Consider the following 54,999-nt stretch of genomic DNA (forward strand, 5'->3'; position numbering starts at 1 on the left):
CCCCCACCCCGGCCCTCCCCGCCGCAAGCGGGGGGAGGGAGAAGAAGGCCGCGTCGGATGTCCTAAGGGAACTGCGCTCATCATCCCGCTTCCGCGCGAACGCGCTCGACCGCCGCCAGCACGCGCTCGGGCGTCGCCGGCGCATCGAGCCGCGGGCAGACCCGATGGCCTCCCACGCTCGCCACCGCATCCGACAGTGCGTGCAGCACGCTGATCGCCAGCATCAGAGGCGGCTCCCCGACCGCCTTGGAGCGGTGGATCGTCGCCTCGCGATTGGGGGCGTTTTCCAGCAGTGCGACGTTGAAGAGGCGCGGCCGGTCGGAGGCGACCGGGATCTTGTAGGTCGAGGGCGCATGCGTCTTCAGCACGCCCTTGGCATCCCAGACCAGTTCCTCGGTCGTCAGCCAGCCCATGCCCTGGATGAAGCCGCCCTCGATCTGGCCCTTGTCGATGGCGGGGTTCAGCGACGTCCCGCAATCATGCAGGATGTCGACGCGCTCGACCTTGTATTCGCCGGTCAGCGTATCGACCGCGACCTCGGCGGCGGCCGCGCCATAGGCGAAATAGTAGAAGGGCTGGCCGCGCCCGGCCTTGCGGTCCCAATGGATCTTCGGCGTCGCGTAGAAGCCCGTCGCCGAGAGCTGGACGCGCGCCATATAGGCCGCCTTGACCAGATCGGTGAAGGGGATCTCGCGGGCGCCGACCTGCACGAAACCCGGCCGGAAGACGATCGCCTCCGGGCTTTCCTGCCAGTGCCGGGCGGCGAATTCGGTCAGCCGCGCCTTGATCGTCTCGCAGGCGTCGAGCGCCGCCATGCCGTTGAGATCGGAGCCCGAGGAGGCCGCGGTGGCCGAGGTGTTGGGCACCTTGCCGGTCGTCGTCGCGGTGATCTTGACCCGGTCGAGGCCGATCCCGAAGGCCTGCGCCACCACCTGCGCCACCTTGATATAGAGCCCCTGGCCCATCTCAGTGCCGCCATGGTTCAGCATCACCGAACCGTCGGTGTAGACATGCACCAGGGCTCCGGCCTGATTGTACCAGGTCGCCGTGAAGGAGATCCCGAACTTGACCGGCGTCAGCGCAATGCCGCGCTTCACGACCGGGCTTTTGGCATTGGCCTCCCGGATCGCCGCTTGCCTCGCTCTGTAGTCGCAGGAGCGCTCCAGCCGTGCGATCACCTCGCCCGCGATGTTGTCCGTCACGGTCTGGTGGTAGGGCGTCAGATCGCGGCCGGGCCCCTCGCCGGGCGTGCCGCCATAGAGGTTGCGGCGGCGCACCTCCAGCGGGTCGAGCCCGGTCGCGAAGGCGACCTCCTCGATGAAGCGCTCGGCCCCGACCATGCCCTGCGGCCCGCCGAAGCCGCGGAAGGCCGTGTTCGAGACGGTGTGGGTCAGCAGAGGCTCGGAACGACCGCGCACCGCCGGGTAGAAATAGCAATTGTCCATGTGGAATAGCGCGCGGTCCGTCACCGGCCCCGAGAGATCCGCGTTCCAGCCGCAGCGTGCCGCATAGACCGCATCGACCGCATGGATGCGTCCCTCGTCGTCGAAGCCGATCTCGTAATCGACGACGAAATCATGCCGCTTGCCGGTGACGATCATGTCGTCGTCGCGGTCGGGCCGCAGCTTCACAGGCCGCTTCAGCTTGCGCGCAGCGAGCGCGGCGACGCAGGCGAAGAGGTTGGACTGGGTCTCCTTGCCGCCGAAGCCGCCGCCCATGCGCCTGACCTCGACGGTGACGGCATGGGAGGCGACGCCCAGCACCTGCGCCACCATATGCTGCACCTCAGTCGGGTGCTGCGTCGAGGAGAAGACCTGCATGTCCTCCTCCTCGCCGGGAATGGCGAGCGCGATCTGGCTTTCGAGGTAGAAATGATCCTGCCCGCCGATCGTCATCGAGCCCTTGAGCCGGCGCGGACTTTGCGCCAGCGCGGCCGCGACATCGCCGCGCTCGAGCTTGAGCGGGTCGGTCACCAGAGCGCCGCCGGCCGCGCGGGCTGCCGCGACATCGAGCACGGGCGGGGACTCCTCACAGACCGCCTGCGCGAGGGCCGCCGCCTCCCGCGCCGCTTGGCGCGTCTGCGCCACCACGGCAAAGAGCGGCTGGCCGTGATGTAGGATCGTCTGCGTCGCGAAGACCGGCTCGTCATGGCGATGCGTCGAGGAGATGTCGTTGACGCCGGGAATGTCGGCCGCCGTCAGCACCGCGACGACCCCGGGCGCCGCCAGCACGGGCGCGAGATCGAGCGACACCAGCCGGCCATGGGCGATGCGGCTCAGGCCGAGATAGGCGTGCAGCAGCCCCTCGGGCGCGGCGATGTCGTCGATATAGACGGCTTCGCCCGCGACATGGCGGGCGGCGGAATCGTGGAGGCGAGGTGCTCCGACCATGGCGGAGGCGTCCTTGTCGAGCCGGCGGCGCGCATCAGCCATGGGCGGCCACCGCGAACTGGCCCGCGACGCGGGTCTCGACATCGGGCCGTGTCGTTTCGATCAGGAAGCGCCGCAGCAGGTTGCCCGCCACCGTCAGCCGGTAGCCGGCCGAGGCCCGCATGTCACTGAGCGGTGTGAAGTCGCTCGAAAGCGCAGCGATCGCGGCGTCCACCGCCGCTTCGTCCCAGTGCCGGCCGATCAACGCGGCTTCCGCGGCGGCGGCGCGTCTGGGTGTGCCCGCCATGCCGCCATAGGCCAGCCGGGCCTCCGCGATGCGGCCGCCGGCGTCGAGCCGCAGCCAAAAGGCGCCGCAGACCGCAGAGATGTCCTCGTCGAAGCGCTTCGAGATCTTCGAGACGTGAATGAGCGCATCCGGCCCCGGCCTGGGCACGATCACCGCCTCGACGAACTCGCCCTCGCGCCTGTCCTGCTTGCGGTAGTCGAGGAAGAAGTCTTCGAGCGGGATCTCGCGGCGTGCCAGTCCGTCCGGCGCCGCCTTCGCCAGAACCAGCCTCGCTCCCAGCGCGATCAGCGCCGGCGGCAGGTCGCCGATCGGCGAGCCATTGGCGACATTGCCGCCGATCGTGCCGGCGTTGCGGACTTGCTCGCCGCCGAAGCGGCGCATCAGCTCGTCGAGTTGCGGCGAGAGCGACGCCAGCACGGGGCGAACCTCCGCATGGGTCGCCATCGCGCCGAAGACGAGGTGATCGCCGCGATCTGCGATCTCCCGCAGCGCCGTGACGCGCCCGAGCGAGATGACGGGATCGAGCCGCCGCATGCCCTTCGTCACCCAGAGCCCGACATCGGTCGCACCCGCGACCAGCGTCGCCTGCGGATGGGCGGCCACCAGATCCGCCAGCCCCGCGACGGTCACTGGGGCGAAGAAGCGCCCGCCGGGGCCGGAGAGGGCGAGCGGGGCGTCGTCGGCGAGGTCGTGCAGCCTCGCGGTGACCGCCTCGCGGTCCGGCCTCTCATGGCCACCAGCCGACATCCGCTGCGCCGCCGCGATGATCGGCTCGTAGCCGGTGCAGCGGCAGAGATTGCCCGCCAGCGCATCCTCGATGCGCGAGACGGATGGCGCATCCTCGTTCAGCCAGAGCGCGAAGAGCGACATCACGATGCCCGGCGTGCAGAAGCCGCATTGCGAGCCGTGGCCATCGACCATCGCCTGCTGCACCGGATGCAGGCTGCCGTCCGCGCCTTTCAGATGCTCGACCGTCAGCAGCTGGCAGCCGTCCAGCGTCGGCAGGAAGCGGATGCAGGCATTGATCGCCTCGTAGCGCAACCATCCGCCATCGAGCCGGCCGACGACGACGGTGCAGGCGCCGCAATCGCCCTCGGCGCAGCCCTCCTTGCTGCCGGTCAGGCGCCGTTCCAGCCGCAGCCAGTCGAGCACGGTCAGCGTCGGATCGCAGTTTGCGATCTCGATCAGCGCGTCGCCGAGCAGGAAGCGGAGCGTGTCACGCATCGTGGACATGCTCTGCCATACCGACCAACTCCGTCGTCATCCTGGACCAGCCGCGCATCGGCGCCGGTCCGGGATCCATCATCGGGTGGCGACGGCGCCCGATGATGGATCCCGGCGCTGCGCTTCGCTCCGGCCAGGATGACGGCGGAGGAAACTCCCTATGATCGAGCGAACCAGACGACCGGAGACAAATCATGCCCTCAGATTAGGCATGATCCCCGCTTGGCCGGAAGCTTTGATTTGGTGCAGATGTGATGTGAATCCGAGCCGGAGTGCGCATTAGTGAGCCAGACCAGCCCCCTTCGTGCCCTGCGCGGCCGCCTCTTGTGGTTCGTGGCCGATCCGCGCGACGTCGGGGAGGCGGCGCATCGTTATGTCGCGGACGGGGTGCTGGTGATCGAGGGCGGGGTGATCCGTGCAGTCGGCCCGGCGGAGGCCATCCTGCCGACCCTGCCGGCCGGGGCGGAGATCATCGACCACCACCCGCATCTGATCATGCCTGGCTTCATCGACGCCCATCTGCACATGCCGCAGACGCAGGTGATCGCCTCTTATGGCGCCCAGCTGATGGACTGGCTCAACCGCTACACCTTCGTCGAGGAGCAGCGTCTGGCGCAGCAGGGCCATCCCGAAAAGCTCGCAACCTTCCTGCTCGACGAATTGCTCGCGAACGGCACCACGACGGCGGTGATCTACTGCTCGGTGCATCCGCAATCGGCGCAGGCGCTGTTTGCCGAATCCGAGCGCCGCAACACCCGCATGATCGCCGGCAAGGTGATGATGGACCGCAACGCGCCCGAAGCGCTCACCGACACAGCGCAGAGCAGTTATGCGGATTCCAAGGCGCTGATCGAGCGCTGGCACGGCAGGGGCCGCCAACTCTACGCCATCACCCCGCGCTTCGTGGTGACCTCGACGCCGGAGCAGATGGAGGCGGCCGGGCGGCTGGCCGCCGAGCATCCCGACTGCCACGTCCAGACGCATATCAACGAGAACCGGGCCGAGATCGCGCTCGCCAACGAACTCTATCCCGAGCCGGGAGACTATGCCGGCATCTACCAGCATTACGGACTGCTCGGACCCAGAAGCCTGCTCGGCCACTGCATCCACATGACCGACCGGGAATGGCGGCGTTTCGCCGAAACCGGCAGCGTCGCCGTGTTCTGCCCGACCTCGAATCTCTTCCTCGGCTCCGGACTGTTCGACTGGGCCCGCGCCCGGGCGGAGGGCGTGCCGGTCGCGGTGGCGACCGATATCGGCGGCGGCACCTCCTATTCGATGCTCCGGACGATGTCGGAGGCCTACAAGGTACTGCAATTGCAGGGGCAGTCGCTCTCGGCCTTCGCCGCGCTCCACGCCATCACGCTGGGCAATGCCAAGGCTTTGAAGCTCGACCACCTGATCGGTTCGCTGGAGCCCGGCCACGAGGCCGATGTTGTCGTGCTCGATGCGGGCGCCCAGCGCGCCATGGCGCATCGGCTGGAGACGGCGCGCGACCTCGCCGAGGAGCTGTTCGTGCTGGTCACGCTCGGCGACGAGCGCAATGTCGTCGCGACCTATGTGATGGGCGAGCGAACCAATCCTCCGTCATTCTCGGGCGGAGCTTAAGCGCAGACCCGAGAATCTCCGGCAAGAGATGCTCGGGTCAAGCCCAAGCATGACGCGCCTCACCCCAGCACGCCGCCCTTGCGGGCGAAATCGATGTAGATCTCGCGCAGGCGCAGCGCGGTGGGTCCCGGGGCGCCGTTATGGATGCTGTGGCCGTCGATCGTCGTCACCGGCATGACGAGGCTGGTCGCCGATGTGATGAAGGCCTCCTCGGCGTCCAGCGCCTCGGCCAGCGTGAATTCGCGCTCCTCGAAGGCGAAGCCCGTCTCTTCGATATAGGCCAGCACCGCCTTGCGGGTGATGCCGGGCAGGACCTTGTGCGAGAGCGGCCGCGAGATCAGCGTCTTGCCCTTGACGATCCAGGCGGTGGAGGAGGCGCCCTCGGTCACCACCCCGTCCTCGATCATCCAGGCCTCTTGCGCGCCGCTTTCGGCTGCGAACTGCTTGGCCAGCACGGGCGCGAGCAGGTTGACGCTCTTGATGTCGCGCCGGGCCCAGCGCAGATCCGGCGTGGAGACCACCTTGATGCCGGTCTTCGCCGCCGGGGCATTCACGAAGTTGCGGGCCTGGGTGAACATCACCAGCGTCGGCGTGACGTCCTTGGGGAAGGGGAAGTCGCGATCGGCCGCGCCGCGCGTGACCTCGAGATAGACGCCGCCTTCGTCGAGGCTGTTGCGCTTGATCAGCTCCTCATGGATCGCGACCAGTTCGGCCTTTGACCAGGGCAGGGCAAGCCGGATCTCGCCGCAGGAGCGTTCGAGGCGGGCCAGATGCGCTTCGCAATCGACCAGTTTGCCGCCGATCACCGCCGAAACCTCGTAGATGCCGTCGCCGAAAATGAAGCCGCGGTCGAAGACCGAGATCTTGGCGTCCTCCTCGGGGAGATAGGCGCCGTTCACATAGACAATGCGGGACATCGGTCGGCTCTCGTCAGCGGGTTTCCAACAGCATCGCTCCTAGCCGAGACGCAGGCCGGGCGCGAGGGGCGAATGCCGGCGTCGATGCGGGGGCAGCCCCGCTTCCGTCAGGGGCGAAAGCTCAGGAAGCGCGACGGGATGACACCCAGCGGGTTGGGCGCGAAGCCGGCGAGCCGGCTCGAAACGAGGTTCCTGTGGGAATAATGCAGCACCGGAATCCAGGGCTGTTCGCGCACGATCAGGCTGTCGGCCTCGCGCAGGATCGCAGCGCGCCGGGCGAGATCGGCCTCGCCGGCCGCGAGCGTCATCAGCGCATCGAATTGCGGATCGGCATAGCGGCCGACATTGAAGCCGGTGTTGTCGCTCCGGAACAGGAAGAGAAAGCTCTGCGGATCGGAATAATCGCCGATCCAGCCATAGCGGGCGACGTCGAAGTCGCCGCCCTCGCGCAGATGGGCGAAATGTGCCGCGCTGTCGGTCTCGATCAGGGAGGTCTCAACGCCGATCGCCGCCCATTGCTCCGCAATGGCCGCGATGGTGCGCCGGTTGTTGTCGTTGCGGTTGTAGCGCAGCTCGAGCCGCAGCGGCAGGCCGGGTCCATAGCCCGCGGCCGCCATCAGACGCTTCGCCTCGTCTTCGCGCTCGAGCGGGGAGGCGGCCTTGAAGTCGAACTCGGCGCGCTCGCCGTAATTGCCGATATGGGGCGGGATCACGCCATAGGCCGGCAGCATGGTTCCCGCCCAGACACGTTCGGCGATGAACTCCCGGTCGATCGCGAGCGACAGCGCCCGGCGCAGCCGCGCATCGGAGAAGGGGGCTTTGGCCGTGTTCAGGACGAGGAAGTAGGTGCCGAGCGCCGGCGAGATGCGCAGTTGCGTGCCGAGCCGTCCGCGCAGGGCCGCGATCTGGTCGGTGGGGATGTCGGTGGTCAGGTGTAGCTCGCCGGCCAGGAAGCGCCGCGCCGCAACCGCCGCATCGGCGATGGGATAGGACATCACGGTCTCGATGCGGACATCGGCGGCGGCGTGGAAAGACGGGTTGCGGTCCAGCCGGATATGCGAGCTGGGCACGAACTCCTTCAGCACATAGGGGCCGTTCGAGACCCAGTCCGCCACCTGCGCGGCGACACGGCCCGGCCGGTCCGCGGTCGCCGGATGGACCGGCAGGGCTGCCTGATGCGCCAGCAGTTCGAGCAGATGCGGCGTTGGTCGTTCCAGCCGGATTTCGAGCAGATCGGGCGCAGCAGCCGACACGCCGAGGTCCTCCACGCGCACGCCCTCGGCGGCCTTGTAGATGCGCTCGGCGTTCAGGATCGGATATAGCAGGGGCGCGTAAGGGGCGCCCGAGCGCGGATCGAGCATGCGCCGCAGCGAGAACACGAAGTCGGATGCCGTCACCGGCTCGCCATTCGACCAGCGCGCCTGCGGCCGGAGCCTGAATCGCCAGACCAGCCCGTCATCGCTCGTCGTCCAGCTTTCGGCGACGCCCGGCGCGATCTCGCCTGTCATCGTATGGATGACGAGGCCTTCATAGAGGTCGCGCAGCAGATGCGCCTCGGCGACGCTCGTCGTCCGTAGCGGATCGAGACTTGCCGGATCGCCGTCATGGCTGCGGTGGAGAACGCCTTGGGCCAGTGCCGTGCCTGTTCCCGCCAAGGCCAAAGTGGCCGCGAACACCAAAGCGAGCTTGCGCATTCCTGGCATGAGACGCTGTCCCTGCTGCGGCTGGCGCGGGAGCACCGGCCGGTCGCATCAGAGTAGAGCGCGATGCGGAGACGCCGCCAAGAGGCCAGCGAAGAGCCGCGATCTCAGGTGCTGGCGCCGCCGCTGTAGTCAGGCGTGGCCGGTGGCGACGTCACGGAGCGGCGCCTCGAGACCGAGCCTGGAGCTCAGGTCGTCCCTCGGAAAATGGCTCTTCTTCTGAAGTTCCGACGCGATCGACACCAGCAGATCCCTGATCTTGATCGAATCCCGGCCGGATTCGCCGATGAACCTGTTCAGGAATCGCATCTTGACCTGCAACTCGGCCGCATTGTCGCGGATGAACGCGATGGAATGAGCCAGCATTCGCGGACCGAAGAAGCGCTGGGGAACCTCGCAGAACTCGACGATGCGGCAGCTGTCGTGACGGGTGTCCCGGCGAATACATTTGTAGAGATTGGCGACGTTGTCGAAATCGCCTTCGATGATCTGGACGAATTTGCGATCGAAGAAAAACATAAAGCCGGTGATGTCGAATTGGTGGTTCTGCCTGGCAGCAACGAGACGGATCGCTTCCATCCCATCTTCGAATTGATGAGCGTCATCAGGCAGCCGACAATGGCTGCTGTAAATCAGCGACATGACCATGGAAAGCTCCTGGAATTCGGCTTCGATCGAGCAGCGTTGCTGCCATCGGCAAAAACGAATCAACCCAGGCCAACTATGATCCCGAAACAGGCGGGATGACTTCTTCAATACGACACGATTAACGCAAAGTAAACCGAGTTGATGGCGCTCGACGTGCTTCTTCTTGCGTCATTTCGACTCGTCCAGCAGCAAGCGATCGTTCTCGAAGGCGATCACGCAATCGGCTGCCAGAGCCGCTTAGTCACGCAGCGCGTTGGCCTTCGCGGTCTCGAGATCGGGCGTGCCGAACCAGTAGCGGAACTCCTTCTTGCTGCGGCTCAGCGCCATCGCCCGCTCGCCGGGCCCTGAGAAATAGCGCTCGAACACATCGAGCCGCGTGGTCAGGCCGAGCTTCGCATGCAAGGTCCGGCCGCGATCGCGGGGGATCGTCGGCAGGCCCCAGGCGCGTAGCGAGGCATCCATCTCGCGCAGCCAGAGATGCCTTCCCTGTCCGTGCAGGAAGGCCATATGGCCACGCGGCTTCAACTCCGGCAGGTCGATGAAGCGCACATCGGCGCCCGCATCGAGCGCAGCCTTGCGCATCCGGGCGACCAGGGACGGCGGGAAGAGTTCGTCGTTGCGGGCATAGATCCAGAGTTGCGGCACCGTGTCCGGCCCCTGCCAGGCGGTCATGGCGGCGACCAGCGCGTCCTGCCCCCGCTCGGTGCAGCCCTCCAGATTGAGCCCGCCCGCGACATTGATGACGCCGCGCAGGCCGGGCGGCTTGCGGCGCAGCAGAGACATCGCGGTGGCGCCGCCGGCCGATTCCCCGAGCAGGATTACCCGCTGCCCGTCCACATCCGGCCGCGCCTGGAGAGCGCGCAGCGCGCCCTCGATATCGTCCGTGTCGTCGCCGAAGGAGCCGGCGATATCGGGGGTGGGGCAGGAGGCCAGCGACGGCAGCGGCCCGTCCGACTGTCCGGCACCGCGTCGCATCACCACCGCGGCGAGCCAGCCCCGGCGGGCGAGATCACGCGCGAGTGTCGCGTAGCGGGCCGCCCTGAGGTCTCCCATGCTGAGCGAACTGCTGTTGCGGCCATGGGTGATGATCGCCAGCGGCAGCTGCCCGGTCACACCTTCGGGCCGCACGATCAGGCTTTCGAGGCGGACCTCGCGCCCCTTCGCCTGGATGCGCAGATAGCCGTTCTCCTGCCGCAGTGCCGCGCCCAGCGGAACGTCCTGTGCAAAGGCGCGGTGACCGGGCCATGCCGCTGCCATGGCTCCCAGCAGACAGAGCGCTCGCAGGATCGCGATCATCAGGCCTGCACCCCCAACCGGCGCTGCGGCACCGTGGAACAGCGCCGCGTCGATCATGGCAGAGCGGGTGTGGGGTCTGCAACGGCGGCAGGTAGCTGTCAGCCGGCCGCCGCCGCCCGCTCCTGCGCCTCGACCACCGCCACCGCCGTCATGTTGACGACGCCGCGCGCGGTCACCGAGCCGGTGAGGATATGCACGGGCTTGGCCGCGCCGATCAGGATGGGACCGACAGGCAGCGCATCCGCCAGCACCTTGGCGAACTGATAGGCGATGTTGGCGGCGTCGAGATTGGGGAAGATCAGCACGTTTGCCACGCCCTTCAGCCGCGAGGAGGGCAAAACGCGTTCGCGCACCATGGCGACCAGCGCGGTGTCGGCCTCCATCTCGCCATCGCATTCCAGCTGCGGCGCGCGCTCCCGGATCAGCCCCAGAGCCTTGCGCATCTTGACGGCCGAGGGTGTGTCCGCCGCGCCGAAATCCGAATGCGACAGCAGCGCGATCTTGGGCTCGATGCCGAAGCGGGCGACGTGGCCTGCCGCCAGCACCGTCATGTCCGCGATCTCCTCGGCGCTGGGATCGTGCTTCACATGGGTGTCGGCGAGGAAGAAGGCGCCCTTGTTGGTGATGATCAGGGTCATCGCCGAGATGTCGCAGACGCCGGGTGCCAGCCCGATGATGTCCTTGATGTGCCGGAGCCGCGACATGAACCGGCCCTCGAGGCCGGTGATCATCGCATCGGCCTCGCCACGGGCCACCGCGAGCGCCGCGATCACCGTGTTGTTGGTGCGCACCAGCGAGCGGGCGGCTTCCGGCGTGATGCCGCGGCGGCCCGCGATGTCGAGATAGGTCTGGACATAGTCGCGATAGCGCGGGTCGTCCTCGGGATTGACCACCTCGCAGTCCACGCCCGGCCGGATCGACAGGCCGAAGCGCTGCACGCGGCTCTCGATCACGCTCGGGCGGCCGATCAGGATCGGCACCGCGAGCCCCTCCTCGAGCGCGATCTGGGCGGCCCGCAGGACGCGTTCATCCTCACCCTCGGCATAGATCACGCGCTTGGGATCCGCCTTCGCCTGGGCGAAGAGCGGCTTCATGATGAAGCCGGAGCGGAAGACGAAGCGCGACAGCTCCTCGCGATAGGCCTCGATATCGGGCAGCGGCTTGCGCGCCACGCCGGTCGCCATCGCCGCCTGGGCGACGGCCGGCGCGATCCGGATGATGAGCCGCGGATCGAAGGGATTGGGGATCAGCGAAGTCGCGCCGAAGGTCGAGGATTCGCCGCCATAGGCCCGCGCCGCGATGTCCGATGTCGCCTCGCGCGCCAGGGCCGCGATGGCGCGCACGGCGGCGAGCTTCATCGCCTCGTTGATCGTCGTCGCCTGGACGTCGAGTGCGCCGCGGAAGATGTAGGGGAAGCAGAGGACGTTGTTGACCTGGTTGGGATAGTCCGAGCGCCCGGTGCAGATCATCGCGTCGGGCCGCACGGCGAGCGCGTCCTCGGGGGTGATCTCGGGGTTGGGGTTGGCGAGCGCCAGGATCAGCGGCTTCTCGCCCATCGCCTTGGCCATTTCGGGCTTCAGCACGCCGGCGGCCGAGAGGCCGAGGAAGACGTCGGCGCCGGGGATCACTTCCGCCAGCGTGCGGGCGTCGGTCTCCTGCGCATAGACCTCCTTCCAGCGGTCCATCAGGGTGTTGCGGCCCTTGTGGACGACGCCTTCCAGGTCCGTCACCCAGATGTTCTTGCGCTGGGCGCCGAGCTCGACCAGCAGGTTGAGACAGGCCAGCGCCGCCGCGCCCGCGCCCGAGACGACGATCTTGACGTCGCCGATCTTCTTGCCGGCGAGGTCGAGCCCGTTGAGGATCGCGGCCGAGACGATGATCGCCGTGCCGTGCTGGTCGTCATGGAAGACCGGGATGTTCATCCGGGCCTTGAGCTGCTCCTCGATCTCGAAGCATTCCGGGCCCTTGATGTCCTCGAGATTGATGCCGCCGAAGGTCGGCTCCAGCGCCGCGACCACCTCGACGAACTTCTCGATGTTTTTCTGCTCGACCTCGATGTCGAAGCAGTCGATCCCGGCGAATTTCTTGAAGAGGACGGCCTTGCCCTCCATCACCGGCTTGGAGGCGAGCGGCCCGATGTCGCCCAGCCCCAGCACGGCGGTGCCGTTGGTGATGACCGCGACGAGGTTCTGCCGCGAGGTCAGCTCCGCGGCCTGCGCCGGATCGTCGACGATGGCCTCGCAGGCGGCCGCGACACCGGGCGAATAGGCAAGGGCCAGGTCGCGCTGGTTGCCGAGCGGCTTGGTCGCCTGGACCTCGAGCTTACCCGGGCGAGGCTGGCGGTGATAGACGAGCGCGCCGGAGCGGAGATCGGGGGACAGGTTGCTCTTCATCGCGGCGGCTCCGGCGGCGCAGGCTCAATGTCAGGAGCAGCCGAGGTCGCGCGAATGGGGCGAGGTCGTCAAGCGCGGCGGATGCATTAATCGCAAGCAGCGGTCGCCGCCCGCCGCCGGCCGATCTTCGGAGAGCCGCACAGCAAGCTTGAATCAGCATGTGAAGCAATTTGCGCGGCGGGTGAGGCTTTCGATTCAAGTCCTTGACCTGAATCGCCTTTCGACACGCCGGGCCTGCTTTGGTCCGGGTTCAGAACGCCTTGAAGGTGATGATGGTGTGGGTGTCGGCGATCTCCGGGATCGACTGCACCTTCTGCGCGACGAAATGGCCGATATCGACATCCGCCGCGACATGGAACTTGGCCAGGATGTCGTAATTGCCCGCCGTCGAGTAAATCTCGGACGCGATCTCACGGTCTGCGAGCTCGCTGGCGACCTCATAGGTCTTGCCGAGCTTGCATTTGATCTCGACGAAGAAGGTCTGCATCGCGGGCTCCGGGGTCTGGCCGAGGATTCTCGATAGAGCCTCACAGCCCTTCAGATCAAGCGCAGTCCCATTAGGCGCCTGCGAGTTCCGCGATGCGGCGCGTCATGGCGCTTTCGGGATCGGCGAGGCCTTCGATCACCGTGAAGTGGTTGGCGCCGGCGATCTCCTCATAGCGGGTGCGGACGCCCGACAACCCCCAGACATCGACGATCCGGCGGCTCTGCTTGAAGTACTCCTCGCTCTCCGCGCCGCCGACAACGGCGTCCATGACGAGGCCCGATGGGGCGGGCCAGAACAGCGGGCTCTCGCGCTCGGCGTCCTCGAAGCTGAGCTTGAGTGCGCCGTTGATGCTCGTCTCCGTCAGCGGCTTGAGGTTGTAGAGGCCGGAGATGCCATAAGCCGCCGGCACGAGCTGTTCCGGCAGGCCCTCCTCGACATTGGCCCAGTTGGTCGCGAGCAGGCAGGCGGCGAGGTGGCCTCCCGCCGAATGGCCCGTCGCGACCACGGGCAGGCCGTAGCGCTGCCACAGCGCGGCGGCCGCCTGCTGCATCTCCCAGACGATATGGCCGACCTCGACCTGCGGGCAGAGATCATAGCCGACGACGGCGACGGGCAGGCCGCGTCGGTTGAGGCCGCGCGCCATATGCGAGAAGAAGCTGCGGTCCAGCGCCTGCCAGTAACCGCCATGGATGAACAGCACGATGGCGTCTCCGCGCATCGTCACCGGCTTGAACAGATCGTAGCTTTGGCGCTCGCTCTCGCCATAGGATACGCCCAGTTCGCAAAGCGCTTCGGCGCGATAGGCCTCGGCATCGCGGGCCCAGCCGGCGATGATCTGAGGGTGCTCCGGCACGCGGGCGCGATTGTTGTACTGGGTTTCGTAGTCGCTCGACATGGCTCGGCTCCGGTTCGCCCGATCGGCAGACGCGGCCCGCTCGGGGCGCCACGGTCCTGATGGCGGTTGCGGCCAGTCTGCGCCATCGCTTTTGACAGGTCGAGCCGCGGGCGGCACAAGGCTGCGCGCCGGGCGCATGGCCCCGCGCCGATGCCGACACCGCTGCGATCCGGAGACGACGATGGACAACCCGATTCTGGCCGAGGTCACGCGCGGAAGCACGGTCGAGTCGCGTCACCGCGGCGCCGCCATCGTCATGGACGCCGACGGCGCCGTGGTCTTTTCGGCCGGCGATGTCGAGCGCCCCGTCTTCCCGCGCTCCGCGGTGAAGGCGATCCAGGCGCTGCCCCTGCTCGAGAGCGGCGCGGCCGACCGCTACGGCCTGACCGAAGCCGAGATCGCGCTCGCCGTCTCCTCCCACTCCGGCGAGCCGCTCCATGCAGAGACCTCCGCCGCCATGCTGGCGAAGGCGGGCCGCGAGCCCGGCTGCCTCGAATGCGGCGCGCATTGGCCGACCAACGAGAAGGCCGCGCGGGCTCTCGCCCGGGCCGGCCGCGAGCCGACCGCGCTGAACAACAACTGCTCCGGCAAGCATGCCGGCTTCGTCTGCCTTTCCTGCGGCATCGACGAGGACCCGGCTGGCTACATCCGGGCCGAGCACGCGGTGCAGAAGGCCGTGCGCGGCGCGCTCGAGGAGGTCACCGGCGCCGCCCATTCGCGCGAGCTGATGGGCACAGACGGCTGCTCGATCCCGACCTATGCCGTGCCGCTGAAGGCCCTGGCGCTCGGCTTTGCCCGCCTAGGCACCGGACACAGTCTCGGCCCCGAGCGTGCCAAAGCTGCCGCCCGCATCCGGCAGGCCGCCGCCGCGCATCCCTTCATGGTCGCCGGCACCGGCCGCTTCGACACCCGCGCCATGGAACTGCTGCGCGAACGCATCTTCATCAAGACGGGCGCCGAAGGCGTGTATTGCGGGGCTCTCCCGGAACTGGGCTATGGCATCGCGCTGAAATGCGACGACGGTGCCGGCCGCGCGGCGGAGGTGGCGATGGCCAGCCTGATCGCGCGCTTCCTGCCGATGGACGAGGCCGAGATCGCCGCCTTCGCGCCGCTGCGCGAGAGTGTGATGACGAACTGGAACGGCATCGAGGTCGGCCGGGTGAGGGCGGCGCGGGTTTGACCGGCGAAAGGTCGCGCATTACCTTTCGTTGAAAGGAGACCGCCATGCCGCGTTCCGCCTTGAAGGATGGACTGAGCAAGCAGGCCCGCTACCGTGCCGGCAAGAAGGCGGCGGGGCTCAAGGAGGTTCGGCTCTGGACCTTCAATACCGCGAATCCGGCGTTCCGGGCGCAGTTGAAGCGCGACATGGTGGCGATCCGGAACAGCCCTGGAGAGGCGGATGACATCGCGTTCGTCGAGGCACTGACGGATTGGCCGGCTGAGGAAAGATGAGGCGGGGCGACGTGGTCCTCGTTGCGGTGCAAGGCGACCACGGCAAGCCTCGACCCGCTCTGGTCGTTCAAAACGATCTGATAGACGATGTCGACACGACGCTGGTCTGTCTCATCACCACGAGCACGGATGTCTCGGCGGCTTTCCGGTTCGCCGTCGCGCCGACCGTGGGTAACGGTCTCCGTGAGCAGAGCTCTGTCATGCTGGACAAAACCACCATGGTGTTGCGCCAGAAATGCCGCGCCGTGGTGGGGAGGCTCTCCGACGAAGAGATGATGGCCATCGATACCCGCCTTGCCTTCGTCTTCGGCCTCGGCGGCTGATCCTCACCCCACCGCGTTGTTCTCGACCCGCACGCCCGTGGCCCTGGCGTCGGGCGCCTTCGTCAGATCGCCGGTGACGGCCTTCCCGTACTCGGTCCCGACCACCGCGCCGCTTCTCGCTTCCGCGATGACGTTGCCGGAGATCACGGCGTTGCGCTGTTTCGGGACGAGCGAGACACCGATGCCGATGCCGGTTCGGCGCACCATGTTCCCGGTCGCGGCGAGATTGCGCATGCCCCATGACCAGCCGAGCGAGATGCCGATATCGCTGGCGTCCTCGATGACGTTGCCGGTCACTGTGGCCTCGGCCTCGACATGGACGCCCATGCCGCCGATCGGCTCCTTCACGCCGGGATAGAGCCCCTTGCGGGCGCGCCGGACGATATTGTTGGCGAAGACGCTGAGCCGGCCGCCATGGTCGAGATTGGTGATGTTGGCGCCCTGCGCGCAATCCTCGACGAGGTTGTTGGCGATGATCGCGCCCTCGAAGGCGAACTCCGAGTAAAGCCCGACCTCGCCGCAGCGCCGGCCCTGATTGCCGAGGATCTGGACGCTGGTGCCGGAATTGTTGCGGATGAAGGTCAGGGCGCAGTCGCGCAACTGGTTGCCTTCGATGATGACGCCACCGGCCCGGTACAGGCTGATGCCGTTGCCGTTGGGGCCGTCGCCACCGGCATCGGCGCGGATGCGCTCGACCCGGTTGCCCCTCACGAAGGAGCGCTCGTCGCCCGCCTGGCTGCGCCAGAGCTGGATGCCGTTGTTGCCGCAGTCCTCGACCACGTTGCGCTCGATCCGCAGCCCCAGCGAGTCGAGCGAGAACAGGGCCGATTCCCGCATCGACCGGAACTCATTGCTCTCGATCGCGCCGCCCGAGCGGTTCAGCAGGAGCCCGATCGAGCCGGCCCTGGCGAAGGCGCAGTCCTGGATGTCGATTTGCCCGACACTCTCGGCCACGAGTAGCCCCTCGCGGCCAGCCGCCGGGATGTCGAGCCCGTCGAAGCTCAGGCCGCGCAGCGAGACACGCCCGACACCACGGGCGGAAAGCAGGGGGCCGAGCCCGGCCGCGAGCAGGATGGTCGCGCCCCGCACGCCGAGGAGGTTGGCGCCATCGGGCAGGGCGACCCGGCCGACGCGGTAACGGCCTGGCGCGATGAGGAGTGGCGCCTGCCGGCGGGCGGCCTCCACCAGAGCCGCCTGAAGCTGGCGAGACTGGTCGTCGGGCGAACCGGGCCTCAGACCGAACTGGGCGGCGTCCAGGCCCAGTCCGCCGAGCGGGACGGCGCGTTGCGGCGCCTGGGCGCGAAGCGGCGGTGCCGCGAGTGCGGCTGTGCCGAAAACGGCCGTCGCGAGCAGCGCGCGTCGTGAGAGGACGGGGGAGGTCAAGGCCATGGCGGGGTGGTTCAAGGGCCATGCCGAGGCGACTTGTCCCGTTCCGGGACGGGCTCAGCCGGGCTTTCGTCCGCGCCGGGCGAGGTCGATTCCCATCGCTGCGAGGCTGGCGGCGAGTGTTGCCGCTGGCGGCCGGAAGGCAGCGACCCGCGTCTTCGGCTTGGTGCCCGGTGCTGGCCGCAGCCAGGGCACATGGATGAAGATCACCGGCACGCCGCTGTTGCGGTGAGGCCGGAGGGCGGCCGCATAGCAGGCATCGCAGAGATAGCGCCCGGCCGAGGGAGAAAGCCCGCTGCACAGCCCGCGACGGCGCAACGTTGCCAGCGCGGCCTGCGGAGAGGCGGTCGTCCGCAGGGGCAGGGCGGCCGGCACCGGCATCGTGGTCGGAGTCGCCCCGCTGAAGTCGGGATGGAGCGGGCTGGCATGGCCGCGGCCGAAGAGTTCGAGCCGGATCTTACGGGCACGTGCGGCCAGCCCGAGCATCAGGATCGCTCGCGGGCGGGCCTCCGCGAGATGGGCGCGCAGCCGCGGCAGCCCGCCTGCATAGCTGGTTTCCAGGATCAGGGCCTCCGCTGCGAAGCCGGCGGCCCGCAGCCGCTTCGTCACGGCCTGCGCGAGCGCGGTCGTCGGATTGACCCGCACCCGCGGGAAGGGGCCGAAGCCCGTGACCAGAATGTCGGGGCGGCTCGGTGTCATGGCTTCAGAGCCCCAGCGCCTGCGCGATGTCGTCGGCGGCCAGGGTCGGCGCCAAGGTGCCGGCCGCCACCGCCGCTTCGAGCGCCGGCGTCCGGGCCTTCAGATCGGGATCGTCGCGCAGCTTTGCCCGCAGCCGGTCTTCGACCATGGCCCACATCCATTTCACATCCTGGCGATGGCGCTTCTGGGCGATGAGCCCCTTCGCCTCATGGCGGGCGCGGTGATCCTCGATCCTGGCCCAGAGCGTGTCGAGCCCGTCGCCGGTGAGCCCCGAGATCGTGACCACCGGCGTCGACCAGAGCGGAGACGAAGGCGCCAGAATGTGCAGTGCAGCCTGGTACTGCGCTGCGGCGGCGCGCGCGGCCGTCGCGCCGGCCCCGTCCGCCTTGTTGACCGCGATCATGTCCGCGAGTTCGATGATGCCCTTCTTGATGCCCTGCAGCTCGTCGCCCGCATTGGGCAGCATCAGAACCAGGAAGAAATCGGTCAGCTCCGCCACGGCGGTCTCCGACTGCCCGACGCCGACCGTCTCGACCAGGATGACGTCGAAGCCCGCAGCCTCGCAGAGCAGCATGGTTTCGCGCGTCCTTGCGGCGACGCCACCGAGCGTGCCTGAGGAGGGCGAGGGGCGGATATAGGCGCCAGGGTCGACCGCGAGACGGGCCATGCGCGTCTTGTCGCCCAGGATCGAGCCGCCGCTGCGCGAGGAGGAGGGATCGACCGCCAGTACCGCGACCTTATGGCCCCGGCCAGTGAGCAGGCTGCCGAGCGCGTCGATCGTGGTCGACTTGCCGACCCCTGGCACGCCGGTGATGCCGACCCGGATGGCGCCGCCCGTCTTCGGAAGGATCGACTGGACGAGGCTGCTGGCCTGCCGGCGGTGATCGGCCCGGCGCGACTCGACCAGCGTGATCGCGCGTGCCAGCGCCGCGCGGTCGCCGGCGATCAGGCCGTCGGCGAGGGCGGTGACAGGAGCGCTGAGATCGGCCATGAGTCCACCTAGCAAGGCCGGGGGTCCTGCGACAAGGTTCCGGAGGAGGGCGGCCTCCCCGATCTTGCCGACCGACCGGCCTACGTCATGGCGGCGCCTTCGGGCGATGAGGACGATGCAGGCGGTGGTACGGTTCAAGATCCTGGTTCTGGCGCTGCTCGGCCCGCTGGCGCTGGCTGCCTGCGGCACGCCGCGGGTGCTGGAGATCAGCCGGGGTGCCACCGGCGAGGTGGCGGGCTGGGTCGAGATCTTCGTCGCCACGACGCGCGAGGCGTCGGCCGAGCCGGTCTACTTCAACGGCGAGCGCGGGCCCCGCCTGGCCTTCGCGCGGCTCGACTTCACCGTTCCGCCCAACCACAAGCCGGGCGAGTTGGAATTGCCTGATTCGGGGCCGAGCGACCCCTCGAAGCATTTCGCCGTCACCAATGTGCAGCGCCTCGATCTCGCGCCGATCGTGGCGGATGTGCGCCGAGAGATCATGAGGCGGCCGCCGTCGCAGCGCGACGTGCTGGTGTTCGTGCATGGCTTCAACACCAATTTCGCCGATGCAGCGTATCGGTTTGCCCAGATCGTCCATGATTCGGGCTTCAAAGGCGTGCCGGTGTTGTTTACCTGGCCCTCGCGCGGGCAGCTCCTGGCCTATCCCTATGATCGCGAGAGCGCCTTCTATTCGCGCGACTTCCTCGAACTCAACCTGCGCGCCATCGCCCGCGATCTCGGCACGACGCGCATGGACATCCTGGCCCATTCGATGGGGACCTTGCTGACGCTGGAGACGATCCGGCAGGCCTCGATCCGCGGGGACGGCACCTTCGGCGGCAAGTTGCGCGACATCATCCTGGCGGCGCCGGACGTCGATCTCGACGTGTTCAAGACGCAGATGCGCGAGATCAAGCGCCCGGTGACCGTTTTCGTCTCCGCCGACGACCGGGCGCTGGACTTCTCGCGGCGCTTCGCCGGCGACAAGACGCGCCTCGGCGCGGTCTCCGCTAAGGACACGCAGATCATCGCCGACCTCGAAAAACTCGGCGCGCGCATCATCGATCTCTCGGCGGAATCCTCCGGCGACCCGCTGAACCACAGCAAGTTCGCGTCCTCACCGAAGGTCGTCCAGCTCATCGGGCAGCGGCTGAAGGAGGATGGCGGCATCGCCACTGCCGGGCCGGGCCTCGGCGACCGGGTCGGCGACATCGCGGGCGGCGTCGTCGGCACGGTGGGCTCGACGGTAGGGCTCGTCGTGACGGCGCCCGCGGCGATCGTCTCGGGCCGCCGCTGAGGCCTCGGCCGACATTCATCCAGGCTGTTTCGGTGCTCCGCCGCAATCTGGCCGCGTTAGCCTGTCGTTAAGGGCGGGCTGGCCAACTCGGCCTCCCACAACACACCGGATGCCTGACACGATGCCTGTTTCGCGGCACGCTCTCTCACGCCGTCTTGCGATCACCGGGCTGCTCTCGGTAGGGCTTTCGGCCTGCGCCCAGAGCGAGGCGACGGTCTCGCCCTTCGCGGAGCCGACCCGTGCCGACGCGTCGGCGCTGGGGAAGGAGCCGGAACTGCTGGTCGTCACGACGCGGCGCTCGCTCGGCGCGCGGCAGCCCTATTTCGGCAGCGATCGCGGCTCCCTGACCTTCGCCGAGGTGCGGCTGTCGCCGCCGGGCCGGGGCATCTCCGGCCAGATCTCCTCGGTCGTCAGCGGCGATTGGGCGGTGCTCGGCGTCGATGCCGCGGATTCATCCGATCCCGCCCGCGCCTTCGCCCAAGCGGCGACCGGGCGCGACGTGCTGCTCTATGTCCACGGTTTCAACGAGACCTTCGAGTCGGCCGCCCGCAGTGCAGGCCAGCTCTCGCATTCGCTGGAGTTCCAGGGCCGCACCGCGATCTTCACCTGGCCTTCCGGCGGCAAGCTCTTCGACTACGCCTATGACCGCGAGAGCGCGCTGTGGTCGCGCGACGGCTTCGTGAGGGCGCTGCAGGCCCTTGTCTCCAACCCTACCGTCGGGCGCATCCATATCGTCGCGCATTCCATGGGCAGCTTCCTGACCCTGGAGGGCCTGCGGGAGCTGCGCGATTCAGCCGAGGTCTATGCCCGGATCGGCTCGGTCGTATTCGCCTCGCCCGACGTCGACATCGACGCCTTCGAGCAGACCGTTTCGCGCCTCGGCCCCCTGGCCCGCCGCATGACCGTGATCATCGATCCGGGCGATCGGGCTCTCGCGGTCTCGGCCCGCATTGCCGGCGGCGTCGCCCGCGCCGGTGCCGCCGACCGCGCCCGGCTGGAAGCGCTCGGCGTCCGCGTCGCTGATACGTCCGGCCGCGGCTGGAGCATGCTCCGGCACGACCTCTTCCTGTCCGACAGCGAGGTCACCCAGGTGGTCCGCCGCGCCATGGACCGGGGCAAGGGAGCCTGATCCCGGGGATTGCCGTGGCGGAGCCGCCCGCGCAAACTCGCCCGCGCGGAGGATGTTTGCCATGGCGAGGACGGGTCTGGGTGCGCTGGCAGCGCTGCTGCTGGGCTGGGGCGTGCAGGGCGTCCAGGCTCATGACCTGAGGCCCTTCCAGGAAGCCGGCCGCAGCCATGTCATCCACGAGGATGTCTCGCCCTCGGGCACCGAGCCGATCAATGTCGAGACCTATGTTCCCGCGGCCTGTACGGCCAAGCCCTGCCCGCTGTTGATCGCGATCCACGGCCTCGAACGCAATGCCGAGACCGCCCGCGACAACTGGATCGAAGCGGCCGAGCGGCATGGCCTGCTGATCGCGGCGCCGCATTTCGACAGGGAGCGGTTTCCGACGCGGCTGTTCCAGCAGGGCGGTGTGCGGGACGAGGCGGATCCGGCGCGCTGGCTTTACGCCAGCATCGAGCGCTTCTTCGATCGTGCTCTCGCCAGCGGCCGCGTCGCGGGAACGGGCTATGTGCTGTTCGGGCACTCGGCCGGCGCGCAGTTCGTCCATCGCATGGCACTGCTGATGCCGGCGGCGCGCTTCACCACCGCGATCAGCGCGAATGCCAGCTATTACACCCTGCCTCTGCGGGGCGAGGCGGGCGGCTTCGCCTATCCCTATTCCCTGGGCGGTACGCCTGCGACCGAGGTGTCCATATCAGCCGCCTTCGCGAAGCCGCTCCTGGTGATGCTCGGCGAGCGCGACGACGAGCCCACCCATCCGCAGCTCAACCACAGCCGTGGCGCCGAGGCGCAAGGGGCGAACCGGCTCGCGCGCGGGCGTCATTTCATGGCGGTCGCGGCCGCCGAGGCGGCGCGGCTGAAGGTCGAGAGCCCCTGGCGCGAGATCCTCGTGCCCGGCGTCGGGCACGAGTCGCGTCGGATGGCCGCCGCTGCCGCCGAGGCCCTCTTCGCGGGGCGCTAGCTGTTCACAGGGGCGGCAGGCCGATGCGCTTCTTCACTGTCGCCAGCGCGAAATTCGACTCGACCGACTGGATGCATTTCAGCCGTGTCATCTTCTGCTTGAGGAAGCGCTCATAGCCCTCGATGCCGTCCGTCAGGACCCGCAGAAGGTAATCCTGCGAGCCGGTCATCAGGTAGCATTCGGTGACCTCGTTCCAGCCTTCGACCGCCTTCTCGAACTCGGCGATGTGCTCCTGCGTCTGCTGCGAGAGGCGCACCGAGACGAAGACGCTGAAGGGCAGGCCATAGGCCTTGGGGTCGACGGTCGCCGAATAGCCCTGGATCACGCCGCTCTCCTCGAGGCGCTTCAGGCGGCGCAGGCAGGGCGTGGGGGACAGGCCGATCTTCTCCGAGAGGTCCTGATTGGTGATGCGGCCGTCCTCCTGCAGGACGGCGAGCATGCGGCGATCGACGTTATCGAGCATAAGATGCTCCTGCTTGTCCCGATTATGGAAGAATCTCTCTGCTATGATGGCATAGTGGGGCGGAACCGTCCAAGCAATCGCCGCGTCTTGCGCTTATGTTACCGCCAGGGCGCATTCTGCGGCGCACCCCGTTGGACAGCGAGGCCATCATGAGCGACGACAGCTACCACAAGGACCGGATCGCCAACCGCAAGCTGCATCCCGAAACGCTGATGATGGGCTTCGGCTACTCGCCGGCCATGTCGGAAGGGTCGCTCAAGCCACCGATCTTCCTGACCTCGACCTTCGTCTTCGAGAACGCCCAGCAGGGGAAGGATTTCTTCGACTTCACCTCCGGCCGCCGCCAGCCAAAGCCGGGCGAAAAGCCCGGACTGGTCTATTCGCGCTTCAACCACCCCAACATGGAGATCCTCGAGGATCGCCTGGCGATCTGGGACGAGGCTGAAAAATGCGCCGTCTTCGCCAGCGGCATGGCGGCCATCGCGACGACCTGCTTCGCCTTCCTGCGGCCGGGCGACACGATCATCCATTCCCGCCCCCTCTATGGCGGCACCGAGACCCTGCTGAAGAACCAGATGGGCGCCTTTGGCGTCACCGCCTTCGGCTTCACCGACGGGCTCGACATCGCGCAGATGCGCGAGACGGCGAAGGCCGCCGCGGCCAAGGGGCGCGTCGGCATGATCCTGGTCGAGACGCCGGCGAACCCGACCAACGGACTGGTCGATCTCGCCGCCTGCAAGATGATCGCCGACGAACTCGAAGCCTTGCAGGGCCATCGCCCGCCGGTCGTCGTCGACAACACCATGCTCGGCCCGAAATACCAGAAGCCACTGAAGCAGGGCGCCGATCTCTCGCTGCTCTCGCTGACCAAATATGTCGGCGGCCATTCCGACCTCGTCGGCGGCTCGATCAGCGGTTCCGAGGTGCTGGTGCGGCAGGTCAAGAGCTGGCGCGGGTCGCTCGGAACGCAGCTCGACCCCAACTCCTGCTGGATGCTGATGCGCTCGCTGGAGACGCTCGACATCCGCATGAGCCGGGCCAACGAGAATGCGAGGCTGGTCGCGGACTATCTCTCGGCCCATCCGAAAATCGCCAAGGTGCATTATCTCGGGGACCTCAGGGACGGCGACCCCCGCAAGGCGGTGTTCGACCGGCAATGCACGGCGGCCGGCTCGACCTTCGCCTTCGACGTCGTCGGCGGCGAGAAAGAGGCCTTCGCGCTGCTCGACAACCTCCAGATCATGAAGCTCGCGGTTTCGCTCGGCGGCACCGAGACGCTGGTCTCCCACCCCGCCGCGATGACGCATTCCGGCGTCGCCCGCGAATTGCGCGAGGAGATCGGCCTGACCGACGCGCTGATCCGCATCTCGGTAGGCATCGAGAACATCGAGGACCTGATCTCGGATCTGGCGCAGGCGCTGGAGGCGGTGTGAGGGCGGAACACGTCATGCTCGGGCGAAGACCCGAGCATCTCTCGCACGCTTGTTCTGCATGAGATTCTCGGGTCTGCGCTTCGCTCCGCCCGAGAACGACGTAGCGTCCTAAATCCCGACGCGCCCCCAGCCCGGCAGCTTCAGCGCCGGGCTGCGCAGATCGAGGCCGGCGACCAGCCCCAGCAGGTTGATCTCGACGCCCTCGACCCAGCCGATGGTGAAGCCGGCGAGCCCGTAGAGCGAGGCCTGGATGCCGGTGCGGCTCGGCGTCAGCCCGGCGAACAGGCCGTCCTCGCGGAAATCCTTGCCGATCGCCGTCGGCGGCAGTGCCTGCGCGAGCTCCGGCACCTCGGCCAGGACATGCTGGACGAAGCTGTTGGAGTTGGGTCCGGGCCAGGCCTGGTAGCTGCCAGGCGTGACATAGGCGTAGCTCTTCACCGCTGCTCGGATCCGCGGGATCAGCGCTTCCGCCGCCGCGCCACGGATTTCGGCCACCGGCTCCGGCAGGTTGCCATACCAGCGCCCGTCGGCCTCGCGGTGGTTGACGCGCACCGGCGTGCCCCAGCCGACGACGTCGAAGCGTGTATAGGCGCTGGCGCCGGCTTCCTTCACCACCACCCAGGAATGATGCGCGAAGACGCCGCGCCAGCGACCGACGCGGGCGGCGAAGACATGCACGGTGGCTTCGGGGACGGTCGAGGCGGCGGGCAGGAGCTTCGCGCTCGACCAGTCGGCCCGGCGCCAGTCATCGGCCGTTCCCTGCATGGACCACCAGGCCGCATGGGTGGCGAGCGGGACGATGAAGAACAGCAGGAAAAGTAGGGGCAGGAGGCGGGCAGCACGCATAGGCGCAATATGTGGCAGGCCTGTTGCATCGCAAGATCGATCGACGCAGTGCGGGATCACAACGGCTTGAGACGTGGCGCCAAGCTGTTAGCTTCTGCGCCGCCCGTCCGGAGAGGAATCGAACGCATCATGATGGCTGGCCGCTGGTTCAAGGGAATCGTCTCGGGTCTCGCGCTGGGCCTGTCGCTGGCCGTGGCGGGGCAGGCTGCTGCGCAGGGCAAGGAACTGCGCATCTACAACTGGTCCGACTATGTCGACCCCGAGGTTCTCGACGCCTTCAAGAAGGAGACCGGGATCACGGTCGTCTACGACACCTTCGACCAGATGGAGACGGTCGAAACCAAGCTGCTGGCGGGCAAGACCGGCTACGACCTGATCGTCGTCACCGCCTCCTTCCTGCCGCGCCACATCCCGCTCGGCCTCTATGCGCCGATCGACTCCGCCAAGGTGCCCAATCTCAAGAACGCCTGGCCCGAGATCCAGGGACGGCTGGCCAAATACGACCCCGGCAACAAGCACGCCGTGAACTACATGTGGGGCACCACCGGGATCGGCTACAACGGCGCCAAGATCAGGGAGCGGCTCGGCCCTGACGCGGTGATCGACAGCTGGAAGATCCTGTTCGATCCCGACCAGCTCAAGAAGCTCTCGAACTGCGGCGTGCATGTGCTGGACGCGGTCGAGGAGATGTTTCCCGCCGCTTTGCGCTATCTCGGCCTGAACCCCGACTCCAAGGCCGAGGCGGATCTGAACAAGGCCGGCGAACTGTTGCGGAAGATCCGTCCGCACATCCAGAAGTTCCACTCGTCCGAGTACATCAACGCGCTCGCGAACGGGGATATCTGCCTCGCGGTCGGCTATTCCGGCGACATCCTGCAGGCGAAGAAGCGCGCGGAGGAGGCCAAGAACAAGGTCGAGATCGCCTATTCCATCCCGAAGGAAGGCGCGCTGATGTGGTTCGATTCCTTCGTGATCCCGAAGGATGCAGCCAATCCGGAAGCCGCGCTCGCCTTCATCGACTTCGTCAACCGCCCCGCCATGGCGGCGAAGAACTCTGACTTCATTCAGTACGCCAACGGCAACATCGCCTCGAAACCGCTGCTCTCGGCGGCGGTGCGCGACAATCCCGGCATCTACCCACCGGACGCCGTGATGGCGCGGCTCTACACGATCACCCCTTACGACCAGAAGGCGCAGCGGCTGGTGAACCGCCTTTGGACCCGGGTGAAGACCGGCAAGTGAGCGACGGCCAAAGTGAGCGTCGGCAGGTGACCACCCAGAGGGAGCGAGGGACGGGCGCGATGCGCAAGGCATCGCCCGGCAGCGTGCGCCGCGCCTTCCAGCCCTGGAACGACCCTGCCGCGCAGCCGCTGGTCGAGTTCCGCGCGGTGACGAAGCGCTTCGGCGGCGTCACCGCCGTCGCCGATGTCTCGCTCTCGCTCTACCCGCGCGAGTTCTTCGCCCTGCTCGGCCCGTCCGGCTGCGGCAAGACCACGCTGATGCGGATGCTGGCGGGCTTCGAGACGCCCGACGAAGGGCAGATCCTGCTCGACGGCGTCGACATCACCGCCGTCCCGCCGCATCTGCGGCCGGTCAATATGATGTTCCAGTCCTATGCGCTGTTCCCGCATCTCAGCGTCGCCGACAACATCGGCTATGGCCTGAAGCGCGAGGGGCTGCCGCGGGCCGAGATCGACCGGCGCATGGCTGAGATGCTGGCGCTGGTCAAGCTGGACGGGCTGGGCAAGCGCCGCCCGGACCAGTTGTCCGGCGGACAGCGCCAGCGTGTCGCGCTCGCCCGCGCGCTCGCCAAGCGTCCGAAGCTCCTGCTGCTCGACGAGCCGATGGCGGCGCTCGACCGCAAGCTGCGCGAGGCCACCCAGTTCGAGCTGATGGACATCCAGAGCGAACTCGGCACCACCTTCATGGTCGTCACCCACGACCAGGACGAGGCCATGACCATGGCCGACCGCATGGCGGTGATGGACCATGGCCGGCTCGTCCAGATCGCCCCGCCGGACGTGATCTACGAGGCCCCCGTGAGCCGCCACGTCGCGGAGTTCGTCGGCGACATCAACATCCTCGAGGGCCGCGTCGAATCCGTCGAGGGCGATCTCGTCAGCGTGATGACGCCGCTGGCGGGCATCGTCGAACTCGATGAGGAGGCGCCGGCCCTGTCCCCCGGCGCGCCGGTCCTCGTCGGGCTGCGGCCTGAGAAGATCGCGCTGAGCCATGACGAGCCGGCCCAGGGCACCAACAAGGTCCGCGGCGAGATCTGGGACATCGGCTATCTCGGCGACATGACCATGGTTCAGGTCATGATTGGCGGCGACGACGGCCAACTCCTGAAGGTCTCGCTGACCAACCGCTCCCGCCGCATCGAGCGCCCCTTCGCCTGGGAGGATGCGGTCTGGCTGTCCTGGGACGTCGAGGCCGGGCTGGTGCTGAAGCCGTGAGCGGGCCGGTCTCGAAAGTGACGGCACAAGGCCGTCTCATCGTGGCCGTGCCCTATCTCTGGCTGGGGCTCTTCTTCCTCGCGCCATTCGTCATGGTACTGCGGATCGCGCTGTCGGATGCCGCCACCGCGCTGCCGCCCTATGCCCCGCATTTCGAGGGCTTCGCGGCCCTGCGCGACTTCCTGGCAGGGCTCGATCTCGAGAATTTCGGGCTGATCTCGGAGGATCCGCTCTACTGGCAGAGCTATCTCTTTTCGCTGCGCATCGCGGCGCTGACGACGCTGATCGCGCTCGCGATCGGCTATCCGCTGGCCTACGCGATGGCGAGCGCCCCTATGCGCTGGCGCGCCATCCTGCTGGTGCTGGTGATCCTGCCGTTCTGGACCTCCTTCCTGATCCGGGTCTATGCCTGGATCGGTATCCTGCGGCCCGAGGGGCTGCTCGACATGGCGCTGGCGGCGCTCGGCCTGAGCGATCAGCCGCTGCGACTGTTGAATACCGAGACCGCGGTCCTGATCGGCATGGTCTATTCCTATCTGCCCTTCATGGTGCTGCCGCTCTATGCGACGCTGGAGAAGCTCGATCGTAGCCTGCTGGAGTCCGCCGCCGATCTCGGCGCGACGCCGCTCAGGGCCTTCCTGACGGTGACGCTGCCGCTCTCGCTGCCCGGCATCCTGGCGGGCTCGGCACTCGTGTTCATCCCCGCCATCGGCGAATTCGTCATTCCGGACCTGCTCGGCGGGCCGGACACGACGATGATCGGCAAGGTGTTGTGGACCGAGTTTTTCTCCAACCGCGACTGGCCGCTGGCCTCGGCGGTGGCGGTCGTGCTGCTGGTGGTGCTCGTCCTGCCGCTGGCGCTGCTGCAGCGCGCGCGGCTGTCGCGGGCAGGCGAGGGGGGCGCGGCATGACGCGGCTCGGCCCCGGCCTCATCCTCGCCCTCGTCGCGGGCTTCGCCTTCCTCTACCTGCCGATCCTGGCGCTGATCGCCTATTCCTTCAACGCCTCGCGGCTCGTCACCGTCTGGGGCGGCTTCTCGACGCATTGGTACGGCGCTCTGCTCTCCAACGAGGCGCTTTTGTCGGCGGCCTGGCTCAGCCTGCGCCTCGCCTTCGTCTCGGCCACGCTCGCCACCGCGCTGGGCACGCTGGCCGCGCTGGCGCTGGCGCGGCAGGGCCGTTTCCGCGGGCGCCTGCTGTTCTCCGGCATGGCGCTGGCGCCTCTGGTGATGCCGGAGGTGATCACCGGCCTGTCGCTGCTGCTGCTCTTCGTGGCGGCGGATGTGGAGCGCGGCTTCTGGACGGTGACGATCGCCCACGCGACCTTCGGCCTCGGCTTCGCCTGCATCGTCGTGCAGGCCCGTCTCGTCGGCTTCGACCGCTCGCTGGAGGAGGCGGCGCGCGATCTCGGCGCTACGCCGCTGGTGACCTTCTGGACGGTGACCCTGCCGCTGATCGCGCCGGCGGTGGCGGCGGCCTGGCTGCTCGCCTTCACCCTGTCGCTCGACGACCTCGTGATCGCGAGCTTCACCACCGGGCCGGGCGCCACCACGCTGCCGATGCGGCTCTATTCGGCGGTTCGGCTCGGCGTCTCGCCCGAGATCAACGCCGCCTGCACCATCCTGATCGGCTTCGTCGCCACGGTGGTGATCGCGGCCTCGCTGCTGCTGAAGCGCCGGCAGGCTCTGGCGGGCTGACGCTCGCGACGGGGCGTCCCCGGAGACGGCTCCCGCTAAACGGCGTGTGAATGGCGGCCTCAAACGCCGTTCAGACGCGATCCGCCATGGTCCTGGTCAAGGCGAGGGGATGGCCCGAGCCGGCAACAGGACAAGGATCATGGCCCGCAGATTCGTCGTTACCGCGCTGGCCGGGCTCGCTCTCGGCGCCGCCGTGTTCACTGCGGGCAGCGTCGTGGCGCCCGCCACCGCCGAGGCTTTCGGAGGGCGCTACGAGGAGGACTGGGGGGCGCCCCGGCACGGCTGGCGGCCGCCCCCGCCGCCCGTCTTCCACGGCTACTGGGGCCGCCGCCGCTGGCACCACCCCGACGGCTACGGCTTCCGCCCGCCGCCGCCCCGCTACGGCTACGGTTATGGTCACGGCTGGCGCTAGTGTCGCGCGGCGACATCCGTGATCATGGGACAGGCGCGGCCCGCCGGCCGCGCCTGTCTACTATTCGGCGGCCGTGCGCTGGACATAGCCCAGCCGGCCGTTGAGGTCCTCGAGCAGCTTTTCGGCGGCATCGGCGATGACCGTGCCGGGCGGGAAGATCGCGGAGGCGCCGGCCTCGAGCAGCGCCTCGAAATCCTGCGGCGGGATGACGCCGCCGACCACGATCATGATGTCGGGCCGCCCGGCCTTGGTGAGCGCCGCCTTGAGCTCGGGCACCAGCGTCAGATGGCCGGCCGCCAGCGACGAGACGCCGATGATGTGGACGTCATTCTCGACGCCCTGCCGGGCTGCCTCGTCGGGCGTGGCGAAGAGGGGGCCGATATCGACGTCGAAGCCGAGATCGGCGAAGGCCGAGGCGATCACCTTCTGGCCGCGGTCATGCCCGTCCTGTCCCATCTTGGCGACGAGGATGCGCGGGCGGCGGCCATCGGCCTCCTCGAACGCCTGCGTCATCATCTGCACGCGCGTGACCGCAGGGTTCATCGTGCCGACCTCCCGCTTGTAGACGCCGGCGATCGACTTGATCTCGGCCCGGTGGCGCCCGAAGACCTGCTCCATCGCCAGCGAAATCTCGCCGACGGTGGCCTTGGCGCGAGCCGCCTTCACCGCGAGGTCGAGCAGATTGGCCTCGCCCTTCGCCCCCTCGGTCAGGGCGGCGAGCGCGGCCTGAACCTCACTTTCGTTGCGCTCGGCCTTGAGGCGCTTCAGCTTTTCGAGCTGCTGCGCGCGCACCGAGGCGTTATCGACCTTGAGCACGTCGATCGCGGCCTCGTTCTCCGGTTTGAAGCAGTTCACGCCAATGATCGCCTGCAGCCCGCCATCGATGCGCGCCTGCGTCTTGGCGGCAGCCTCCTCGATGCGCAGCTTGGGGATGCCGGCCTCGATCGCCTTGGCCATGCCGCCGAGCGCTTCGACTTCCCTGATATGGCCCCAAGCCTTCGTCGCCAGCTCCGCCATCAGCCGCTCGACATAATAGGACCCGCCCCAGGGATCGATGATCCGGGTCGTGCCGCTCTCCTGCTGCAGCAGGATCTGCGTGTTGCGCGCGATGCGGGCTGAGAAGTCGGTGGGCAGCGCCAGCGCCTCGTCGAGCGCGTTGGTGTGAAGCGACTGGGTATGGCCCTGGGTCGCCGCCATCGCCTCGATCATCGTGCGCGGCACGTTGTTGAAGACGTCCTGCGCCGTCAGCGACCATCCCGAGGTCTGGCAATGGGTGCGCAGCGGCAGCGACTTCTCGCTCTGCGCGCCGAAATCCTTGACGAGCTTCGCCCAGATCAGCCGGCCGGCGCGCAGCTTGGCGACCTCCATGAAGAAATTCATGCCGATCGCCCAGAAGAAGGACAGGCGCGGCGCGAAGGCATCCACTCCCAGCCCCGCGCGCTGGCCGGCACGGATGTATTCGACGCCGTCGGCGAGCGTATAGGCCAGCTCGAGGTCCTGCGTCGCCCCGGCCTCCTGCATGTGGTAGCCGGAGATCGAGATCGAGTTGAATTTCGGCATGTTGGCCGAGGTGTAGGCGAAGATGTCGCCGATGATCCGCATCGAGGGCGCCGGCGGGTAGATATAGGTGTTGCGGACCATGAACTCCTTGAGGATGTCGTTCTGGATGGTCCCCGAGAGCTTGGCCGCCGGCACGCCCTGTTCTTCCGCCGCGACGATGTAGAGCGCGAGCACCGGCAGCACCGCCCCGTTCATCGTCATCGACACGCTCATCTGGTCGAGCGGGATGCCGGAGAACAGCGTGCGCATGTCGTAGATCGAGTCGATCGCGACGCCTGCCATGCCGACATCGCCCGCGACGCGCGGGTGGTCTGAATCGTAGCCGCGATGCGTCGCCAGATCGAAGGCGACCGAGAGGCCTTTCTGGCCGGCGGCGAGATTGCGCCTGTAGAAGGCGTTGGAATCCTCGGCCGTGGAGAAGCCGGCATATTGCCGGATCGTCCAGGGCTGGTTGACATACATCGTCGGGTAGGGCCCGCGCAGATAGGGCGCGATGCCCGGCAGCGTGTCGACGAAGGGCAGGCCCTCGCGATCCTGAGCCGTGTAGACCGGCTTGACCGGGATGCCCTCGGGCGTCAGCCAGGGCTCGCCGGTTGGGAGCGCGGGAGAGGCGGGGCTGGTGCCGTCGGCATAGGCCAGCGTCGTGAAATCCGGGATGGCTGTCATGGCTGTCTCCCGTCCTGACGATCCCACCAGTGGTGGAAATGATGCACCGGCCCGTGGCCGTGGCCAACCGGAACCTCGTCGGCCGCCGCGATCGCCGCCGAGATGTAGGTCTTGGCGTGGCCCACGGCTTCCGGCAGCGGGAGCCCTTTTGCCAGCCCCGACGCGATGGCGGATGACAGGGTGCAGCCCGTGCCATGGGTGTTGCGCGTGGTGATGCGCGGCGCCGCGAAGCGCTGGCGGCTACCGCCCGCGAGCAGGAGCAGGTCGCTGCTGCTGTCGCCGCCGCCGTGGCCGCCCTTGATCAGGACATTGGCGGCGCCGAGCGCCGCGAGCGCATCCGCCTGCCGCTCGACCGCGTCCTCGGTTTCCGCCTCGCCGGTGCCGAGCAGGGCGGCCGCCTCCGGCAGATTCGGCGTGATCAGCGTCGCCAGCGGGAAGAGATGGCGATGGATCGCGGCGACGGCCTCGTTTTCCAGCAGGCGCGCGCCCGAGGCCGCGACCATCACAGGGTCGAGCACGATGTTGCGCGCTTCGTGGCGCTTCAGCCCCGCAGCCACGGTCTCGATCAGCTCGGCCGTCGCCAGCATGCCGATCTTGACCGCCGCGACGTCGAGATCCTCGAAAACGGCGTCGATCTGCTGCGCGACGAAGTCCGCCGGCACTGCGTGGATGGCGGTGACGCCCTTGGTGTTCTGCGCCGTCAGCGCGACGAGGACGCTGGCGCCATAGACCTGATGCGCCGCGAAGGTCTTGAGATCGGCCTGGACGCCGGCGCCGCCGCTCGAATCCGAGCCGGCGATGGTCAGGGCGATGGCGGTCATGATCCGGTCTCCTCAGGCGGCATCGTGGGCGCGCCGCAGCGCGTCGAGCACGTCGCAGCCGGCATAGATGAACGAACGCACCCCCGCTTCGTTCAGTGCAGCCTCCAGTTCGCCCGGCCGGCCCGCCAGCCAGACGGTCGCGCCGGCCGCCGTCAACGCCTGCGCGGCAGCGATGCCCTCAGCCCCATAGTCGGCGTCCGACCCGCAGAGGCAGGCGAGACGCGCGCCCGAGGCCGTGAAGGCGGCCGCGAGCGCGGCGAGACCGGTGCCGCCCTTCTTTGCAAAGCCGTCGCCGACCGGGGCGGCGAGACCGCCCGCCTCGAACAGGTTGCGCGCAAAGCCGGCGCGTGCCGTGAAATCGGCGACCGGTCCGAGCGTCGCGAGGAAGACGACCGGCCGCTCCGCAGCCGCATCGGCCCGGTCGCGCAGCGCCTCGAAGGGTTCGGCCAGCCGCAGCGACGGCAGGGCAGGCGCCCGCAAGCCGTCCTGCGGCGCGATGAGGCCCTCTTCGCGTTCGGCGCCTGCGGCGAGCCGAGCGATCAGTACCTCCGGGTCGGGCACAGTTCCGGTCCGGCCCGTCGATGTGCCGGCGGTGACCGGTGCGACATCCAGCACGGTGACCGCGGCCTCCTTCAGGTTCGGGAACTCGCTCGTTCCGGTGATCGGCTCGCGCCGCGTCGCGACCGCCTTCGCGCGCGCCTCGCGCTGGCGTCCGAGCGCAGTCTGGACCGTCCCGGCGGTCAGCGCCGAGAGGATGCCCGGCAGGCCGTCCTTCGCCTCCCGTTCGATCGCCTGCATCTGAGCCCAGCCCTGCTCGCACAGCGCCTGCGTCAGAGTCTCGAAGCTGCCGGCGCCCGCGGTGGGGTCCGCGACGCGCCAGAGATTGGCCTCTTCCAGCAGCACGAGCTGGGTGTTTCGGGCGAGGCGGCGGGCGAAGCCGTCGGCGAGGCCGAGCGCCGCGGTGAAGGGCTGAACCGTCACGCCATCCGCCCCGCCGATGCCTGCGGAGAAGGTCGCGATGGTGCCGCGCAACAGATTGACCCAGGGGTCACGCTTCGTCAGCGAACGCCACGCCGTCTCGGCATGCAGGACCATCGGCACGGGCGTCAGCCCGCAGGCGCTCTGGATGCGGGCCCAGAGCAGGCGGGCCGCCCGCAGCTTGGCGATGGTCAGGAACTCGTCGGTGTCGGCGACCAGCGTAAACGAGATCGCGTCGCGCGCCTCCTGCAGCGAAAAACCCTCGGCTTCCAGCGCGCGCAGATAGGCGATGGCCGTCGCCAGGCCATAGCCAAGCTCCTGCGCCTCGCTCGCCCCGGCCTCATGCCAGGGCCGGGTGTCGACCGTCACGAAGGGGCCCTTGAAGCCGCGCGATTTCAGCGCCCGAACGGTCGCGGCGAGCCGGCGCCCGACCTCGGACCAGGAGGCCGCGAGCCCGCCGGTGCCGGCGAAGACGCCGATCGGGTCCATGCCGAAATCGATCGACAGCGCCTCGGGCGAAAGCCCGCGCGTCTCGATCAGCGCGGCCAGCAGCAGCGCGTTGATGCGACCCTCCGGGGCTGGATCGAGCCGCAACTGGATCAGATCGAGCATCGCGCCGTCGAGAGCGACGTCGAGAGCGGCGACATCCTGCGCAATGAGCCCGTATCCGCGTGCGGCGCGGGCTCCGGCAAAGGCGATCGTGAGGGCGTTGGCACCGCCCTCGAGGTCCGCCAGGGCCAGCTTCTGGGCCTCGGCCGGATCAGGATGATCGAGCCGGGTCGTGACCTGCCAGCGGCCGGCCTCAGCGCGCAAAGGCCGGGCCGACGGCGAGGCCGCCGCATAAAGCGGCTCGATCCGGATGCCGTCGGCCGTTTTGCTGACCAACCGCTTTTCGAAATCGCCGCCCTTCAGGACCTTGTCGACCGCCGTGCGCCAGGCCTCCTGCGTCGGAGCGGGAAACGCGCTCATGAAGGACAGGTCGGGGTCCGGGGCCGAAGTCATGCGAAGCTGTCCTCGTCATCAGCCGTCGCGCGCGGCTGCGCGGCGGTGATTGCCATGCAGGACGCCGCGCCGCCATTCCTACTTCGTCGCAACGCGGCTGCGCAAACCCGCGCCGGGGAGGGCACAAACGACAACGCCGCCTCGCGGCGGCGTTGCAACGGTCAAAGTGTGGCGCGGCTCAGACGAACTGGCCGAGACCCGGGATCGCGCCGACGATGGCGCCCATCGCATCCTCGCCCGCCTTTTCGCGGCCGACGGCGAACATTTCCTTCGAGACCGACTGGATCTGCCCCATCGAGAGGCCGGCGCCCATGAGCTGGCCGCCGAGCGCCATCACGCCGCCGCTGCCGCCCATCATGCCGCCGACCATGCCCATCAGGCCGCCCTTGGCGCCGCCCTCGGCCGCCGCGAGCTCCGCTGCGCCAGGCAGTGCCGCCATCAGCTCGCCGATCTCGGCCGGCGGACCTTCCTTCTGAAGGAAAGCGAGGATGATGCCGACCGCCTTGCGGGCGAGCTCTTCGTTGAGGCCCGAGGCCGCAATCACGCGGGAAATCAGTTCTTCCATTGTTTCGGTCCTGTGGGTTGCGGCGCGGACGGCCAGATGGTTCACATATCAACTATTCGCGAAGCCCGATAGTCCCGGCGCGCGGCGGGCTTCCGCCGCGCGCCACCATTCGCTACATCCTTGCCCTGACCCATCGACAGCACAACAGGAAGCCCCATGGCGGATGACGGCGCGATTCTGATCGGCAAGAGCTGGAAGCCGGAAACCCTCCTGCTCAAGCTCGCCAACCGCCACGGACTCGTCACCGGCGCGACCGGCACCGGCAAGACGGTGACGCTGCAGGTGCTGGCCGAGGGCTTCGCCCGCGAGGGCGTTCCCGTCTTCGCAGCCGACATCAAGGGCGACCTCTCAGGTATCGCCGCACCCGGCGATTCCAAGCCGCCCTTTGTCAAGCGCGCCGAGGAGATCGGCGTGAAATACGAGGCGGACCAGTTCACCACCGTGTTCTGGGACGTCTTCGGCGAGCAGGGCCATCCCGTCCGCGCCACAATCTCCGAGATGGGGCCGCTGCTGCTCGCCCGCCTGCTCGATCTCAACGAGACGCAGGAGGGCGTGCTCAACATCGCCTTCCGCATCGCCGACGAGCAAAAACTGCTGCTGCTCGACCTCAAGGATCTGCGCGCCATCCTCGGCTTCATCGCCGAGAACGCCAAGGAGCTGACGACCAAATACGGCAACGTCACCTCGCAGACGGTCGGCACGATCCAGCGCGCGCTGCTGGTCTTGGAAAACCAGAAGGGCGACCTGTTCTTCGGCGAGCCGGCGCTCGAGATTTCCGACTTAATGCGGACGGACCGCTATGGCCGCGGCATCGTCAACATCATGGCCGCCGACAAGCTGATGGCCAATCCGCGGCTCTATGCGACCTTCCTGCTCTGGCTGCTGTCGGAGCTGTTCGAGCAGCTGCCCGAGGTCGGCGATCTCGACAAGCCCAAGCTCGTCTTCTTCTTCGACGAGGCGCATCTGCTCTTCAACGGCGCGCCCAAGGCCCTGCTGACGGCGGTCGAGCAGGTCGTGCGGCTGATCCGCTCGAAGGGCGTCGGCGTCTATTTCGTCACGCAGAACCCGCTCGACATCCCCGAGACCGTGCTGGCCCAGCTCGGAAACCGCGTCCAGCACGCGCTGCGCGCCTTCACCCCGCGCGACCAGAAGGCGGTCAAGGCGGCCGCCGAAACCTTCCGACAGAACCCCAAGATCAACACCGCCGAGGCGATCATGCATCTGGCGGTCGGCGAGGCGCTGATCTCGACGCTCGAGGGCAAGGGCTCGCCGACGGTCGTCGAGCGCGCGCTGATCGCCCCGCCGATGGCGCAGGTCGGGCCCTGCTCGGCGCAGATCCGCCAGCAGGCGCTGACCGAATCCGGCTTCAAGGGCAAATACGACACCATGATCGACCGCGAGTCGGCCTATGAGGAGCTGGCCGCCCGCAAGAACCTCGCCGAGGCCGGCCCCGTCGAAGCCTCGACGGCGGGTGGTGGCGGCATTCTCGACACGATCGGCGGCTGGCTTGGTGGCGGCGCGCCGCAGCAGCGCCCCAAGACCGGCCCCGGCAGCCGCGGCGGCGCCCTGCCGCAGAGCATGGCGGAAAAAGTGCTGACCTCCGCCGCCCGCTCGGCCGCGACCACAATCGGCCGCCAGGTCGGCACCGCGATCCTGCGTGGTGTGCTGGGGAGCATGATGGGCGGGAAGCGCTGAGCGTATCGCCCTGCGTCATGCTCGGACTTGACCCGAGCATCTCGTAAACCAGCCATCTGGTCATGAGATTCTCGGGTCAAGCCCGAGAATGACGTGCGCCTTCGCATCGATGCCATGTCAGGACGAGGCTGACGCCGGCCCTGCGCCTTGCCATGATGGCGTCACCTGAATCGGCTCAGCCGCCCGGCACGAGCCCAGCCCTGCCGAGTGCCATGACCCAGCTTCCCGCGATCCTCGCCCGCCTCGATGCCGATCTCGACGCCTCGCTGGCGCGGCTGTCCTCCTGGCTCGAAATCCCCTCGATCTCGACCGATTCGGCTTATGCCGCCGACAGCCGCCGCGCGGCGGAGTGGCTGGCGAAGGATCTGGAAGCGCTCGGCTTCACCGCCGGCCTGCGCGAGACGCCCGGCCATCCGATCGTGCTCGCCCACCGGCCTAAGCCCGGCGCGCCGCATGTGCTGTTCTACGGCCATTACGACGTCCAGCCGGTCGATCCGCTGGAGCTCTGGGAGACCAAGCCCTTCGAGCCGGTGATCAAGGAGATCGAGCCCGGCCGCAAGGTCATCGTCGCGCGCGGCGCCTGCGACGACAAGGGCCAGGTCATGACCTTCGTCGAGGCGCTGCGGGCGACGCTCGCCGAGACGGGCGACTTGCCGATCGGTGTCACCGTCATGGTCGAGGGCGAGGAGGAATCGGGCTCGGTCAACCTGCCGGCCTTCGTCCGCGACAACGCCGCCGAGTTGAAGGCCGATTTTGCGCTCGTCTGCGACACAGGCATGTGGGACCGGCAGACCCCGGCCATCACCGCCTCGCTGCGCGGGCTGGTCTATCAGGAGGTGACGATCACCTGCGCCGACCGCGACCTGCATTCCGGCCTGTTCGGCGGTGCGGCGGCCAACCCCGTCCATGTGCTCGCGAAGATCGTTGCAGCCCTGCATGACGAGGACGGGCGCATCACGCTGCCGGGCTTCTATGACGGCGTCGAGGAGCCGACCAACCAGCAGAAGGCCGACTGGGCCGATCTCAATCTCACCGAGGACGAGTTCCTCGGCCAGATCGGGCTGAAGCACTCGATCGGCGAGAAGGGGCGCATGCTGATCGAGCAGATCCAGTCCCGCCCGACCTGCGACGTCAACGGGCTCTGGGGCGGCTATACCGGGGAGGGCACCAAAACCGTGATCGCCGGCAAGGCCTCGGCCAAGGTCTCCTTCCGCCTCGTCGGCAAGCAGGACCCGGCCAAGATCGCCGCCGCCTTCCAGGCCTTCGTGCGCGAGCGGCTGCCGGCCGACGTCACGGCGGAGTTCGTCGCCCATGGCGCCTCGCCGGCGATCGCCGTGCCGGTCGAGTCGCTGGCGCTGCGCCAGGCGCAAAACGCGCTGACCGAGGAATGGGGACGCAAGGCGGTGACCATCGGCTCGGGCGGGTCGATCCCCGTCGTCGGCGATTTCAAGCGCCTGCTCGGCATCGACACGCTGCTCGTCGGCTTCGGGCTCGATGACGACCGCGTGCATTCGCCCAACGAGAAATACGACCTTTCCTCCTTCCACAAGGGCCAGCGCTCCTGGGCCCGCATCCTGCAGGCGCTTGCCGCAAAGGGGGCCTGAGCCGATGAAATCCGTCTGCGTGTTCTGCGGGTCCAACCCCGGCAATGATCCTGTCTATGCCGAAGGCGCGCGCGCCATGGGCGCCGAGATTGCGAGGCGCGGCATGGTGCTGGTCTATGGCGGCGGCGCGGTCGGGCTGATGGGCATCGTCGCCGATGCCGCGCTCGCGGCCGGCGGCGAGGTCCATGACGTCATCCCCCGCGCGCTGCGCGAGAAGGAGGTCGGCCATCACCACCTGACCCGCCTCGAGATCGTCGAAACCATGCATATCCGCAAGGCCCGCATGGCCGAACTCTCGGAGGGCTTCATCGCTATGCCCGGCGGCATCGGCACCTTCGAGGAGCTGTTCGAGATCTGGACCTGGTCCCAGCTCGGCATCCACGACAAGCCGCTCGCCTTCCTGAATGTCGCCGGCTTCTACGATCCCTTGGCGACCTTCCTCGACAACACGGTGGAGGCCGGCTTCCTCAAGCAGACCCACCGCGCCATGACGATCACCGACACGGAGCCCGCGACGCTGCTCGACCGCATGGAGCAGTATGTGCCGGCGGTGACGTATAAATGGGTGGAGAAGGAGGAGGTGTGAGCGCCTCCATATCATCGCCCCACGGTTGTAGGAAATTAGTCCTTGACAGCGTCACGCTGATCCGCTAGACATCAGGAACGCTCACGAAGTGTGACTGACGCCCAAGCCGCCGCGCCCATCCGCCGGCGGCTTTCGCATGTCCGGCCCTGCGAGGTTTTACCCATGTCCGATCCCGAGGAAGACGCGCCGGCTTTGCCGGTCGCGAAGGGCAAGCGTCTGTCCGTGGCCCGCAAGGCCGTGGTGACGCGGCTCTGGCGCGCGGCGCAGCGCCAGCTCGACGCGCATGAGGCGCGGCTCGACGAACTGCCGAAGGGCGCAGCCGCCAGCGAATCCGAGGCGAAGGCGCTCGCGGTGCTGGCCCGCACGGTGCGCGAACTGGTGGCGCTCGACGCGGCGTCGCCCGGCCGGGAGGACAGATCCAACGATGAACTCTCGCCCGCCGCCGGACTGCGCCACGTCGCCGAGCTCCGAAAGGAGCTTGCACGACGTCTTGAAGTCCTTGCCGCCGGAGAGACGAATCCCGCTGTTGCGGCAACTCCTGTCGACGGCGACGCCTGACGAATACGAGGTTCTGATCGTCGAATGGACGATCTGGGCGCGGCCGGACCAGATGCCGCCGCCACCCCCGCTCCGGGGTGTCTGGCTGGTGCTTGGCGGGCGGGGCGCGGGCAAGACCCGCACCGGCGCCGAATGGGTCAAGGGCATGGCGCTGGGGCAGGAGCCTTATGCGCCGGCTGCGACAGAACGGATCGCGCTGGTCGGCGAGACGCAAGGCCAGGTCCGCGACGTGATGATCGAGGGCGTCTCCGGACTGCTTGCGATCCACACCCGCTGGGAGCGGCCGAGCTGGTATCCCTCGCGGCGGCGGCTCGAATGGCCCAATGGCGCGATCGCCCAGGTGTTCTCGGCGGAAGATCCGGAAGGGCTGCGCGGCCCGCAATTCGGCGCCGCCTGGTCCGACGAACTGGCGAAATGGCCGAACCTTCAGGAGACCTGGGACATGCTGCAATTCGGCTTACGCCTCGGCGACCGGCCGCGCCAGATCGTCACCACGACGCCGCGCCCCGTGCCGCTGATCAAGCGGCTGCTGGCGGATCCCGAAGTGGCCGTCAGCCGCGCCGCGACGAGCGCCAACCGCTTCAACCTCGCGGCCGATTTCATCCGCAGCGTGACGCTCAGCTATGGCGGCACGCGGCTCGGCCGGCAGGAACTCGACGGCGAACTGGTCGAGGAAAGCGCGGATGCGCTCTGGACGCGGGCGATGATCGAGGAGTGCCGGGAGCGGGAGGCGCCGGCTCTGGCGCGGATCGTGGTCGCGGTCGATCCGCCGGCCTCGTCCTCGGCCCGCGCCGATTCCTGCGGGCTGGTGGTCGCCGGCCTCGACGGAGACGGCCTCGGCCATGTGCTGGAGGATGGGACGGTGGCGGGTGCCCGCCCGCATGAATGGGCGGCCAAGGCGGTCGCGCTCTACCGGCGCTTCGAGGCCGATGCGCTCGTCGTCGAGGTCAACCAGGGCGGCGAGATGGCGACCGCGGTCATCCGCGAGGTCGATGCCGGCGTGCCGGTCAGCGCGGTCAGGGCGACGCGCGGCAAATATCTGCGGGCCGAGCCTGTGGCGGCGCTCTATGCGCAGGGGCGGGTGCGCCATGCCGGCGCCTTTCCCGCGCTCGAAGACGAGATGTGCGATTTCGGCCCCGGCGGCCTCAGCTCCGGCCGCTCGCCCGACCGGCTCGACGCGCTCGTCTGGGCGCTGACCCATCTGATGCTCGGCCCCAAGGGCCGGCCGCGGGTGAGGGGGATTTAGGCCCGTCATTCTCGGGCGGCGCGCCGTCATTGCGAGCACAGCGAAGCAATCCAGGGGCCGTCGAGCGCTGCCGTTCTGGATTGCTTCGCTGTGCTCGCAATGACGGACCACTTCAACAGCGAGACCTCCATGCTCCATCTCCTTCGCCACCTGCGCGGCTTCGCCGCGCCGGAACGCAAGCGCTCGCGAGTCGGGCCGCTGATCGCGCTGCACGAGGCCGGTCGTCCGGTCTGGACGCCGCGCGACTATGCGGCGCTCGCCCGCGAGGGCTATGAGCGCAACCCGGTCGTGCATCGCTGCGTCCGGCTGATCGCCGAGGCGGCGGCGCAGACGCCGCTGATCGCCAAGATCGGTGATCGGGAAAGGCCCGAGCATCCGGCGCTCGCGCTGATCGACCGGCCCAATCCGCGCCAGGGCGGCATCGCCTTTCGCGAGATGCTGTTCGGGCATCTGCTGGTCGCCGGCAACGCCTATGTCGAGGCCGCCGGCACGGGGGCCGAGCCGCGCGAACTCTATGCGCTGCGGCCTGACCGGATGAAGGTCGTGCCCGGCCGCGATGGCTGGCCGGAAGCCTATGACTACACGGTCGGCGGCGACACCATCCGCTTCCGGCAGGACGAGGGCGTCGTTCCGCCGATCCTGCATCTCACCCTGTTCCATCCGGTCGACGACCATTACGGCCTCTCGCCGATCGAGGCCGCCGCCTGCTCGCTCGACATCCACAACGCCGCCAGCGCCTGGCACAAGGGCCTGCTCGACAATGCGGCCCGGCCCTCCGGTGCGCTGGTCTATGATGGGCCCGACGGGGCGAGCCTGACCGACGCGCAGTTCGAGCGGCTGAAAGCCGAGCTTGAAGACAGCTTCCAGGGCGCCCGCAATGCCGGCCGGCCCCTGCTGCTCGAAGGCGGGCTCGACTGGAAGCCGCTCTCGCTGACGCCGGCCGAACTCGATTTCGTCGCGGCCAAGGGCGTCGCGGCGCGGGAGATCGCGCTCGCCTTCGGCGTGCCGCCGCTGCTGCTCGGCCTGCCCGGCGACAACACCCATGCCAATTTCGCCGAGGCCAACCGCGCCTTCTGGCGTCAGACCGCGATCCCGCTGGTGCGGCGCACCGCGCAGTCGCTGGCGCAATGGCTCGGGCCGGCCTTCGGCGGCGATCTCTCGCTCGAGCCCGATCTCGACGCGATCGAGGCCTTGGCCGAGGAGCGGGAATCGCTCTGGCGCCGGCTCGGCGCGGCGACCTTCCTCAGCGAGGACGAGAAGCGCGAGGCGGTCGGCTACGGCCGGGCGCCGGAGGGGGAGGGGTGAGCCCGTGAACTTGCTCGACCAGATCGTCACCGCCTTCGTCGGGCGCGCCGATGTCGGCCATCTCGGCCTCCTGCTCTGGGCTGCGACGGCCTCGGCCGCAGCCTGGTTCGTGATGCGCGAGCTCTCCGCCGCCAACCGCCGCTTCGACGACTTCGTGCGCGAACTCAACCGCTTCAACGCCCGTCACGAGGGGGACCAGCCATGACGCGTTCCGCAGACCATAAGCCCGCCCCGCCGAAAGCCTCCGGCCCGGGCCGCAGCCCGCCGCGGCAGCCGGCGCGCGGGCCGGCCAACACCGAGGCCTTCGGCCGCTTCCTGCGCCATCTGGCGCGGCTGGAAGGCGGTGCGGGTCGCGTCGGCAAGGCCGGGGAGCGGGCGCGATGAGGGCGCGCGCTCCTGCCGGCCCCTGCGACCGCGAGTGCAAGTTCCTGCCGCTGCCGCCGGCGCGCATCGGCCTCGACGGGCTGTTCGAGGGCTATGCCAGCCTCTTCGGCATCGCCGATCTCGGCAAGGACATCGTCGAGCGCGGCGCCTTTCGCGAGAGCCTGGCGCGGCGGGGGCCTGCGGGCGTCAAGCTGCTCTGGCAGCATGATCCGGCCGAGCCGATCGGCCGCTGGATCGCGCTCACCGAGGATTCGCGCGGGCTCTTCGTCAGGGGCCAGCTCTCGCTGGCGGTCGCCCGTGCCCGGGAGATCCACGCCCTGATGCGCGAAGGCGCGGTGGATGGGCTCTCGATCGGCTTCCGTTCGGAGCGCGCCCGCACCGAGCCGCGCAGCGGCCTGCGCCGGCTGGAGCGGATCGACCTCTGGGAGATCTCGATCGTCACCTTCCCGATGCTGCCGCAGGCCCGGATCTCCGCCGTCAAGGCGCTGCGCCCCGCGCAGCGGTCCTCTCACGCCGCCTTCGCTCACGCCTGAAACTGCTTTTCCCCGAAGGAGAGACCATGACCACTGTCAACCACGCTCCCGAGAGCAAGGCCGCCGGCGCCGATCTGTCGCTGGCCTTCGACGATCTGCGCTACACGCTGGAGAGCTACCGCGTCAGCAATGACGAGCGCCTCGCGCAGATCGAAAGCCGCCACGGCGTCGATCCGCTGACCGAGGAGAAGATGGCGCGCATCGACGCCGCCCTCGACGAGACGATGCGCCGCATCGACCGGATGACGCTGGACCGCAGCCGCCCGGCGCTCGGGCGCGACGAGCCGCGCGATCCGCTGGTCGGCGAGCACAAGGCCGCCTTCGCGGCCTATGTCCGCAGCGGCGAGGCGAGCGGCCTCAAGCGGCTCGAGGCCAAGGCGCTCTCGGCCGGCTCGGGGCCGGACGGCGGCTATCTCGCCCCCTCCAGCGTCGAGAGCGAGATTCTGCGGCGGCTTTCGACCGCCTCGCCGATCCGCGCCCTGGCGACGGTGCGGACGATCTCGTCCGGCACCTACAAGAAGGCGTTCTCGACTACCGGGCCGGCTTCCGGTTGGGTCGGCGAGAGCGCGGCGCGCCCGCAGACCGGCTCGCCCACCCTGGCGGAGCTCTCCTTCCCGGCGATGGAACTCTACGCCATGCCGGCGGCGACGCAGACCCTGCTCGACGACGCCATCGTCAACATCGACCAGTGGATCGCCGAAGAGGTCGAGAGCGCCTTCGCCGAGCAGGAGGGGGCGGCCTTCGTCAGCGGCGACGGCATCGACAAGCCCAAGGGCTTCCTCGCCTATCCCATGGTCGCGGAAGCGAGCTGGAACTGGGGCAGCATCGGCGTCCTCAACACCGGCGTCGCCGGCGCCTTCGCCACGGCCAACCCGTCCGACATCCTGGTCGATCTCGTCTATGCGCTGAAGGCCGGCTACCGCCAGAACGCGTCCTTCGTGATGAACCGCAAGACGCAGGCGCAGGTCCGCAAGTTCAAGGACTCGACGGGCCAGTATCTCTGGCAGCCGCCGGCCTCGATCGGCGCGCCCGCGACGCTGATGGGCTTCCCGCTCGTCGAGGCGGAGACCATGCCCGACATCGCCAACAATGCGCTCGCGCTGGCCTTCGGTGACTTCCGCCGGGGCTATCTCGTCGTCGATCGCGCCGGCGTGCGCATCCTGCGCGATCCCTATTCCGCCAAGCCCTATGTGCTGTTCTACACGACCAAACGGGTCGGTGGCGGCGTGCAGGACTTCGCGGCGATCAAGGGGCTGCGGTTCGCCGCCTGAGCCCGTACCGCTGGCTGGGGGCGGGCTCCGCCCTCAGCGCATCGGCCACCAACTGTAGCCGGACGGCGCAGGCTGCTCGGCCAGACGCTGGTTGGTCCCGAGCGTGAGCAGCCTAGCCGCGGACTCCGTGATCCAGGCCCGGTGCTCGCTGATCGGCGTGATCGCGGTGAAGCCGCCGCAGATGCGTCGCTCGCGCGTATTCAGCGGACCGCTCGACCAGCTGACGATGCCCACGAGATCGCGCGAGCGGATCTCGCCGCGCAGGACCGGCCCGCCGGAATCCCCGCGGCAGGCGCCGGCACCGGGCGTCTCGCCCCTGGCCTCGGGGTCGACGGCCACTTTGACGGTGTTCTGCGTCGTGTAGTTGCCGGCGTTGACCAGCCGCGTCTCGCGCAGGCGTCGCGCCGTCTTCTTGTTGGTTTCGACCGAGAGGCCGAAGCCCGCCATGGTCACGACCTCGCCCTGCCACAGGCCGCCGCCGAGCGTGACGGGCTGGATATCGGACGGGAGGGGGGCAGACAGGCGCAGCATCGCGAGATCGGCGCCCGGCTGGGTGCGTGGCGTCGTGCCCGGCACGAAGCTGGGATGGGGCATCACAGCCAGAACGGCATGGCGGCGCGGGCGGAAATTGGGATCGAGGCTCACCACGCTGACCGAACCGCCGCCCATCAGGCAATGCGCCGCCGTCAGCACCAGCTCGGGCGCGATCGCCGCGCCGGAGCAGAGTTCGCCGCGGCTGGTTTCGATCCGCAGGGTCGAGGCCCGCGCGCCCCGCACATCCTGCGAGGCGATGCCACCGATGACTGCGAGCGCGGGCGTGCTGCCCGCGAGCAGCGCGGTGGCGAGAGCAAAGGTGAGGCGGCGCGTTGTCATGAGGCGGACCGGATGGACGAACATCCTTCAATCTAGGGACTGGCGAGCGCCAGTCCAGCTTTTCCCTCAGCGGGACGGTCTCCAGATCGCCCTGTCAGACCAGCGCGCCAGCGTCCCGTCGATCCAGCCGCGTTGCGGCGCCACGAGGACGCCTTGGCTGAGGAGACCGCAACTGCGGCCCGACGGGCCGGTCGACCAGCTCGTGACGGCGACCACGCCGTCGCCCGAGACCATGGGCCCGCCCGAGTCTCCCTGGCAGGCGCCCGGCCCGCTGCGCTTGCCCGCGCCGGCGGCGTCCGCGGCCCAGAGCAGGATGCGGCCCGGCCCATAGGGCTCGACCACGGCGAGCGTCGCGGAGCGATAGATGCCGGTGCTGCGCGCCTCGCCCTCGCGCGACACGCCGTAACCGGCGAGGTCGATGGCGTTGCCGGCGCGGGGCGGGGCGCCGTCCAGCAGCGTTGCCGCCGCGAATCGGCCGGGCAGCGGCTGCGCCAGACGCAGCAGAGCGAGATCGATCGAGCGCTGGCGCGCCGCGACGGCGTCCGACCGGAATTCCGGATGTAGAACGACGGCGGCCGGCGCCAGCAGGACGGGCTCGCCGCCGCCCTCCTTCCAGTGGATCCGCAGTTCGGTCCCCCCCGCAGCGCAATGGGCGGCCGTCAGCACGCTGCGCGGCGACAGGACGATGCCGGTGCAGACGCCACCCCGGGCATTGAGAACCATCAGGGTCGAGCTCGCCAACGGCCCCCCTTCGCGGCCGCCGACGACGGCCGCCGCCGGCGCGGCCGCCAGAGTGCCGGCGAGCATGCCGAGCCCGATCAGAAATCCGACGCGCATCGCGCTCCTCCAGCTAGGAAGGGCTCGATAGCGCGTCGCCCCTTGCAATTGAACCCCGCATCGGAGCGACCATGACGCCGATTGCCCTGACCCCGCCGGCCCAGGAGCCGGTCTCGCTGGCGGAAGCCCGCGCCTTCCTGCGGCTCGACCAGACGGAGGAGGACGATCTCGTCGCGACCCTGATCACGGCCGCCAGATTGATGGTCGAGGCCACCTCGGGACGCCTCCTGGTCGACCAGAGCTGGCGGATCGTGCTCGATCGCTGGCCGGACAGCGGCGAGATCCGTCTGCCGCTCTCGCCCGTCGGCACGCTCACCGCCGCCCGCGTCTATGACGCCCTGGGTGCGCCGCAGCCGGTCGTCGCCAGTGCCCTGCAACTCGACCGGGCCTCAGACCCGCCGGTGCTGCACGTCGTGGGAGAGGTGCCCGAGATCGGCCGGCTGCGCGGCGCGATCGAGATCGATGTCGTCGCCGGCTTCGGGCCCAATGCCCAGTCCGTGCCCGCGCTGCTGCGCCAGGCGGTGCTGCGGCTGGCGGCGCGCTGGTTCGAGCACCGCGGCGACGTCGTCGGCCGCGATGCCGAGGCTCTGCCGACCGAAATCATGGCGCTGATCGCGCCCTTCCGCCGCGCGAGGCTCTGAGCCATGGCGTCCCATCATCCGCACGGCAGCGATGTCGGCGCGCTGCGGCGGAGGCTCGTTCTCGAAGCGCCGGTTGCGAACGCCGACGGGCTGGGGGGCAAGACCCAGGCTTTCACGACCGTGGCCGCTCTCTGGGCACAGGTCGAATGGCTCTCGGGGGCCGAGCAATGGCGTCGCGGGAGGCCCGAACAGAGCGCGACCCACCGCGTCACGCTGCGCTGGCGCGCCGGCGTCGATGCGGGCCAGCGCCTGCGCGACGGCAACCATCTCTACGACATCCGTGCCGTCGCCGACCCTGATGGCGACCGGCGACGTCTCGTCTGCCTGGTGCGGGAGATCGGTCCATGAGCGATGCGATCCTTCCGCTGCGAGCGGCAGTGCAGGCTGCGCTCGAGGCCGACACGGGCCTCATCGCCCTCATCGGTCCGGGCCGCATCCATGACGAGGCGCCGCGGGGCGCGACCGGCGTCTATGTCGTGCATGGCGAGGTCGAGGCCCGCGACTGGTCGACCGGGACCGAACGCGGCTGCGAGCAGGATTTCGGCCTGACCGTCTGGGCGGGCGAGAGCGGCTCCGCGCGGCTGGCGCTAGAAGCGGCGGCCCGCATTGCGACCGTCCTCGATGAAGCGACACCGGCACTGGTCGGGCATCGCCTCGTCAATTTGCGCTGGCGCTCCAGCCGCCTGGCGCGGGACGGCGCCACCGGCCTCGCTTTCGTCGCGCTCCGGTTCCGGGCCGTGACGGAAGCGCTCTGACTTCAACCGGACAGGACGATGGAGGGCCGGATGTCGGCACAGAAGGGCAAGGATCTGCTGCTCAAGGCGGCGGACGCAGGGGGCGTGTTCGTGACCGTCGCGGGGCTGCGCGCCCGGCAGATCGCGTTCAACGCCGAGGCGGTCGACGTGACCCATTCGGAATCCGCCGGACGCTGGCGCGAGCTTCTGGCCGGCGCCGGCATGCGCCGGGCCGCGATCAGCGGGGCGGGGATCTTCAAGGACGATGCCTCGGACGCGCTCGTGCGTCAGATCTTCTTCGACGGGGCCATCCGCATCTGGCAGGTCGTGGTGCCGGATTTCGGCACCGTCACGGGCCCGTTCCAACTGTCGAGCCTCGAATATCGCGGCGACCATGCCGGCGAGGTCACCTTCGATCTCTCGCTCGAATCCGCCGGCCAGCTCGCCTTTGCGGCACTGTGAGGAGAGCGGCGGTGGTCAACCGGTACCGGGGCGAAACGGCCCTGATGGTCGAGGGGCGAGCGCTGCCGATGCGGCTGACGCTGGGCGCGCTCGCCGAGCTCGAGCAGGCCTTCGCGGTCGATAGCCTTCCCGCGCTCGGTGAGCGCTTCGCGACGGGGCGGCTCTCGGCGCGCGACGTTTCACGCATCCTGGCGGCGGGGCTGCGTGGCGCCGGCAGCTCGTTCGGCGAGGATGAGGTCAGGGAGATGGCCTTCGACGGCGGGCTCAACGGCGCCATCCATGCGGCGATCGCTTTGCTCGAGGCGACTTTCGGCGACGCCGCAGGCGGCCCTCCGCCCTTGGAGGCCAAAATCCCCCCTCCGGCGCCGCCGGTGGGCTGACGCCGCCGGCGGCGCCCTTTCCCTGGGCCGAGATCATGGCCTTCGGGCTCGGCCGTCTCGGCTGGCCGCCCGATATCTTCTGGGCCGCGACTCCGCGCGAGATCGCCGCCGCCATGCGCGCCCACCGCTACGGCGAAGACACCGGAGCCCCGGCGCGCGACGCTCTTCTGGCGCTGATGGCGGCCCATCCCGACGCCTGACCGGATTCGCCACCCCTCCATCCCGAAAGGTCCATCATGGCCGATGACGAGATCGACCTCTCCTCCCGCCTGTCCGACCTGCGGACCCTGGGCTCGCTGACGCAGAGCCTCGACAAATCGGCCGCCAGCTTCGGGAAATCGATCACCAATGCCTTCGCCAAGGGCATCGTCGAGGGCAAGCGCTTCGACGAGGTGCTGCGCAGCGTCGGGCGATCCATCACGGAGAGCCTGCTCAAATCGGCGCTCAAGCCGCTCCAGAGCAGCCTGTCGAACCTGCTGGGCAGCGGACTGAAGGGCCTCGCTGGCGCCTTTGGCGGATTCAATGTCGGTGGCGCGGCGGCGAGCGCCCCCGTCGCGCCCTTCGCCGACGGAGGGGTCATCGCCTCGCCGGCCTATTTCCCGCTCGGGCGCGGCCTCGGCCTGATGGGCGAGCGCGGGGCTGAGGCGATCCTGCCGCTGAGCCGGGGGGCCGACGGAAAGCTGGGCGTGCGCTCCTCCGGCGAGGCGCGGCGGCCGCTCAACGTCGTCGTCCAGGTCTCGACGCCCGACGCCGACAGTTTCCGCCGCTCCGAGGCGCAGCTTTCCGCCGCCATCGCACGGGCGGTGGCGCGCGGCAGCCGCGCGCTGTGACGGAGACGGCGATGAGCGATTTTCACGAGATCCGCTTTCCGACCACCATTGCGCGCGGGGCCCGGGGCGGGCCCGAGCGGCTGACCCAGATCGTCGCGCTGGCCTCTGGGCGGGAGAGACGCAACAGCCGCTGGGCCCATTCGCGAAGGCGCTACGATGCCGGTTTCGGAATCCGAACGCTCGATGCGCTCGCCGAAGTCGTCGCCTTTTTCGAGGAGAGGCGCGGCCGCCTTTACGGCTTCCGCTGGCGCGATCCGCTCGACTGGAAGAGCTGCGCACCTTCCGCCACGCCGGCTGCGACGGACCAGGCCATCGGCACCGGCGACGGCGTCACCCGCAGCTTTCCGCTGTGCAAGCATTATGGCAGCGGCATCGCGACCTATCGCAGGACGATCACCAAGCCTGTCGCCGACGAGGTTCTGGTGGCGGTCGCCGGCGTGGTCGTCGATCCGGCCCATGTCACCTGCGACGCCGCGACCGGTCTCGTGACCTTCGCCAGCGGTCACGCGCCGCCGCCGGGTGCCTCTGTGACCGCGGGCTTCCTCTTCGACGTGCCGGTGCGCTTCGACACCGATGCGATCGAGGTCGATCTCTCGGCCTTCGAGGCCGGCGAGATCCCGCGCATCCCCATCGTCGAAATCGTTCCCTGAAGCGAGCCTGTCATGCGCGACATTCCCGAGGCCCTGGCGGAGCATCTCGCCCAGGGCGCGACGACCCTGTGCCGCTGCTGGAGCCTGACCCGTCGCGACGGCGTGGTGCTCGGCTTCACCGATCACGACACGAGCCTTGCCTTCGACGGCGTGACCTTCGCCGCCGAGACGGGGCTGGAAGCCGCGGAGACCGCGGCCGAACTGGGGTTCGTGGTCGGCGGAGGCGAGGTTGCCGGCGCCTTCGCGGCCACCGGGCTGAACGAGGGCGATCTGGCCCGCGGGCTCTATGACGACGCCCGGGTCGCCATCTGGCTCGTCAACTGGGCCGAGCCGGCCCAGCGCCTCCTGCTGGAGACCGGCTTCGTCGGCGAGGTCCGGCGGAGCGACAGCGCCTTCACGGCAGAGGTGAGGGGGCTCGCCAAGGCCTTCGACGAGGAGCGGGGCCGGCTCTACACGCGCTCCTGCTCGGCCGATCTCGGCGATGCGCGCTGCGGCCTGACGATCCTGCCGACGCCTGCGGTGGTCAATTCGATGGACGGTCGTCTCGGCTTCACAGCCGCGGCGCTGGCCGGCTTTGCCGACGGCCATTTCACCGGAGGGCGGCTCGTCTTCACGGCGGGCGCGAACACCGGTTTTGTCACAGAGGTGATGCGCCATGGCGCCAATGGCGACGCCGCTTCGCTTCAGCTCTGGCAGGCGCCGCCTTCGCGGATCGAGACGGGCGACGCCTTTCACGTCTCCCCCGGCTGCGACAAGAGCTTCGCCACCTGCCGGGGGCGGTTCGGCAATGGCGTGAACTTCCGGGGCTTCCCCCATATTCCAGGCAACGATTTCATCATCGGCGGCGTGCGGCCGGGCGACGGCGCCCTCGACGGCGGGAGCCTGTTCCGATGAGCGCGCCGCTCGAACGGCCCGCGATCGTCGAAGCCGCACGGAACTGGATCGGCACGCCCTATCATCACCAGGCTTCGCTGCGCGGTGTCGGCTGCGATTGCCTCGGGCTGGTGCGCGGCGTCTGGCGCGATCTCTGCGGACCCGAGCCCGAGACACCGCCGCCCTATACGCCGGAGGGGTGCGAGGGGCTGGGCGCGGAGATGCTCGCCGCGGCCGCGCTGCGCCACCTCGTGCCGGTCGCGCCCGGGCAGGAACGGCCCGGCGATGTGCTGCTGTTCCGATGGCGCAGCCATCTGCCGGCACGCCATTGCGCGATCCTCGCTGCGCCGGACCGCATCATCCACGCCCATGACGGTGCGCAGGTCGCTGAAGTCGCCCTCACGCGCTGGTGGCGGCGGCATCTCAGCCATGCCTTTTCCTTTCCGGGAGTGACCGACTGATGGCGACTCTCCTTCTCCAGGTCGCCGGCAATGCGCTCGGCGCAGCGCTGGGTGGACCTTTCGGGGCCGCGATCGGCCAGGCGGTGGGCGGCATCGCCGGCGCCGTCATCGACCAATCGCTTCTCGGCGGCTCGGCCGGGACGCGCCGCGTCGAGGGGCCGCGCTTGAGCGAGATCAGTGGGCTGGCCTCCAGCGAGGGCGCCGCGATCCCGCGCGTCTATGGACGGGCCCGGATCGGCGGGCAGCTGATCTGGGCCACGCGCTTCGAGGAGGAGATCAAGGTCTCGGTGACGCGCAGCAAGACGGGCGGGAAAGGCAGCCCCAAGCAGAAGACCGTCGAGACGACCTATAGCTACTACGCGAATCTCGCCATCGGGCTGTGCGAGGGGCCGATCGCCTTCGTCCGCCGGATCTGGGTCGACGGGCGCGAACTCGACGTCGCCACCGTCGCCATGCGGGTCCACCAGGGTGACGAGGCCCAGGAGCCCGACCCGCTGATCGCCGCCAAGGAGGCCGGCGAGACGCCGGCCTATCGCGGCCTCGCCTATGTCGTCTTCGAGCGCTTTCCGCTCGCCGATTACGGCAACCGGGTTCCGCAATTCTCCTTCGAGGTCGTCCGGCCGGTCGAGGGGCTGGGCCAGATGATCCGGGCGGTGACGCTGATCCCCGGCGCGGGCGAATTCGTCTACGACATGCGCGCCGTCAGCCACGAGCCCGAGCCCGGCGTCAGCGAGAGCCTCACGCGCCACCAGCTCTATGGCGGGGCCGATGTCGACACCGCCATCGCCCATCTGATCGCGCTCTGCCCGAACCTGCGACGCGTTTCCCTCGTCGTGGCCTGGTTCGGCGATGATCTCAGAGTGGGCGAATGCACGCTTGCGCCCCGCGTCGAGATCGCCCACAAACCCACGGTCGGGGCCGAATGGACCGTGGCGGGCCTCGACCGGGCCGGGGCGCGCGTCGTCAGCGAAGCTGATGGACGACCAGCGTTCGGCGGAACGCCCTCGGACGATGGCGTGATCCGGCTGATCCGGCGGCTGCGCGACGATTATGGCCTCGAGGTCGTGCTCTACCCCTTCCTCATGATGGATGTTCCCGCCGGCAACGCCCTTCCGGACCCGGTGTCCGGCACAGCGGGGCAGCCGTATTATCCGTGGCGAGGTCGGATCACCTGCTTTCCGGCGCCCGAAACAGCGGGCAGTCCGGACGGGACGGCCGCAGCCGCGGCGCAGGTCGAGACCTTTCTCGGGACCGTCACCGCAGCGGATGTGACGGCCGAGGGCGAGAGCGTGGTCTGCGCCCGCCCCGGCGAGTGGAGTTACCGGCGCTTCGTCCTGCACTACGCCCGGCTGGCGCAGGTCGCCGGTGGCGTCTCAGCCTTCGTGCTGGGCTCGGAGATGCCGGGCCTGACCCGTATCCGGGGCGCGGCCGGCTACCCCATGGTCGACGGGCTCGTCGATCTCGCTGCCGAGGTCGCATCCATTCTGCCAGCCGCGACTCTGACCTATGCGGCGGACTGGACGGAATACGGGGCGCATGTCCGCAATGCGGGCGATGATGTCACCTTTCCGCTCGATCCGCTCTGGGCTTCCCCGGCTATCGGCGCGATCGGGATCGACTATTACCCGCCCCTGTCCGATTGGCGCGACGGCGCTGCCCATGCCGACGCGGCGATCGCATCCGGGCCTGCTGACCTCGCCCATCTTCGCGCGCGCCTCGGCTCGGGCGAGGCCTATGACTGGTTCTATGCCGACGACGCCGGCCGGGCCGACCAGACGCGCGTGCCGATCGAGGACGGCGCCTATGGCAAGCCCTGGGTCTTTCGGCCCAAGGATCTGGTCGGCTGGTGGACGCAGCCGCATGTCGAACGGGTCGGCGGGATCGAGACTGGGGCGACGTCTTTCGTTCCCGGTGCCAAGCCGATCTGGCTGACCGAGACCGGCATTCCGGCGGTCGACAAGGGGGCCAATGCGCCCAACGTCTTTCCCGATGCGAAATCGACGGAAGGCGGCGTGCCGCCCTTTTCCAGCGGAGCGCGCGACGATCTCGTCCAAGCGCGCGGGCTCGAGGCCATCCTCTCGGGTTTCGACCCGGCGCGCGCCGGCTTCGAGGGGCATCGCAATCCGGTGCACCCGATCAGCGGCATCCGGATGGTCGACCCCGCCAACATCTTCGTCTGGAGCTACGATGCGCGGCCGTTTCCAGCCTTCCCCGATCTCGGCGGGATCTGGGCCGACGGTGCCGCCCACGACACCGGCCACTGGCTCAACGGCCGCATCGAGGGCGCGCCGGTCGATCGTTTGCTGCGGCGCATCCTGGCCGATTTCGGCCTGCCTGCGGCCGACGAAATCGCCGTCGATGGCTTCGTCGACGGTTATGTGCTGGAGCGACCGCTCTCGGCGCGGCAGGCGCTGGAGCCGCTCGCGCAGGCCTTCGGCTTCGACGCGACCATGAGCGGCGGTCGGCTCGTTGTCCGCGGCCGCGGCGGCACCGTGGCGCGTGTGCTGGGCCACGACGATCTCGTGCTCGATCGGGAGGGCCGCCCTACGCGCTGCGCCGGGCGCAGGAGAGCGAATTGCCGCTCGAACTGCGGCTGGGTTTCATCGACGGCGAGAGCGACTACCGGACGGCGGCGGTCCTGTCCCGGCGGCTGGCCGGTGCGGCGCGGCGCGAACTCGGCATGGAGACGCCGATCGTCACCCGCGCGGCGGAGGGCCAGCGCCTGGCGGACCGTCGCCTGCAGGAGATCTGGGCCGGCCGGGAAACGCTCGATCTGGAACTGTCGCCCGATCGGCTCGACCTCGAGCCCGGCGACGTCGTGGTGCTCGTGGTCGAGGAGGAAGAGAGGCTGTTCCGCCTGACGCGCATCGAGGACGGTGCGACGCGCCGCGTCAGCGCGAGGGCGGTCGAGCCCGCGATCTATCGCAGCGCTGCGGTCCCCAGCCTCCCGCGTCCGCCGCGCAGCGCGCCGGCCCTGCCGGGCCGGCCTCTCGCGATCCCGCTCGCGCTGCCGATCGTGCGGACCCAGCCGCCGCCGCTGCTTTCACTCGCCGCCTATGCCTCGCCCTGGCCGGGCGCGCTCGCTGTCTGGCAGGCCGATGACGCAGGATCATTCGCGCTTCTGCGGCTGATCGAGGCACCGTCGATCGTCGGCGAGACCCTGACGGTCCTGCCGCCGGGACCGCTCTGGCGCAGCGACCGCCACGCCGTTCTGGAGCTGCGCCTGCGCGGCGGCGTTCTCGCTTCCGTCTCGCCCGAGGCGGCACTGGCGGGCGCGAATGCGCTCGCCCTGCTCGATGCAGCAGGCGTGGTCGAAATCGTCACGGCGTCGCAGGTCGAGCTGATCGGGCCTGGCCGGTTCAGGCTCTCCGGCCTGATGCGCGGGCTGGGCGGTTCCGAAGCGGCCGCCGCGCGCAGCCTGCCGACGGGCTCGCGGGTCGTTGTGCTCGACGGTGCGGCTGTGACCCTCACGGACGATCTCGCCGATCTCGGGATCGTGCGGCGCTACCGCATCGGACCGGTTCAGCGCGATATCGCCGATGCGACGGTGGTCGAGGTCACGGCCGCGGCGAGTGCTGCTACCCTTTTGCCCCTGGCGCCTGTCCATCCGCAGGCGCGCCGAGAGGCCGACGGCATCCGCTTCTCGTGGATCCGGCGGACGCGCATCGACGGCGATTCCTGGGATCTGGTCGACGTCCCGTTAGGCGAGGAGGCCGAGCGCTGGGAGATCTCCGTGAAGCAAGACGGCATCGAACGCCGGCGCGCGACGACGCAGGAGGCCGCCTGGCTTTATCCCACGGCCTCGGAACTGGCCGATTTCGGCGCATCACAGTCCGAGATCGAGATCGTGATCGCCCAGATGAGCGCCGTGGCGGGCAGGGGGCACGAATACCTTGGACGTCTGCCCGTGCGCTGACATACTCGCGACGGTCCGGAGCATTCATGGCGTGTTCACGCGTGCAGGATTAGCCGATGTCGACCATGCCCTTCGAAACCGTCATCGCCCTGTCCCTGCTGGCGCCGCCCTTGCCGATCGTGATGATCGACAATCCGGAGCCGATCGCCTGCCTGTCCGCCGACGAGACGCGTGACGCGGTGGCGGATGGCAGGGTTATCCAGC

General features: G+C 69.0%; 54 protein-coding genes and 2 pseudogenes (1 of these 56 only partly in view). 36 read left to right on the forward strand and 20 right to left on the reverse strand.

The window, feature by feature from the left end; translation table 11 throughout:
• Window positions 1-80 precede the first annotated feature (80 nt).
• Complete coding sequence (xdhB, locus tag AX750_RS01795; protein WP_066724217.1) at window positions 81-2,432, reverse strand: xanthine dehydrogenase molybdopterin binding subunit; 2,352 nt, start codon at window positions 2,430-2,432, stop codon at window positions 81-83.
• Window positions 2,425-3,909, reverse strand: coding sequence for a xanthine dehydrogenase small subunit (gene xdhA / locus AX750_RS01800; RefSeq protein WP_197426691.1), 1,485 nt, complete (start codon window positions 3,907-3,909; stop codon window positions 2,425-2,427). Before xdhA ends, xdhB begins: the two co-directional genes overlap by 8 nt.
• A 273-nt stretch (window positions 3,910-4,182) precedes the next feature.
• Here xdhA and guaD point away from each other — a divergent pair, with 273 nt between their 5' ends.
• The gene (guaD, locus tag AX750_RS01805; protein WP_066724220.1) at window positions 4,183-5,508 is read left to right on the forward strand and encodes a guanine deaminase; all 1,326 of its coding nucleotides are present in this window, start codon (window positions 4,183-4,185) and stop codon (window positions 5,506-5,508) included.
• A 59-nt stretch (window positions 5,509-5,567) separates the two neighbouring features.
• On the opposite strand, the gene AX750_RS01810 is transcribed toward guaD, so the two are convergent.
• The 7 genes from AX750_RS01810 to AX750_RS01840 all read right to left on the reverse strand — a co-directional run bounded on the left by AX750_RS01810 (window position 5,568) and on the right by AX750_RS01840 (window position 13,844).
• On the reverse strand, window positions 5,568-6,425 hold the full coding sequence (locus AX750_RS01810) for a D-amino-acid transaminase (RefSeq protein WP_066724223.1): 858 nt from the start codon (window positions 6,423-6,425) through the stop codon (window positions 5,568-5,570).
• Between the two features lie 107 nt (window positions 6,426-6,532).
• Complete coding sequence (locus AX750_RS01815; protein WP_066724225.1) at window positions 6,533-8,128, reverse strand: peptide ABC transporter substrate-binding protein; 1,596 nt, start codon at window positions 8,126-8,128, stop codon at window positions 6,533-6,535.
• Between the two features lie 129 nt (window positions 8,129-8,257).
• On the reverse strand, window positions 8,258-8,773 hold the full coding sequence (locus AX750_RS01820) for a BLUF domain-containing protein (RefSeq protein WP_066724227.1): 516 nt from the start codon (window positions 8,771-8,773) through the stop codon (window positions 8,258-8,260).
• 237 nt (window positions 8,774-9,010) lie between these two features.
• A complete protein-coding gene (locus tag AX750_RS01825; RefSeq protein ID WP_066724229.1) occupies window positions 9,011-10,126 on the reverse strand; it encodes an alpha/beta hydrolase in 1,116 nt (371 codons plus the stop codon).
• 41 nt (window positions 10,127-10,167) lie between these two features.
• Window positions 10,168-12,462, reverse strand: coding sequence for an NADP-dependent malic enzyme (locus AX750_RS01830; protein WP_066724232.1), 2,295 nt, complete (start codon window positions 12,460-12,462; stop codon window positions 10,168-10,170).
• Window positions 12,463-12,712: 250 nt separating this feature from the next.
• Window positions 12,713-12,949, reverse strand: coding sequence for an Lrp/AsnC ligand binding domain-containing protein (locus tag AX750_RS01835; RefSeq protein WP_038361355.1), 237 nt, complete (start codon window positions 12,947-12,949; stop codon window positions 12,713-12,715).
• A 70-nt stretch (window positions 12,950-13,019) separates the two neighbouring features.
• A complete protein-coding gene (locus AX750_RS01840; RefSeq protein WP_066724235.1) occupies window positions 13,020-13,844 on the reverse strand; it encodes an alpha/beta hydrolase in 825 nt (274 codons plus the stop codon).
• Between the two features lie 181 nt (window positions 13,845-14,025).
• Here AX750_RS01840 and AX750_RS01845 point away from each other — a divergent pair, with 181 nt between their 5' ends.
• Genes AX750_RS01845 through AX750_RS01855 form a run of 3 tightly spaced genes read left to right on the forward strand, consistent with a single transcriptional unit; the run spans window position 14,026 to window position 15,619 of the window.
• The gene (locus AX750_RS01845; RefSeq protein WP_066724238.1) at window positions 14,026-15,024 is read left to right on the forward strand and encodes an asparaginase; all 999 of its coding nucleotides are present in this window, start codon (window positions 14,026-14,028) and stop codon (window positions 15,022-15,024) included.
• A 44-nt stretch (window positions 15,025-15,068) separates the two neighbouring features.
• Complete coding sequence (locus AX750_RS01850; protein WP_066724241.1) at window positions 15,069-15,296, forward strand: antitoxin MazE-like protein; 228 nt, start codon at window positions 15,069-15,071, stop codon at window positions 15,294-15,296.
• 11 nt (window positions 15,297-15,307) lie between these two features.
• Window positions 15,308-15,619, forward strand: a complete 312-nt coding sequence (locus AX750_RS01855; protein WP_197426693.1) for a type II toxin-antitoxin system PemK/MazF family toxin — start codon at window positions 15,308-15,310, stop codon at window positions 15,617-15,619.
• Between the two features lie 3 nt (window positions 15,620-15,622).
• On the opposite strand, the gene AX750_RS01860 is transcribed toward AX750_RS01855, so the two are convergent.
• From AX750_RS01860 to meaB, 3 genes are read right to left on the reverse strand one after another with little or no spacing between them, the layout of a single operon-like run.
• Window positions 15,623-17,008, reverse strand: a complete 1,386-nt coding sequence (locus AX750_RS01860) for a TIGR03808 family TAT-translocated repetitive protein (protein WP_066724247.1) — start codon at window positions 17,006-17,008, stop codon at window positions 15,623-15,625.
• A gap of 54 nt (window positions 17,009-17,062) precedes the next feature.
• Entirely contained in the window at window positions 17,063-17,704 is a 642-nt protein-coding gene (locus AX750_RS01865; RefSeq protein ID WP_066724250.1) for a hypothetical protein, read from the reverse strand.
• 4 nt (window positions 17,705-17,708) lie between these two features.
• Window positions 17,709-18,695 (reverse strand): methylmalonyl Co-A mutase-associated GTPase MeaB, encoded by a 987-nt coding sequence (gene meaB, locus AX750_RS01870; RefSeq protein WP_066724253.1) that lies wholly within the window; start codon window positions 18,693-18,695, stop codon window positions 17,709-17,711.
• Between the two features lie 124 nt (window positions 18,696-18,819).
• Between meaB and AX750_RS01875 the strand changes: the two genes are divergently transcribed.
• From AX750_RS01875 to AX750_RS01885, 3 genes are all read left to right on the forward strand, one after another.
• A complete protein-coding gene (locus AX750_RS01875) occupies window positions 18,820-19,971 on the forward strand; it encodes an alpha/beta hydrolase (protein WP_197432781.1) in 1,152 nt (383 codons plus the stop codon).
• A 121-nt stretch (window positions 19,972-20,092) separates the two neighbouring features.
• Complete coding sequence (locus tag AX750_RS01880) at window positions 20,093-21,100, forward strand: alpha/beta hydrolase (protein ID WP_066724260.1); 1,008 nt, start codon at window positions 20,093-20,095, stop codon at window positions 21,098-21,100.
• Between the two features lie 61 nt (window positions 21,101-21,161).
• Window positions 21,162-22,058, forward strand: a complete 897-nt coding sequence (locus tag AX750_RS01885; RefSeq protein WP_066724262.1) for a hypothetical protein — start codon at window positions 21,162-21,164, stop codon at window positions 22,056-22,058.
• A gap of 4 nt (window positions 22,059-22,062) precedes the next feature.
• On the opposite strand, the gene AX750_RS01890 is transcribed toward AX750_RS01885, so the two are convergent.
• Window positions 22,063-22,521 (reverse strand): Lrp/AsnC family transcriptional regulator, encoded by a 459-nt coding sequence (locus AX750_RS01890; RefSeq protein ID WP_066724264.1) that lies wholly within the window; start codon window positions 22,519-22,521, stop codon window positions 22,063-22,065.
• A 149-nt stretch (window positions 22,522-22,670) separates the two neighbouring features.
• On the opposite strand from AX750_RS01890, the gene AX750_RS01895 reads away from it, so the two are divergent.
• Complete coding sequence (locus AX750_RS01895) at window positions 22,671-23,954, forward strand: cystathionine gamma-synthase family protein (protein ID WP_066724287.1); 1,284 nt, start codon at window positions 22,671-22,673, stop codon at window positions 23,952-23,954.
• A gap of 108 nt (window positions 23,955-24,062) precedes the next feature.
• Here AX750_RS01895 and AX750_RS01900 read toward each other — a convergent pair whose 3' ends face one another.
• Window positions 24,063-24,800 carry a DUF3750 domain-containing protein gene (locus AX750_RS01900; protein ID WP_066724267.1) on the reverse strand — a complete coding sequence of 246 codons (738 nt, stop codon included), beginning with the start codon at window positions 24,798-24,800 and terminating at the stop codon, window positions 24,063-24,065.
• Window positions 24,801-24,929: 129 nt separating this feature from the next.
• Between AX750_RS01900 and AX750_RS01905 the strand changes: the two genes are divergently transcribed.
• The 5 genes from AX750_RS01905 (at window position 24,930) to AX750_RS01925 (ending at window position 29,364) form a co-directional block, all read left to right on the forward strand.
• Complete coding sequence (locus AX750_RS01905) at window positions 24,930-26,042, forward strand: polyamine ABC transporter substrate-binding protein (RefSeq protein ID WP_280939885.1); 1,113 nt, start codon at window positions 24,930-24,932, stop codon at window positions 26,040-26,042.
• A gap of 59 nt (window positions 26,043-26,101) precedes the next feature.
• Window positions 26,102-27,256: an ABC transporter ATP-binding protein gene (locus AX750_RS01910; RefSeq protein WP_066724270.1), complete on the forward strand. Its 1,155-nt coding sequence runs from the start codon at window positions 26,102-26,104 to the stop codon at window positions 27,254-27,256.
• Window positions 27,253-28,167, forward strand: a complete 915-nt coding sequence (locus tag AX750_RS01915; RefSeq protein ID WP_066724273.1) for an ABC transporter permease subunit — start codon at window positions 27,253-27,255, stop codon at window positions 28,165-28,167. Before AX750_RS01910 ends, AX750_RS01915 begins: the two co-directional genes overlap by 4 nt.
• Complete coding sequence (locus AX750_RS01920; RefSeq protein ID WP_066724276.1) at window positions 28,164-28,952, forward strand: ABC transporter permease subunit; 789 nt, start codon at window positions 28,164-28,166, stop codon at window positions 28,950-28,952. Before AX750_RS01915 ends, AX750_RS01920 begins: the two co-directional genes overlap by 4 nt.
• A 139-nt stretch (window positions 28,953-29,091) precedes the next feature.
• The gene (locus AX750_RS01925) at window positions 29,092-29,364 is read left to right on the forward strand and encodes a hypothetical protein (protein ID WP_066724280.1); all 273 of its coding nucleotides are present in this window, start codon (window positions 29,092-29,094) and stop codon (window positions 29,362-29,364) included.
• 60 nt (window positions 29,365-29,424) lie between these two features.
• On the opposite strand, the gene scpA is transcribed toward AX750_RS01925, so the two are convergent.
• The 4 genes from scpA to AX750_RS01945 form a co-directional block, all read right to left on the reverse strand.
• Entirely contained in the window at window positions 29,425-31,590 is a 2,166-nt protein-coding gene (scpA, locus tag AX750_RS01930) for a methylmalonyl-CoA mutase (protein WP_067253459.1), read from the reverse strand.
• Window positions 31,587-32,411: a bifunctional hydroxymethylpyrimidine kinase/phosphomethylpyrimidine kinase gene (gene thiD / locus AX750_RS01935; protein WP_066725867.1), complete on the reverse strand. Its 825-nt coding sequence runs from the start codon at window positions 32,409-32,411 to the stop codon at window positions 31,587-31,589. Before thiD ends, scpA begins: the two co-directional genes overlap by 4 nt.
• A gap of 12 nt (window positions 32,412-32,423) precedes the next feature.
• A complete protein-coding gene (locus AX750_RS01940; RefSeq protein ID WP_082735295.1) occupies window positions 32,424-34,391 on the reverse strand; it encodes a methylmalonyl-CoA mutase subunit beta in 1,968 nt (655 codons plus the stop codon).
• Between the two features lie 178 nt (window positions 34,392-34,569).
• Window positions 34,570-34,956 (reverse strand): hypothetical protein, encoded by a 387-nt coding sequence (locus AX750_RS01945; protein WP_066725870.1) that lies wholly within the window; start codon window positions 34,954-34,956, stop codon window positions 34,570-34,572.
• Between the two features lie 156 nt (window positions 34,957-35,112).
• Here AX750_RS01945 and AX750_RS01950 point away from each other — a divergent pair, with 156 nt between their 5' ends.
• The 10 genes from AX750_RS01950 to AX750_RS01995 all read left to right on the forward strand — a co-directional run bounded on the left by AX750_RS01950 (window position 35,113) and on the right by AX750_RS01995 (window position 44,138).
• A complete protein-coding gene (locus tag AX750_RS01950) occupies window positions 35,113-36,651 on the forward strand; it encodes a helicase HerA-like domain-containing protein (protein ID WP_066725873.1) in 1,539 nt (512 codons plus the stop codon).
• A gap of 212 nt (window positions 36,652-36,863) precedes the next feature.
• The gene (locus AX750_RS01955) at window positions 36,864-38,255 is read left to right on the forward strand and encodes a dipeptidase (protein WP_066725881.1); all 1,392 of its coding nucleotides are present in this window, start codon (window positions 36,864-36,866) and stop codon (window positions 38,253-38,255) included.
• 4 nt (window positions 38,256-38,259) lie between these two features.
• Entirely contained in the window at window positions 38,260-38,841 is a 582-nt protein-coding gene (locus AX750_RS01960; protein WP_066725884.1) for a TIGR00730 family Rossman fold protein, read from the forward strand.
• Window positions 38,842-39,003: 162 nt separating this feature from the next.
• Entirely contained in the window at window positions 39,004-39,399 is a 396-nt protein-coding gene (locus AX750_RS26360; RefSeq protein ID WP_066725887.1) for a hypothetical protein, read from the forward strand.
• Between the two features lie 52 nt (window positions 39,400-39,451).
• The gene (locus AX750_RS01970; protein ID WP_066726022.1) at window positions 39,452-40,645 is read left to right on the forward strand and encodes a terminase family protein; all 1,194 of its coding nucleotides are present in this window, start codon (window positions 39,452-39,454) and stop codon (window positions 40,643-40,645) included.
• Window positions 40,646-40,774: 129 nt separating this feature from the next.
• Window positions 40,775-41,950: a phage portal protein gene (locus AX750_RS01975; protein WP_082735311.1), complete on the forward strand. Its 1,176-nt coding sequence runs from the start codon at window positions 40,775-40,777 to the stop codon at window positions 41,948-41,950.
• A 4-nt stretch (window positions 41,951-41,954) separates the two neighbouring features.
• The gene (locus AX750_RS01980) at window positions 41,955-42,155 is read left to right on the forward strand and encodes a hypothetical protein (RefSeq protein WP_069054486.1); all 201 of its coding nucleotides are present in this window, start codon (window positions 41,955-41,957) and stop codon (window positions 42,153-42,155) included.
• Window positions 42,152-42,334 (forward strand): hypothetical protein, encoded by a 183-nt coding sequence (locus AX750_RS01985; protein WP_066725890.1) that lies wholly within the window; start codon window positions 42,152-42,154, stop codon window positions 42,332-42,334. Before AX750_RS01980 ends, AX750_RS01985 begins: the two co-directional genes overlap by 4 nt.
• The gene (locus AX750_RS01990; protein WP_082735297.1) at window positions 42,331-42,867 is read left to right on the forward strand and encodes an HK97 family phage prohead protease; all 537 of its coding nucleotides are present in this window, start codon (window positions 42,331-42,333) and stop codon (window positions 42,865-42,867) included. Before AX750_RS01985 ends, AX750_RS01990 begins: the two co-directional genes overlap by 4 nt.
• Before the next feature lie 26 nt (window positions 42,868-42,893).
• Entirely contained in the window at window positions 42,894-44,138 is a 1,245-nt protein-coding gene (locus AX750_RS01995) for a phage major capsid protein (protein WP_066726032.1), read from the forward strand.
• Between the two features lie 33 nt (window positions 44,139-44,171).
• On the opposite strand, the gene AX750_RS02000 is transcribed toward AX750_RS01995, so the two are convergent.
• Window positions 44,172-45,011 carry a trypsin-like serine protease gene (locus AX750_RS02000; protein WP_066726034.1) on the reverse strand — a complete coding sequence of 280 codons (840 nt, stop codon included), beginning with the start codon at window positions 45,009-45,011 and terminating at the stop codon, window positions 44,172-44,174.
• Window positions 45,012-45,077: 66 nt separating this feature from the next.
• On the reverse strand, window positions 45,078-45,848 hold the full coding sequence (locus tag AX750_RS02005) for a trypsin-like serine protease (RefSeq protein WP_066725892.1): 771 nt from the start codon (window positions 45,846-45,848) through the stop codon (window positions 45,078-45,080).
• A gap of 71 nt (window positions 45,849-45,919) precedes the next feature.
• Between AX750_RS02005 and AX750_RS02010 the strand changes: the two genes are divergently transcribed.
• The 13 genes and pseudogenes from AX750_RS02010 to AX750_RS02065 form a co-directional block, all read left to right on the forward strand.
• Entirely contained in the window at window positions 45,920-46,489 is a 570-nt protein-coding gene (locus tag AX750_RS02010) for a hypothetical protein (protein WP_066725894.1), read from the forward strand.
• A gap of 3 nt (window positions 46,490-46,492) precedes the next feature.
• Complete coding sequence (locus AX750_RS02015; protein WP_066725897.1) at window positions 46,493-46,837, forward strand: phage head closure protein; 345 nt, start codon at window positions 46,493-46,495, stop codon at window positions 46,835-46,837.
• Entirely contained in the window at window positions 46,834-47,244 is a 411-nt protein-coding gene (locus tag AX750_RS02020; RefSeq protein WP_066725900.1) for a DUF3168 domain-containing protein, read from the forward strand. The genes AX750_RS02015 and AX750_RS02020 overlap by 4 nt, the downstream gene beginning before the upstream one ends.
• A gap of 30 nt (window positions 47,245-47,274) precedes the next feature.
• Window positions 47,275-47,685: a phage major tail protein, TP901-1 family gene (locus AX750_RS02025; RefSeq protein WP_066725903.1), complete on the forward strand. Its 411-nt coding sequence runs from the start codon at window positions 47,275-47,277 to the stop codon at window positions 47,683-47,685.
• 11 nt (window positions 47,686-47,696) lie between these two features.
• The gene (locus AX750_RS02030) at window positions 47,697-48,065 is read left to right on the forward strand and encodes a gene transfer agent family protein (RefSeq protein WP_066725905.1); all 369 of its coding nucleotides are present in this window, start codon (window positions 47,697-47,699) and stop codon (window positions 48,063-48,065) included.
• Window positions 48,062-48,265 carry a phage tail assembly chaperone gene (locus AX750_RS02035; protein ID WP_066725908.1) on the forward strand — a complete coding sequence of 68 codons (204 nt, stop codon included), beginning with the start codon at window positions 48,062-48,064 and terminating at the stop codon, window positions 48,263-48,265. Before AX750_RS02030 ends, AX750_RS02035 begins: the two co-directional genes overlap by 4 nt.
• A 36-nt stretch (window positions 48,266-48,301) precedes the next feature.
• Window positions 48,302-48,895 carry a phage tail tape measure protein gene (locus tag AX750_RS02040; RefSeq protein WP_066725911.1) on the forward strand — a complete coding sequence of 198 codons (594 nt, stop codon included), beginning with the start codon at window positions 48,302-48,304 and terminating at the stop codon, window positions 48,893-48,895.
• A gap of 11 nt (window positions 48,896-48,906) precedes the next feature.
• Window positions 48,907-49,545: a DUF2460 domain-containing protein gene (locus AX750_RS02045; protein ID WP_066725914.1), complete on the forward strand. Its 639-nt coding sequence runs from the start codon at window positions 48,907-48,909 to the stop codon at window positions 49,543-49,545.
• Window positions 49,546-49,557: 12 nt separating this feature from the next.
• Window positions 49,558-50,439 carry a DUF2163 domain-containing protein gene (locus AX750_RS02050; protein WP_066725917.1) on the forward strand — a complete coding sequence of 294 codons (882 nt, stop codon included), beginning with the start codon at window positions 49,558-49,560 and terminating at the stop codon, window positions 50,437-50,439.
• Window positions 50,436-50,879, forward strand: coding sequence for an NlpC/P60 family protein (locus AX750_RS02055; protein ID WP_066725920.1), 444 nt, complete (start codon window positions 50,436-50,438; stop codon window positions 50,877-50,879). The genes AX750_RS02050 and AX750_RS02055 overlap by 4 nt, the downstream gene beginning before the upstream one ends.
• 1,085 nt (window positions 50,880-51,964) lie before the next feature.
• Window positions 51,965-53,316 (forward strand): annotated as a pseudogene (locus AX750_RS27120) (glycoside hydrolase TIM-barrel-like domain-containing protein); the annotation flags it as partial.
• Window positions 53,317-53,421: 105 nt separating this feature from the next.
• A pseudogene (locus tag AX750_RS27125) lies at window positions 53,422-54,795 on the forward strand (phage tail protein); the annotation flags it as partial.
• A 56-nt stretch (window positions 54,796-54,851) separates the two neighbouring features.
• On the forward strand, window positions 54,852-54,999 hold the 5' portion of the coding sequence (locus AX750_RS02065) for a hypothetical protein (RefSeq protein ID WP_066725923.1). 173 nt of this gene lie beyond the right edge of the window; the window shows 148 of its 321 coding nt (coding positions 1-148); the start codon lies at window positions 54,852-54,854; its stop codon lies beyond the right edge, outside the window.

It is taken from the genome of Methylobacterium sp. CCH7-A2 (genome assembly GCF_001557075.1).
GTDB lineage: Bacteria > Pseudomonadota > Alphaproteobacteria > Rhizobiales > Beijerinckiaceae > Allobosea > Allobosea massiliensis.

What these genes read in the sequence shown, in the direction of transcription:
- xdhB (WP_066724217.1), bottom strand. Translation starts at nt 2,432, where the DNA reads ATGGCTGATGCGCGCCGCCGGCTCGACAAGGACGCCTCCGCCATGGTC.
- xdhA (WP_197426691.1), bottom strand. Translation starts at nt 3,909, where the DNA reads ATGTCCACGATGCGTGACACGCTCCGCTTCCTGCTCGGCGACGCGCTG.
- AX750_RS01810 (WP_066724223.1), bottom strand. Translation starts at nt 6,425, where the DNA reads ATGTCCCGCATTGTCTATGTGAACGGCGCCTATCTCCCCGAGGAGGAC.
- AX750_RS01815 (WP_066724225.1), bottom strand. Translation starts at nt 8,128, where the DNA reads ATGCCAGGAATGCGCAAGCTCGCTTTGGTGTTCGCGGCCACTTTGGCC.
- AX750_RS01820 (WP_066724227.1), bottom strand. Translation starts at nt 8,773, where the DNA reads ATGGTCATGTCGCTGATTTACAGCAGCCATTGTCGGCTGCCTGATGAC.
- AX750_RS01825 (WP_066724229.1), bottom strand. Translation starts at nt 10,126, where the DNA reads ATGATCGACGCGGCGCTGTTCCACGGTGCCGCAGCGCCGGTTGGGGGT.
- AX750_RS01830 (WP_066724232.1), bottom strand. Translation starts at nt 12,462, where the DNA reads ATGAAGAGCAACCTGTCCCCCGATCTCCGCTCCGGCGCGCTCGTCTAT.
- AX750_RS01835 (WP_038361355.1), bottom strand. Translation starts at nt 12,949, where the DNA reads ATGCAGACCTTCTTCGTCGAGATCAAATGCAAGCTCGGCAAGACCTAT.
- AX750_RS01840 (WP_066724235.1), bottom strand. Translation starts at nt 13,844, where the DNA reads ATGTCGAGCGACTACGAAACCCAGTACAACAATCGCGCCCGCGTGCCG.
- AX750_RS01845 (WP_066724238.1), top strand. Translation starts at nt 14,026, where the DNA reads ATGGACAACCCGATTCTGGCCGAGGTCACGCGCGGAAGCACGGTCGAG.
- AX750_RS01850 (WP_066724241.1), top strand. Translation starts at nt 15,069, where the DNA reads ATGCCGCGTTCCGCCTTGAAGGATGGACTGAGCAAGCAGGCCCGCTAC.
- AX750_RS01860 (WP_066724247.1), bottom strand. Translation starts at nt 17,008, where the DNA reads ATGGCCTTGACCTCCCCCGTCCTCTCACGACGCGCGCTGCTCGCGACG.
- AX750_RS01865 (WP_066724250.1), bottom strand. Translation starts at nt 17,704, where the DNA reads ATGACACCGAGCCGCCCCGACATTCTGGTCACGGGCTTCGGCCCCTTC.
- meaB (WP_066724253.1), bottom strand. Translation starts at nt 18,695, where the DNA reads ATGGCCGATCTCAGCGCTCCTGTCACCGCCCTCGCCGACGGCCTGATC.
- AX750_RS01880 (WP_066724260.1), top strand. Translation starts at nt 20,093, where the DNA reads ATGCCTGTTTCGCGGCACGCTCTCTCACGCCGTCTTGCGATCACCGGG.
- AX750_RS01885 (WP_066724262.1), top strand. Translation starts at nt 21,162, where the DNA reads ATGGCGAGGACGGGTCTGGGTGCGCTGGCAGCGCTGCTGCTGGGCTGG.
- AX750_RS01890 (WP_066724264.1), bottom strand. Translation starts at nt 22,521, where the DNA reads ATGCTCGATAACGTCGATCGCCGCATGCTCGCCGTCCTGCAGGAGGAC.
- AX750_RS01895 (WP_066724287.1), top strand. Translation starts at nt 22,671, where the DNA reads ATGAGCGACGACAGCTACCACAAGGACCGGATCGCCAACCGCAAGCTG.
- AX750_RS01900 (WP_066724267.1), bottom strand. Translation starts at nt 24,800, where the DNA reads ATGCGTGCTGCCCGCCTCCTGCCCCTACTTTTCCTGCTGTTCTTCATC.
- AX750_RS01905 (WP_280939885.1), top strand. Translation starts at nt 24,930, where the DNA reads ATGATGGCTGGCCGCTGGTTCAAGGGAATCGTCTCGGGTCTCGCGCTG.
- AX750_RS01910 (WP_066724270.1), top strand. Translation starts at nt 26,102, where the DNA reads ATGCGCAAGGCATCGCCCGGCAGCGTGCGCCGCGCCTTCCAGCCCTGG.
- AX750_RS01920 (WP_066724276.1), top strand. Translation starts at nt 28,164, where the DNA reads ATGACGCGGCTCGGCCCCGGCCTCATCCTCGCCCTCGTCGCGGGCTTC.
- AX750_RS01925 (WP_066724280.1), top strand. Translation starts at nt 29,092, where the DNA reads ATGGCCCGCAGATTCGTCGTTACCGCGCTGGCCGGGCTCGCTCTCGGC.
- scpA (WP_067253459.1), bottom strand. Translation starts at nt 31,590, where the DNA reads ATGACAGCCATCCCGGATTTCACGACGCTGGCCTATGCCGACGGCACC.
- thiD (WP_066725867.1), bottom strand. Translation starts at nt 32,411, where the DNA reads ATGACCGCCATCGCCCTGACCATCGCCGGCTCGGATTCGAGCGGCGGC.
- AX750_RS01940 (WP_082735295.1), bottom strand. Translation starts at nt 34,391, where the DNA reads ATGACTTCGGCCCCGGACCCCGACCTGTCCTTCATGAGCGCGTTTCCC.
- AX750_RS01945 (WP_066725870.1), bottom strand. Translation starts at nt 34,956, where the DNA reads ATGGAAGAACTGATTTCCCGCGTGATTGCGGCCTCGGGCCTCAACGAA.
- AX750_RS01950 (WP_066725873.1), top strand. Translation starts at nt 35,113, where the DNA reads ATGGCGGATGACGGCGCGATTCTGATCGGCAAGAGCTGGAAGCCGGAA.
- AX750_RS01955 (WP_066725881.1), top strand. Translation starts at nt 36,864, where the DNA reads ATGACCCAGCTTCCCGCGATCCTCGCCCGCCTCGATGCCGATCTCGAC.
- AX750_RS01960 (WP_066725884.1), top strand. Translation starts at nt 38,260, where the DNA reads ATGAAATCCGTCTGCGTGTTCTGCGGGTCCAACCCCGGCAATGATCCT.
- AX750_RS26360 (WP_066725887.1), top strand. Translation starts at nt 39,004, where the DNA reads ATGTCCGATCCCGAGGAAGACGCGCCGGCTTTGCCGGTCGCGAAGGGC.
- AX750_RS01970 (WP_066726022.1), top strand. Translation starts at nt 39,452, where the DNA reads ATGCCGCCGCCACCCCCGCTCCGGGGTGTCTGGCTGGTGCTTGGCGGG.
- AX750_RS01975 (WP_082735311.1), top strand. Translation starts at nt 40,775, where the DNA reads ATGCTCCATCTCCTTCGCCACCTGCGCGGCTTCGCCGCGCCGGAACGC.
- AX750_RS01985 (WP_066725890.1), top strand. Translation starts at nt 42,152, where the DNA reads ATGACGCGTTCCGCAGACCATAAGCCCGCCCCGCCGAAAGCCTCCGGC.
- AX750_RS01990 (WP_082735297.1), top strand. Translation starts at nt 42,331, where the DNA reads ATGAGGGCGCGCGCTCCTGCCGGCCCCTGCGACCGCGAGTGCAAGTTC.
- AX750_RS01995 (WP_066726032.1), top strand. Translation starts at nt 42,894, where the DNA reads ATGACCACTGTCAACCACGCTCCCGAGAGCAAGGCCGCCGGCGCCGAT.
- AX750_RS02000 (WP_066726034.1), bottom strand. Translation starts at nt 45,011, where the DNA reads ATGACAACGCGCCGCCTCACCTTTGCTCTCGCCACCGCGCTGCTCGCG.
- AX750_RS02005 (WP_066725892.1), bottom strand. Translation starts at nt 45,848, where the DNA reads ATGCGCGTCGGATTTCTGATCGGGCTCGGCATGCTCGCCGGCACTCTG.
- AX750_RS02010 (WP_066725894.1), top strand. Translation starts at nt 45,920, where the DNA reads ATGACGCCGATTGCCCTGACCCCGCCGGCCCAGGAGCCGGTCTCGCTG.
- AX750_RS02015 (WP_066725897.1), top strand. Translation starts at nt 46,493, where the DNA reads ATGGCGTCCCATCATCCGCACGGCAGCGATGTCGGCGCGCTGCGGCGG.
- AX750_RS02020 (WP_066725900.1), top strand. Translation starts at nt 46,834, where the DNA reads ATGAGCGATGCGATCCTTCCGCTGCGAGCGGCAGTGCAGGCTGCGCTC.
- AX750_RS02025 (WP_066725903.1), top strand. Translation starts at nt 47,275, where the DNA reads ATGTCGGCACAGAAGGGCAAGGATCTGCTGCTCAAGGCGGCGGACGCA.
- AX750_RS02040 (WP_066725911.1), top strand. Translation starts at nt 48,302, where the DNA reads ATGGCCGATGACGAGATCGACCTCTCCTCCCGCCTGTCCGACCTGCGG.
- AX750_RS02045 (WP_066725914.1), top strand. Translation starts at nt 48,907, where the DNA reads ATGAGCGATTTTCACGAGATCCGCTTTCCGACCACCATTGCGCGCGGG.
- AX750_RS02050 (WP_066725917.1), top strand. Translation starts at nt 49,558, where the DNA reads ATGCGCGACATTCCCGAGGCCCTGGCGGAGCATCTCGCCCAGGGCGCG.
- AX750_RS02055 (WP_066725920.1), top strand. Translation starts at nt 50,436, where the DNA reads ATGAGCGCGCCGCTCGAACGGCCCGCGATCGTCGAAGCCGCACGGAAC.